This window comes from Candidatus Rickettsia tasmaniensis (assembly GCF_036857515.1).
Taxonomy (GTDB): Bacteria; Pseudomonadota; Alphaproteobacteria; order Rickettsiales; family Rickettsiaceae; genus Rickettsia; species Rickettsia rickettsii.
On record NZ_JAQCNX010000001.1, the window covers coordinates 1 to 56,950 of the forward strand.

The window sequence follows — 56,950 nt, forward strand, 5'->3', positions numbered from 1 at the left end:
ATTCTATTTTGCAGTGCAAAATCATTTAGCTTATATACTACTCCATCAATTTCATAAGGTAAATTTTCTCTATTGGTTTTGAGATATTCGTAAAAGGCGAAAATTTCTTCTTCAGAACTCGCAAGTTTAGATACTTCATTAATGTTAAAGCCGCATTCTTTTAATTTTGTAAGTAATTGATCTTGTGAAGAAGCGAGATTCTGTTCAGTTACCCCTCCTGAATATACAAAATATTTGAGCGGTCTTTTAGCCGTAATAGAAGCATCAAGCTGACGAAGTGATCCGGCAGCAGCATTACGAGGATTGGCAAATTTATCCTTGCCCTGCTCTTCTTGTTCTTTATTTAGATTTAAAAAATCTTGTTTTTCAATATAAATTTCCCCTCGTACTTCTAAAAACTCTGGAACATTATCTATTTTATGAGGAAAATTTTTGATTGTTTTAATATTTGCTGTTATATCTTCACCAACATATCCGTCACCTCTTGTAGCTCCCGTTGTAAGCACCCCGTTTTTATAAACAGCAGAAAAAGACAAACCGTCTATTTTAGGTTCACAAAAGATAGGAGCAAACTCATTAAGGCATAAGAAATTTTTTATACGGTCTACAAAATCTTTCACATCTTGCTTATCAAAAGCATTACTGAGAGATAGCATAGGCACTTGATGCGTAACTTTAGCAAATTTATTTGCTATTTTAGCCCCTACTTTTTTGCTAGGACTATTTTCTAAAATTAAATGAGGAAATTTTTGTTCTAACTTGAGATTGGTATTAAATAGCTGATCATACTCGCTATCAGAAACTAAAGGATTATCTTCTATATAATAAGCATGGTTATACGCTGCTATTTTATCAGCGAGTTCTTCTAGTAATTCTTGTGCTTCCTCTTCAGATATTAAATCAATATTTTGCATTAGTAGTTCATACTTTTATTTTAATGTACAATCAAATCCAATTCCTAAAATTTTTATTTTCTTCAAAATCGCTAATTGCTCGTTTTAGTCTTTCAGCATTTTTATGACTTTTTAACAAGTATAGTTTCCTCCATAGCATTATGGATCTTCAAGCGACATAATAACCACCTGTTTTTGTTTTTGTCTAGTTACAATCACTGAAGTGTGATCTGCACAAACTTTTTTCATAACATAACCTACTTAAGTACGTTTACATGTAATAAGGCATGTTTTATAACTAGTCACTTTAAGAATCAAAATCAAAATCTTTACCTAGTTTAATATATGCTCTAATACGGCTCATGAAATTTTGGAAATATGTTAAATTATGCCATGTCATTAGCATAGAGCCAAGTATTTCACCGCTTCTAACTAAATGATGTAGATAAGCTTTACTATAGTTTCTACAAGCAGGACATAGGCAATCATGTTCTAGCGGCTTGTTATCATCGGCATATTTGCTATTGCGGATATTTACCGTACCGTATTTCGTAAAAGCCTGACCGTTGCGACCTGAGCGTGTCGGGATTACACAGTCAAACATATCTATACCCCTGCTAACCGCACCTATAATATCAGCAGGCTTACCGACTCCCATTAAATAACGTGGCTTATTTTGCGGCAGAAAATCAGGAGCATAATCAAGTACTTTAAACATAAGCTCCTGCCCCTCACCTACTGCAAGTCCACCTATAGCATAACCCTCAAAATCAAGTTCTACTAGATCCTTAGCCGATTGATCACGTAATTCTTCGTAAACGCTACCTTGAATAATACCGAATTGTGCATAGCCTTCCCGCTTAACAAAAGCATTACGTGATCTATTCGCCCATCTAGTCGTAAGCTGCATAGAAGTTTTAGCTTCTTCAAAGGTTGCAGGGTAAGGCGTACATTCATCAAAAGCCATAGTGATTGTGCTACCGAGCAGATATTGTATTTCGGTAGAACGCTCAGGAGTTAACATATATTTATCGCCGTTAATATGAGAGCTGAAACTTACTCCCTCTTCGGTTATCTTGCGTAACTTCGATAGCGACATTACCTGAAAACCGCCAGAATCGGTTAATATCGGCTTATCCCAATTCATGAATTTATGTAAGCCACCAAGCCGTACTATACGTTCGGCAGTCGGCTGAAGCATTAAGTGGTAAGTATTGCCAAGCAATATATCCGCCCCCGTTTCTGCTACCGATTCAGGTAGCATTGCCTTAACCGTTCCTCTAGTTCCAACCGGCATAAAAGCGGGAGTACGCATCTCACCGTGTGCGGTTACGATAATACCGCTTCTAGCTTTTTTATGCTGATTATGAATATTAAAAGAAAATTTTGACACTGATAATCACTTATTTTTAAAAGCAATATCTTAGCATACTATAGTTTATCCTGGAATATAAAAATTAAGATTAAAAGCAGGTATCACCTAGAAGCAGTTGTTTTATGCTGTAATTTAGCCTTCCGATGTCATTCCCGCGTAATGATAATCTTTTCAACTCTAAATAATTATAGTCATTGACTTATTTTAATTACTTCTATAGATTACTTTTCTTAAATGATAATTAAACTCTGTCATTCATAATATAATTTATAAGAGTTAACATATGGAAAATAAAGAAGAAGAAACTTTAACCTCTGAGTGAATAATAGATGAAGAGGAGGAAAAGCGTTTAAAAGCTCAAAATGCAAGGAAAGAGCTTAAGTTAATATTAATAACATTTGCTATTATTCTCACTAGTTTTTTAACTTTTTGTTATTTCTTTTTTAACTATATAGAAGAAAAAGCAGCAGAGTATAAATTACAGCAAGAACAAGAAGCAAAAATAAATAATAACACAAAATGAAATTGTTTAAATACAATGTAACCAAAAGCTATTAATCTATTTAAAGTTAAAAAATTATTTGTTATTGCAATTTTTTAACTTTTGCTTTAATTGTAATCAACTATTATTAATATAAATAAAATAACTTTTATGGAAGATATAAGCTCTTGGAAAGAAAAGTTTGAAATTTGTGTTTACGCTAAAAAGCTACTTGATAAACTCGAATATTTAAACACTAAAGTAAAAAATCCTGTTGATATAGAGGAAGTTAAAAAAGGTATCTTCTACGCTCGTAAATATCATGGTTCACAAATGCGTCAGTCAGGCGATCCGTATTATTCGCACCCGATCGAAGTAGCGATTATGCTTGCAGAGTTTGTAGCAGACGAAGCGCCTAAGCTTTTTACTTCTAATATGATAAATGCTGCTCTACTTCACTATACTATTAAGAATACAGAACTTACTGAAAAGATGATCATCGAAATTTTTGGTAAAGAAATAGCAAAACATGTAGAAGGTTTAACTAGAATTAAACCTCACGGAAAAATTAGTGTTGAGGAAAGCTTAAACCTATTAATTAAGCAAAAAAGATATGATCCGCACTTATAAAATTATTTGATCGTATTCATAATGTACAAACATTAGCAGCTAAATCACCTGAAAAAGCGAAGCAGATTATTGTGGAAACATTTAAGAAGTTTCTAGTTGTTGCTATACATTTAGAGTGTTATGAAATTGAAGAAAAGTTTAATGCAATTTGCTATAGGTTTTTATACAAAGATAAATTTTCTCAACAAAAACAAATATCATTATTCACTATGAATAACCTGCTTCTTTTTCCAACTTTTGAAAATGATTTAGACCAAACATCAAATTATAAGTAATGGAACCATCACAACAAACAAACCATATTGACCCAAATATTTTGTTAAATATATAATTCCAAACGAAGTGATTATATACATTAAGGCTCTAGAAACAGCATATATCATACTACTGTAAAGCGTTTAAAAACCGGAAAATGCCTAAAAAAGATTGAAACAGCAGGAACAGTATCAAATGAACATATTATCAAACCTATTTGAATTAAAAGAAGCTGGAGAGGTGTAGTTGTACTTTTTAAAAGGTATGGTGCAAATAGAATAAATATAAAGAGTAAAGCTAATTTTACTCTAAGAATTTTTAAAGGATATATTTTATAACTTAGAAAACATATTAAAGACATACTAGCTAGGTGGAACATTGAAATAATAAAATTATGATGAATAACCTGAGCTGCACTATATCCAAATGCATTCTTTAAAACTTCACCACAAGTAATATAAGTATAGTAGAAACATATGGGCCAAGCACAACTCATTATGAAAAAATATATAGTTGTCTTCTTATTAGGTTTTTGGTTAAAAATCTCATCGTTTTTTAATTCTTTTTTGTTGATATTTGCCTTTTCATATTTTCGTAAAAGTCTAGCACTTGCATCTACAAAATCAGGCGTTTCTCTAAGATGAGCTCTAGCGTAACCTCTCACAACTGCAATAATTGCACCTATCCAAACGGCAAGACGCCAATTCAATCCTTGAGTAGTAACTAAAGATACTATAGCTAAAGCTACAGTTGTCCCAATTACTGATGCTACGGCGATAAAAGAAACTACGGGATATTGTATAGGTGGTTTTGTAATTTCAGTTAAATAAAGTTCTGCTACCACTATTTCACCTACAGAAGCTATACCTTGAATTGCACGGCAAATTGTGATTAATACAGCAGCAAAATAACCTACTTGTTCATAAGTAGGAGCATTTGCCATAATTATACAGGATAAAGCCATTAAGGTAGATAATAACAGTAGATTTTTGCCCTAATATCACCCTATTCGACCAAAAATATATGCTCCTAGTGGTCTAAATATAAAGGTAGAACAAAAGGTAAATGCAGAGAGAAGAGAAGCTGCACTCAAATCATATTTAGGAAAGAACAATTCATTTAACAATACTGCTAAATGGATGTACAACATTAAATCAAAATACTCAAGAAAAGTAGCAGTAGATAAAATGCCTGTGGCTTCTTTTTGATCGCTTGTTAAACTTCTCTGTTCTTGTTCATAGCCTAACATAAACTCTTTACAAAAAATTAAATTGTAAAGAAATTTATACTGTTTTATATAAAAGTCAATAGGCAATTTCGCTTTACACGATAAATAAGAAAAGGAAGTGCAGCTTAATATATTTTGTGAATTGATAGAAAAAAGCTATAATATATTGCGATGTTTTTTATAGTTGTAATTATATAGATTTAACTGTATTCCCCAGCAAGTAGTAACGTTAAAAGCAAGAAACAAACTAATAATTAGTACTTTAAATTTACTTTATTTTATTAGCATGATAGATATGTGATAAATAAACTAATTGAAAGAAAAAATAAGTAATATACAGTAATGGTTCATTTTTAGATTGAAAAGCAAAATACTATACTATCATTGGTAGTTATAATTAAATATATTCAAAATATGTTTTTTCAATCACTAAATTTATACTCTATCTTAGTTGCAGGCCTTACAGCTACTGTTATCGTGTTTATGCGTCAATTATCTTATTACAAACAGCAAATTATTAATAAGGATTTTAAAAAAATACCTGCATATTTTGATAAAAAAATGTTATATAAAATTCTTAATAAGAACTACGATAGATATTCTGCTCTTGAAATGATTAAATCATATTTTAAGTTGAAAACTGCAAGATCATTATCATATGAAGCACTTGAAAATGATAAGCAATTAAGCGAATTATTTAGAGATTCTTTAAACTATTTTATTGATGATTTTATATCAAAATCCGATAAATCAGTTGCAGTAAATAAAGTGTTTAGTATACAAGATGAACATAACAATACTCATAAATTATATGCGTTTTTAGAGAAAAATAAAATATCGGACAAAACACATCAAATGCTTGTATATGTCAAAGTGCCTTATATAATGACCAAAGATGACGAAGAAAGCTTCAACACTTTCATACACTTGGCTAAGATAATGTAGATTTCCCAAAAACAAAATCAGACACTCAAATAACAAATTTAAGAGTGAGCTTAACGAAGTCGTATAAGCGAATCTTACAAAATTCGGCATCAAGAGCTTAATATTGAAACTATATTTTTAAGTAAGACAGAGTTATTTAAAGCTTGGTTTAGAGTTACCTAAACCAAGAAATAAATTACTACTTACCTAAAAGTGGATATGTAACATTTTTTAAGAATTTTCTTTTAATATAAGTACATACTAAAAATGTCAGTACGGTACTTGGAACATAGCAAATTATCGTAGGTAAATATCTTATTAAGGTCTTAGTTGAGACTAAGTCAGTAAACGACGTACTGATGCTCTCTACTAACTCTCTACTTTTTGATCTTCAACAATCTAAAGTACGATATCTATTTTTGTATTTTAAATAACATCTAACAGCTTCAATAACCATAGAAGATATAATAGAAATTATTCCGCTTTGCATAAGAAAATAAAATTCCAGACTATCCGAACAATAACAATAATTAGCAATAATTATTAAAACTAAACCTAGAATATTAAAAAAATAGACAAATGGTTTGCCATAAGATTTCTCTTCTTGCTTAATGCTACTTTTTAATAATTCATATATTAGAGATTTTAACATTGAATTACCTATTTCATAAGAATAGCGAGCAATACACCTGCACCAAAAGCGTAGGCGAGATTCCGCAAAGGGTGGTCACGTGTCGACTCACATAAATCCGCTACATTAGCTTTACCTTTATCCATTCCTTTATCTTTATAATATTCCATAACGGGATGATAAATTACCTAACGGCTCATCTAGAATATCTCCGGATTGACCTTTTAAATTACGTAATCTTGACACTAAGCTTTCAATATCTTTTTTGATACCTTCGACATCTGCTTTAGCAGAGTTTGAATTTGATTCTTTCATAATTTACTCCTTTATTAGTTTATATTTTGTTAAGCAAATTATTTTGCCTACAAAACTTACACGATACTCCTCTTATAAGAACTTTACAATAGCTTAAACAATAAAAAAACCGAATCTAAACTAGATTCGGCTAAATTTAATGATTTTTTATTTCGTATTACTTCTACTTACTACCGAATGAAGAAACAATTTTATTAATTAATGATTCAATATTAATTGCTGATTGAGTATATTTTATCTCTTCATTAGCCGCTAAATTTTCATCGTCATTACCCGGTACAATTGAAATATATTTACCTCCAAGTAACCCACTGGTGACTACTTGGGCTTTAGAATCTTTAGGTATTTTAACATCATCATTAATATTTAGAGATACACTTGCATAAAAGCTATTTGGATCTAAAGTAATTTTCTTTACACTACCGATTTTTATACCTGAAATCATTACGTCGCTTCCAACTGCTATCCCTTCTGCACTTTGGAAATGAGCAGTTACCTGATAGCCTTTTGAGCTAGTTATAGAACTACCTGTTTTGTAGGCAAAAATCAAAAATAGCAAAGCAATAATTAATACTACAAAGCCTATAATTGTTTCAATAATGTTCTGTTGCATTGTTTTTTATATTTTATTAATATTACGGTTGCCATCTATTATATTTAAGATTTGATGTTTTAGGCAGCTTTTTAACTATTTTATTATTCTTTTGCCATGGAAAAAGCTGAATATTTTTTGGTATCTCATTTACTAAATGATGTAACCAAGCGTGCCAACTTGGCGGAATTTTTGTAGGTTCATTTACATTTTTATAAATAACAAACCTCCTTGGACGCCCTAAATAATCAATATTACGGCCTTCATAATATTGATTCAAAAACTCATCTTCTCCTACTTTTTTGTGAAAAAAAGTAATAAAAAACTTATCTATCCACGACATTTTAAAATTTCTATAGCAGTTTCTCTTCCTTGCACTGCAAGTTTATCGGCAGCAATATTACCGCTATTATTTGCATGACCTCTTACCCATTTCCAAATAATAGTATGTTTACTCAATTCTGCGTATAATTTTTGCCATAAATCGGCATTTTTAACGGGTTCATTGTTGCTTTTACACCAATTATTTTTTATCCAATTATGAATCCAAGCGGTAATTCCTTGTTGCAAATATTTGCTATCGGTATAAATCTCAATATTACAAGATTTTTTTAAAATTCTCAAGGCTTCAAGTGCTGCAGTAATTTCCATACGATTATTAGTCGTATCTAACTCATACCCAAATACTTCTTTGCTAGTATCGTTAAATTGAAGCAAAGCTCCCCACCCTCCGGGACCTGGATTACCCGCACATGCACCATCAGTATATATCACTACTTTTGAATCCATAATATGCATTAACTAGGTTTAGAAGAATTACGAAACTTATCTAACATTATAACATTTGGACTTGAAGATGATAAAGTCTGATAACTTTTATTATTACTTATTTCCTCTTCATGTTGAGGATTTTCGTGTATATTTAACGACTGATTAAAAGTGAGACTGTAATTATTATTGGAATCAACAAAGCTAATAAGTGCATCAAAAGGTACGTAAATTATTTCTTTAACACCGTCAAAACTTACCGTTAAAGAAAAGCCCGTATCATTTACTATTAAATTTTCAAACTGATACTGCAGTACTATTGTTATCTGTTCCGGATATGCCTGTTTAACTTTTGAAGGTAAAATTACCGCAGGGTTATCGGTTCTGTACGATATGTATATTAACTGATCCCAATATAAATTTTCATGCTGAATTTTTGTTAGAATTTTTTTCACAAATTCTAGCATAGATTCATGCACAAATTTTTTATATTCAATATTCATACGAGAAAAATAAATAAAAATAGGTCGACGAAGTTTAATTTGAACAGTTTACGTCATTGCGAGGAAAAACTGTAAGTTTTGACGAAACAATCTCAGGAGTCCTACTTTATGAGATTGCCACATTCTCTACGTTCGCTCGCAATGACGAGATCAACCGTTTTTAGGCAATGCCAATTTTTCAAATTAAACAAGTATAAGTGAGGGTTTTTCTGTTGCCCGGCACACCCTCCAGCCGCGTAGGGTTAAGCTGCTAAAGCTAAACAACCTACAGAACGATTATTATCGTTTGCGTTTCTTTGTTTTGACCCATATGGCAAAAACCATCGGCGGAATCATCCCGAGTAAAAGCAATCTTTTTATTAGGCACGTCGATCCTATTTCGCCCCCCAAAAATACTCGATGAACTTCGTATTGTCTACTCTTTAAGAGTTATTACATATTTAAACTTTTCTAAATGACGTAGCTAATAAAGAGAAATTTGAAGGCGACACGGAACGCAGAACCGCAGCGTACACGCAAGTAACGTGAGGATTCGAGTACCGGATCGACGTACAAATTACCTTTAGGAGCAAGTTATTTAGAAAGTTTTGGTGGAGGCGTCGGGTACTGCCCCCGAGTCCGCAACCTCTATTCTAAATTACGTTTATTACTATAGCTATATTAGCACCAAATATTATGCCTTAATTTGATTAAAATGTAAAGGTCAAATAAGAATTCTAGATTTATATTAAAAATGGACTTATAATAAATGTTTAGAATTCTAAATTAAAAACTTAATTATGCTACCAAATCTTGGAATTATCGCCGGCAGAGGTTCATTACCTTACTTAATAGCAGGTAATTATACAAAGCAAGGCGGTAATTGCTATATAGCGGCAATTAAAGACGAAGCTGATATAGATCAAATTAAAGATTTTGCATATAAGATTTTAAAAATCGGTATGGTCGGGGAAGCTATAAAATATTTTAAGGAGCATGAGGTAAAAAATATTATTTTTATCGGTGGAGTTAATAGACCGAATTTTAAAAATTTAGCCGTAGATAAAATAGGCGGTTTACTGCTTTTCAAAATAGTTGGGCAAAAAGTTCGAGGAGATGATAGTTTGCTAAAAACAGTAGCAGATTTTTTTGAAAGTTACGGTTTCAAGGTAATTTCAAGTAATGAAATATATAAAAATCAACAAGGTAACTCCAATATTATAACCGATACTAACCCTATAAGTTCAGATAAAAATGATATTGAGCTTGGAATAAAATTATTGAATCATCTAAGTGCATTCGACATCGCACAATCGGTTATAGTTGAAAGTGGCTACATACTTGGTATAGAGGCTGCCGAAGGAACGGATAATTTAATAACGAGATGTGCAGATTTACGTAAAAATCCTCATGGAGGAGTATTAGTAAAAATAGCGAAATTAGGTCAAGATAATAGACTAGATATGCCGACGATCGGTCCTAATACTATAAAGAATCTTGCTAAATATAATTACAAAGGGGTAGCGATTCAAAAAAATAATGTAATTATAGTCGAAGAAGAATTAACTATAAAACTCGCTAATGAACATAAAATTTTTATAACAAAATGTTAGCAATAGGTATTACCGGTAGCTATGCATCGGGCAAAACTTTTATGTTGGATTATTTAGCAGAAAAAGGATATAAAACTTTTTGTGCCGATAGATGCATAAAAGAATTATATCAAGATGTAGTTTTGCAAACTCAGATTTTAAAATTACTACCTGAACTTGAGTCTTTCAATATTGGAAAAATCAGTAATTTAATTTACAATAACGACCTAGCTAGAGAAAAACTACAAAATTTTATTTACCCCTTACTAATAGATAAACTCATTTTATTTAAAAAAGAAAATGCTAATTCCAAATTTGGCTTTGCCGAGATACCGCTGCTTTATGAAGCTAAATTTGATAAATATTTTGATTTTGTCGTAACAATATACTGCTCTGAAGAAATAAGAATGCAAAGAGCAATAACGAGATCTTCGTTTGATATAGAAATTTATAATAAAATCAAAGAAATTCAACTATCACAAGAGAGCAAAATAGCAAAAGCAGATTTTGCTATAAATAGCGGCGTTGATATGTTAGACTTGGAAAAACAAATAGCGAAGCTAATAAAGGATTTGGAATGTCGAGTTTAAGAGAAATAATTTTAGATACCGAAACTACGGGACTTGACCCACGACAAGGTCATCGAATCGTTGAGATCGGTGCTATTGAGATGATAAATAAGGTATTAACAGGCAGGAATTTTCATTTTTATATTAATCCTGAGCGAGATATGCCGTTTGAGGCTTATAGAATTCATGGCATATCCGGCGAATTTTTAAAAGACAAGCCTCTATTTCATACAATAGCCGATGATTTTTTAGAGTTTATTTCAGATAGCAAACTGATTATTCATAATGCTCCTTTCGATATTAAATTTCTAAATCACGAATTATCATTATTAAAAAGAACCGAAATTCAACTCTTGGAACTAGCAAATACTATTGATACTTTAGTAATGGCTAGAAGCATGTTTCCAGGCTCAAAATATAATCTTGATGCATTATGTAAAAGATTTAAAGTTGATAATTCAGGTAGGCAGCTTCACGGAGCTTTGAAAGATGCAGCATTACTTGCAGAAGTATATGTAGAGTTAATGGGCGGTAGACAATCCGCTTTTAAAATGGTTGATAAATCTGCCGGAATAAATAATTTAGCAACTAATCAAATAAATAACAAAACAGAGCAAGCTACTATTGTTATTAAACCTACAAAAGAAGAGCTGCAAAAACATAAAGAGTTTCTCAGTAGGATTTTAAAAACTGCTTAGTAAAACGTCATTGCGAGGAGATGCACAGCATCGACGTGGCAATCTCAGGAATTTTATATTATTTCATGAGATTGCCACGCTCCTTTTAGTCGCTCACAATGACGATTATCAACAATCCCCTTAAAACTTATCTATGAAAACAAATTTTCTTGTATTTATAACCTTTACAATACTTATCTCTTTAGGCTTTTGGCAGCTTAGTCGTTTAAAAGAAAAGAAATTATTTTTAGCTTCAATGCAAGCTAACCTAACCTCACCTGCAATTAATTTAGCAGAAATTCAAGACGGTTTACCTTATCACAAAGTAAAAATTACCGGTCAATTTTTGCCTAATAAAGACATATATTTATACGGTAGAAGGTCAATGTCGAGTGAAAAAGACGGATATTATTTAGTTACTCCTTTTAAAACCATAGAAGATAAAGTTATTTTAGTAGCACGAGGTTGGTTCAGTAATCGCAATAAAAATATTATCACGCACGCTACAAACGACCGGCAGCACGAGATTATCGGTGTTACCATGCCATCAGAAAAAACTCGTATCTACTTACCTGCTAACGATATAAAAAATAATGTGTGGCTAACGCTAAATTTAAAAGAAACATCCAAAGTGTTAGGCTTAGATCTTGAGAATTTTTATATTATTGCGGAAGGAAAAGATATCAGCAATCTAGATATTTTATTGCCTCTTGCAATAAATCATTTAGCAGCAATCAGAAATGACCATTTAGAATACGCCCTAACTTGGTTTGGACTTGCTATTTCTTTAATCGTAATATATGTAATTTATCGGCGTCGTTATATGGCTGTGGATGTCATCCCGCGAGCTTGTAGCGGAATCCAGAAAAATAATTAAAAAGACTGGACCCCGTGGTCAAGCCACGGGGTGACAGTAGAAAATCGATACATAAATGAGTGATTTACAAAGAGAAGCATCCGATCCTAATTACTCCGTTTGGGTATCAGCATCTGCCGGTACCGGTAAAACCAAAATCCTAACCGATCGATTTTTACGTCTGTTAATAACGGGCGTAGAGCCTTCCAATATTTTATGCCTTACTTTTACTAAAGCTGCAGCTATAGAGATGCAAGTAAGGATTAATAGCAGACTTAAATATCTTTCTCTTTGCAACGCCGAGAAACTAGAAGAATCACTTTTCTTAATGAGCGGCAATAAGCCATCGCCGCAAGAAACAGAAAACGCAAAAACTTTATATGATAAAATACTAAATAGCAATAAGCTTTTAAATATCTATACAATTCATGCTTTTTGTCAAAAAATTCTTAACACTTTCCCCTTAGAAGCCGGCATAACACCAGAATTTAAAATCCTTGAAGAAACTAAATTACAAGATATCTTCCTAAATATCAGAAACGAAATTTACTTAAGCGATGAACATAATGACTTAATTCAAATTTTACTTAACCGATTTCATGAAATAACTCTGCAAGATATTTTTACCGAGATAATCGAGCAGAAAATTAAATTCAGAAAGTTATTGATAAATAAGCAAATTCCCAAAGAAATATCTAATAAAAGATTAGCGTTAGGGGAATTAAATAATATTTACGATAAGGTAAAAAACTTATTTGCCGAGTATGATGTGGAGATAGCACCGAAAGAAATTTTTTTTACCAAAGACGGGAAAAAACGACAAAGCCTTTTATCGAAAGAATTAATAAGGAAATATCCTAAATTATTACTAGAGCTAGAAAAAATTACCTCTGAAATTTACCGATTAGATGAGCTGCATCGCATAGAAGAACTAGAATATCATACGAACTTACTTACTAAACTTGCGCATATTATTTTAAAAAAATACGATTCATATAAGGAAGAAAATAATTTACTCGATTACGACGATTTAATTTACTACACCGAGAAATTACTAAATAATAAAACTACTCATGAGTGGTTGCTGCATAAGCTTGAAAGCGAGATAAATCATATTCTTGTCGATGAAGCACAAGACACAAGCCCCCCGCAGTGGAATATTATTACTACTTTAATAACAGAGTTTAATGCTGTAGAGAGGCCAAATAATAGTGTTTTCATAGTCGGCGATGATAAACAATCGATCTTCAGTTTTCAAGGGGCTGATCTTCATAATTTCAACTTAGTAAATGAGCGACTAAAAGCAAATCTTACAAATGCTAACAAGAAATTCAAAAATATCACCCTTGAATATTCTTATAGATCATGTACAGAGATTTTACAATTTACTTATAATGTTTTAAAAAATATAAAATCCAATTACCCGAGTTTATTCCTTTCGAATAATCCTTTAATATTCTCATTTCGTACACATCAAGGCTCTGTAACGATTTGGCCATTAGTGACGAGTGAAAAACAAGAAGAGCCTTTTTGGGCACTACCTGAAGATTATGAAAATTCTAAATCTGCTGCCGATTTACTCATAGAAAAAATTGTAAATTTTATAAAAGAACAAATAGAAAGCGAAGAAATTTTACCGTCTACTGCAAACAGAATATCTGAAAAAGATTTCATGATATTAGTCAGAAAGAGAGATGAATTTAGTAATAATCTGATCAAAGAACTTAGCAAAGCTAAGCTTAAAGTTGAGGTAGGCGATAGAATGAACCTTAAGGAAAATCTAACTATAATGGATTTAATTTCATTAGCTAAATTTGTGTTACTACCTGATGATGATTTAAATCTTGCCGGTTTACTAAAATCACCGATTATTGGAATAAGCGAGCAGCAATTATACGAACTTCTTGTAAATAAAAGTGAGAATAGCTTATGGGATATACTCTCTTCACATGAGGAGATATATAATAAGTTAGATTCTCTAATTGAAATTTATAAAATATCGATTGTTGAGAACTTCTTTGATTTAGTGGTGCATAATCTAAATTTACGAGAGATTTACGATGGTGATAGTGATGATATGATAAATGAGCTATTAACATTAAGCAAAAACTATGCAAATGATATAGATAATTCACTGCAAGGATTCGTTGCTTGGTTCGAGAATAACGATATCTATATTAAACGTGATATGGGGCATTCAGACAAAATAAGAGTAATGACAGTCCACGGCTCTAAAGGGCTTGAAACTCCTATTGTTATATTATGCGATTCTACTACTTTACCGATAAGCAGCAATAAATTTATTTGGGATGATAAAGGAGAAATGTTTTTCTCTGCTAATGCTGCCGATACTCCTGAGTTTTTGCAAGAGCTGAAAGAAGCTGAAAAATTAAAAGATTTGCAAGAATATATAAGACTACTCTACGTTGCAATGACAAGAGCTAAAGACAGGCTGATTATATGCGGTTTTAGTAAAAAATCTACCACTCCTGAAAATTGCTGGTATGAAATAGCCAAACAAACTTGCGATAAATTTCTCAATTAATAGCTGCTATATTAAATATAATATACTATTAAGACGCACATATATTTAGCGTCTTATGTTAAAAATTTTAGAAAGTTTCTTTGAAAATAAAGCAAGAATTAAAATAGAAAGGTTAAACAATTACCATCCCTGCATTATGCTTATGAAAAAGGTAATAAGGAATAATACTTAAATTTTTTTCTTTTAAGGCTTGTTTATACTTTGTTATTTTAGAAAAAACAACTATAACAAAAAAAATAAAAATACTTATTAACAGAGGATATAAGATATTTAACTGATCAAACATCATTAATTTCACAGAATTTAGTTAGATACTACATAATAGTAGTAACATTTATTTAAATTTCAACTTAAATATTTTTTATTTCAATTTAACTCCTATATCTTAAATTTAAATCATTTATATTTAGATATTGTCATAAGAAAATTAATAAGATTTTTATTGAAACCACTACTTCTAAAATAGATAGCATAATAATTTATGCATTATGATAATAATCATGCCCTAATAAATCAGATTTAAGAATACCACAATTATATTCATATGAATCTAAATAAGCTTGTAATTCATGAACATTTTGTTCTATTTTTTCATAATTATATTTATATGAGTTTTGGAATTTTTCAACTAATTTACCTTTATTAACAACTTTTTTATAAGCATCTTCTTTAAAAAACCCATCTTTTTGTTCTTCACTACGAAAGTAATCCTTAAATTCACTATGTTTTTTCGGTAAATTAGAGATAAATTCTGCAAATTTTTCTAATTGAATATTGGTAATTAGAGTAAATACCAAACCTATATTTTCTTTATATTGGTTAACTCTTGAAATTTCATGCTCTATTGTATCTTTTTGTTCAATTTCAATAACATTATTAGATAAAATAACTAAATCTTTTTTATTAACCTCTTGCTTTTCAGATTCCTTTAGTTTTATATTCAGCATTTCCTCTTCTAATGCCTCTTTACTAAATAATTTTTTAAATACAGCAAGCCACGGACCAAAAGCTGTACTTTCTAATTTTTTAAAATATTCTTTTAACTTCATAACTAATTTCCTTGTTTATATTTTCTTAGTTTAATTTATAGTACTAGTTGGAAGTAATCAAGTTATAGAGCTAAGAAAAATTAATACTTTTGTAAAAATTATATATAGCGTAACAATTGAAAAACAGTTTTAAAATGCTTAAAATAATTTGACTATTTTAGAAAATTTTAATAAAATCTATTAATAAACTCAATCGATAATACAAAATATGAAAACAGCTTTTATCTTCCCCGGTCAAGGGTTGCAATTGATCGGCATGGGAAAAGATTTTTATGATAATTTTAAACCCGCCAAAGAAACTTTTCAAATCGTTGATGAAGTACTAAACCGAAAACTCACTGATATAATTTTTAATGGACCTTCTGAAGAACTTACCTTAACCACTAACGCACAACCGGCATTAATGGCAGTATCTATGGCAATAATAAATATTATCAAAGCTGAAACCGGTAAAAGTTTGGATAGTCTTTGCGATTATGCTGCCGGTCATTCACTAGGTGAATATAGTGCTTTATGTAGTACCGAAAGTATTAACCTTGAGACAGCAGCAAAACTACTTCATATACGTAGTACATCTATGCAGGAAGCATGTCCTGAAGGTGAGGGAAGCATGGCGGCTTGTATCAATATTCCGCTTCAAAAACTTGAAGAAATATTAGAAGAGATCAACAAAATAAATTTATGCCAAATTGCCAACGATAACATCGAAGGACAAATAGTTATTAGCGGCAAGACCACAGCTATAGATCATGCTATTAGTATAATTAAATATTTAGGTTATAAAGCGATAAAGCTGAAAGTCAGTGCTCCATTTCATTGTAGCTTAATGAAGCCGGCAGAAGAAAAAATGCGAGTAGCTCTTGATAAAGCTATAATTAATAAGCCTCTGATACCGATAATCCAAAATTATACCGCAAAACCTACTCTAGATCCTACAAAAATCAAACAAAATTTAATTCTTCAGATATGCGGGCGAGTTAGATGGCGTGAAACTTTAGAACTATTTCACAAATTAGAAATCGCTCATATAGTAGAAATAGGGGCAGGAAGCGTACTAACAAATATGCTCCGGAAAATTAATTATCCATATAAGTTAAGTAATATAAGTAATTTAGAAGAACTACAGAATTGTTTAGATAACGTTAGTCAATAACTGACTCTAATAACTTCTGATTCATAAAGTTTTTAAATTAACTTAATATTATTATATTATGCAAATTAGTTTTAGTTTTTTTAAGCAATTGCTAGAATTATTCACTAGTGATTGGCAGAGCTATTGAGACAAGGTAATAGAGGATTATAAAATATAGCCTTAACAGATACTAATGATACATTTTTAAAAGAAGAATATTATGAAAAAATTGCTCTTATCCAAAAAGACATTAAAGAAGGTGAATATCCATGGTATGTTGCTCCTTTTAATAAAATAGATCATGCAAGTTTATTACTTACCAATATTCATATATTAGAGCTTGATTATCTAAATCAAAATACGGTAAAAGCAGTAAAAAATATGCTGCGAAATAACTTCAAAGATATATATAATCCGGAAATTTATATTATTGCTAATTATGAAGAACCTATAATTAAAAACTATACAATAATAGATAAAATAGCCAAAGGTAAAGTTATTACCTTTGAAGATTTAAATATTAAATATGTAGATCACACGGATGAAGGGTTAAAATATATAGGTGATATAGTAAATGATATTAGAAAACTAGACAGCGAGTTAGTAGCAGATATTCAAATATCATCAATTTTATTTTGTAGATTTTCTTATTACTCAGTGTACAATCATTTCTATGGCTGCACATTTTGAAGCATTACAAAATTTTCATCAAAATTTAGATAACCTCAATTTTTTAGTACCGTTACAAAAATATATTCCCGAATGCCAACCAAAAGACTATAAGAGTTTTGTCAATCTTGAAGCAATAACTTGGAATAGATTTTTAGTTAAATATCAGAAATTATTTGAGAACATTCAGAAAGATTATTTAGCATCTGTAGTGATAGTGAGAATTTTGTAAAATTGTTAATTTCAGACTCTTATTATCTTAGCTTAAACAAGCGAATCGAAATTATAGAGTACTTAATAGATAAATATAAAAATGATACTAAATCTATTTATTATATAACCCAACAACTTTTTGATATTTGTGATGATAACACGGATATTAAAACTATCGAAACCAAGGCTAAACAGTTTTACAAATATATTGAATATTTCCGTAGTTGGGATGATTTACCTAGTTATTGGTATATGGACTTTAAAGGGCTACCCGGACGTGATAAGGAAGCTTTGATTATGGGCAATTCCGTAAAGCCGGAAAATGATTATATTTAGTTAGAAAAATTATAAAATAATTCTAGAAATTTTGCTTATTAGATGATATAAAGTAAAGCCATAACCGGAGAGATGGCCGAGTGGCCGAAGGCGGCGGTTTGCTAAACCGTTATACGGGTCATACCGTATCGAGGGTTCGAATCCCTCTCTCTCCGCCAGTCTGGACAGTTAGCCAATTCTTGTAGTTTATCGAACGGAAAAGCCAAGTGAGTAATCAAGGTTTCCGCCTTTCAAATTTAGGTTCGCAAATACACATTATCGCCTTATTTCCTTTATTTAACAAGGATTTTAGCTCTTAATACAAACCTACTAATATGTTCTATGCTATTCATATGTTAGTTTATGCTAGACTTTTCTCTAATATTTTCTGTTACTTATACGTTATTTTCTACAAATTTCACCAATTTTAGCCATTTTTTTTCTAAAAATATGTACTCTATACAAACGAGGGGCTATTCCTCGTAAAATAAGGGATTGGAGGGCTGTTTGTAAAAATTTTTTTTAATAGAATTAATTGTTTATACCAAAATTTTTCAGTTTTTGTGTACAAAAATTTCACCTATTACCGGAATTGAGTGAGGACTTAAATAAAGCTTAAGGGTTGGGTCGGAAATATAAAGGTTTAAAAATTCCAACGTTTCTTCTTTATTACTATAGTCTGTGCTACCATTATTACACATGGTACATCCTAATTTTACTTTATCATTTGCTACTAAATCTTTTAATTGTGTTACTTCTTCTAAGGTAGCCAATTTTATATCACTTATGTTGCAGAAACCATCTATTACTTCATTAAATATATTTATTTACGCCTTGCGAAACTGTCCTTCTTATATCATTTATATCTTCATTAGTACGCCAAGAAACATAAGATAAACTACTATCGTATTTGTGATACAACCCCCAACACCAACCTTGTACTCCTTCTGTATTTCCAGGAGTTGTACTATAGCTTGCATTTGCAAAAGCTACTCCATTATTAAATATATTATATGCATCTATATTCTCCTTATTAAGACCATACTCCCTTTTGAGAGTATAAGCTATAATTACTCCAGTCCAATTAGATTTACATGTAAAATGTCTTGTCATACCTTACCTTTTGAAATGTTATTAAAAACTTTAACTATTTTAGATTATATAATGTCATCTTCTTCACCCATTAATTTAATTAAGTCTGGATAAGTTTTTTCATATTGATCTATAAGCTCAATTGTTTCTATTTTATCATGAGATGATAATTTAACTTTATCACTTTCTACTAACTCTCTTAATTCTTTTATTTCTTGTATGGTAGCATAATGAACACTAACCTCTTCACCATCTTTTGCTGCATACCATTGATTTTGAGCATCGCATGAAAGGGCATTTAATATATTATATTTATGGGTTCTAAATCTAGTTTTACAAAGAAATTTCTTGTTAATAGGAATTATGGAGTTTCGGTGATAGGTACGTATGATAATCCAAAAGATTCATTATTAAATATACAGAATGGCTCTGTTTTCTTTTGAAAACTACTGTTAGGAACAAAACCAAAAATTTTTATTGTATAGTGTTGATTTATATAATTCATATCATTTATAAATATAAGGTTTATCTCCTGTAACCTTAGGTTTAATAAAGTTTATATATGAGTAGCAATTATACACCAAAAAATTACGGTTTATTCGGAAAGTACATAAGTAAGATATCAAAAGCCATAATTACTAAATATAGAAAATAATATAAGCAATACTAAAAGTAGTAATTAATATGCAAAGATATTTAGACCCAACGAATGATAGTTTATTTAAAAAAATCTTTCGTGATTTAGAGAGATTAAAGGAATGTATCAATGCAGTTCTTGAACTTCAGGAGGATTTTAGAATTAAAGAAATAGAGTTATGCCCATAGAGCAAGTGCCTATGCTCAATAAAGGAAAAAAAGCATATTTGATTTAAAGGTTAAAGATGAAGCCGATAGCTGGTATATTAATCGAGATGCAAAATAGCAGAAATTAAGGAATAAATCTAAGGCATTAACTACGCAATCACAACATACAAAAGGTTGTTATCCCGCCACGCAGTAAACGACCTCTTCAGCTCATTGGTGGAAAAGGACGAACCCACATAAGATATTATAACACTTCAATACTCAACTTACAATAATTATTATATAATAATTATAGCTTAGTAGTTGAGATATTATTTAAAGGATTAAATTATGACTGATTTAATCAAACAATTTGAGGTGCTACTGTCATTCCCGCGAGGCTTTGTTGCGTGGACCGGTAAAATCCACTGCGTCACCCCCCGCAGTCAAGCCACAGGATGACAGAGGTGAAATTGATCCACGCAACAATGCCTTCCTGCGAAAGCGGAAATCCAGTACTTTAAAGCTTTTTTAAAAGTTTTACCTTAAAAAAAATGATATAATAAAAAATCTTTAAAATTAAGATTTTTTAGCCTAGATCCCTGCTTTCGCAGGGATGACATCTGGGGCTTTTTAAAAATTGTCCGGTACTATAACTTAGTGACACGCCGGCAAATAGAGCGGTCATTGTTCTTAAGTGAAACAGGCACAGCCTCAATTGCTAATGAGGTTGCGGTTGCTGCAAATGTAGTAACTGATTGTTTAAAATAATTAACTAATATATTAAATTACTAATTGTAATTATTATCATTTATTAAAATTTCTTATCATTTCTCTTAATCTTCTATATATTCAAAAATTCCCTAAATCAATTCCAATTTATTTATTCATACTTTTAGTTAAATTTCTATTGTGTTCTTAAAGTTTCTTATTATGATTCTGTCTATAGCTCACTTTTAACAAAATATTAAAATTTATAGAATATAATAAGGATATAATTATGTTCATACTAAACATTTTTAAAATAAACTGGCACAAAAGATTATCCGAAAGTACAACAAGTGACCTTAGTAATAAAAATATAACTGATGAACAAGCAAAAGATTTAGCTGCAGCACTTAAAGCTAATAGATCTTGTCGCTTAGTCTTTGGAATAACCAAATAGGCGATGCTGGAACAAGAGACTTAGCGACAAGCTTAAGCGATAATAAATCTTTAACGTCGCTTTATCTTCCTTGGAACAACATAGGCGAGGCAACATTTAAAATAATTAATGAATATCTGTACAGAAATAAAACTATAACCGAAAAAAAGCAGAAAAGCAATATGAAGAACAGCAAAAGCAAGAACTAGAAACACGACAAGTAGAGGAAGAAAAAAGAAAACTATTGGAAGAACAAGAAAAACAACAGCAAAACCTAAAGCTTGATGAGCTAAAATATAATCAACTAATTTTAGTAATAAAAGAAAGTAAGGAAGAAGAAGCAGAAAATTTAGTTAAAGAGTTAAACGGTGACACGCTTAACAAGATAGACGATAACGGCGATACGGCTTTAACTTTAGCTGCTTATAAAGGATTAGATAAAGTTTACGACTAATATCTAAAATGTCTAATCAGGCTATTAGTACTATTAATGGCAATGGTGAAACGGCTTTAACTTATGCTGCTAGTAAAGGCTTAAGTAAAGTATGCATGCAACTAATCCCTCTAATGAGCGATCCGGCTATTAATACTATTACCAAAACTTTATGGTACTATAGCCTTAACTTTAGCTGTATGGAACGGTTTAGAAAGGGTTTGTGAGTTATTAATACCTAGAACGACTATTCAAGCTATTCATCATGTTAATAATAAAGGTGAAACAGTATTAAATTTAGTTATAAACAATAATTTTAAAAAAATATATGACTTATTAACTGTAAGAGTAAATGAGCTAAATAATCAATTCAATAAAACAAATATATATAAGAACGAGGACGAAAAACTTATTATTGCAGAGGAAGCAAATATTTACCAAATAATAGGCAAGATAATTTTTAACTTACAAAATAGTACTAATATTGATGAAGCAGACAAGCCCATAATAGAGAATAGCTTATATAGAATACTTAATAAGGTTCAGAAGCTAACAGATAAAAACGACATAATAAATATAACTCAAAGTATAACAGAGCTTATAGGAAACGAAATTACCGAGGGGACAGTTGTAGATTTAGAAGATGAAGTTAATGAAATGGCAGAAAAACAAACTCAAAAAAAGTTAAATATATTCAACGAAACAGTAAAAAAATAATTACGAAATTAGAAACTGCTAACATTAAAGATAGTGCAGTGATACAAACACAAATAAACGAAATATCAAGTAAAGTACAAACTTTAGAAAACAATGTTAGTATAGAGCAAATAACAAACTGGATGGGAAAACTTTTAGACGGCAAAATTACTAAAGGAACAGTTATAGATTTAAGAAAGAAAATTGAGACAATAATACTTCAAGAAATAAACGAATCCACTAGTGTAATTACATTTATAGCAAAGGAAATAATTTATTACCAACCGCTTTTCAATAATCCAGAATTGCTACAAGTTGCCACTACATTACTAAGCCCTAATTTAACTACGAAGCAATTAATAATAATGATAAGGAGCTTATTTTAGCCGGACTAATGAGCATGGGGTATGATGTAGCAAAATATATTTAAACTAAATATTTGGAGCTGGTACTAATGCATAAAAAGGCCTAAGCGTAGCCTGAATCAAGGCTGATCTAAACTGGTTAAGGGTTCGCATAACGTACCCCCCGCCAGTCTAGACAGTTAGCCAATTCTTGTAGTGCTATCTAAGTATAATCTTTATCACCAAGCATATTATAGATTTCCGGCATATATTTATGTTTCAGCCAAATCTCAAGGCTACCGATAATATAAAGGTTATTTTTAGCTCTGCTAATACCGATGTTTAAGACGTTTGGCTTTTGCGTCATTGTATTTCTTGTACCTTTTATCAAGAGGATGCTGAGCTCCTAGTAGTATTATTACCGTATCGTTTTCTTTGCCTTGAAATGCATGAATAGTGCCGATATTTTTATATCCAAATGCTTGAATTGTTTTCTCATATCTTGAATCGTCATATATTGCATTCAATTTTCTACGAATAGATTCGCTGTAATCTTTATACATTGTAATAATGTAAATTTGTTTGAGCAAATCATCCCCATTTTTCTCTTTTAATACTTGTTTTAATAACTCTAGTAATTTTTGAAATTCGGCTTCCGATTCATATTTATAACGTTGAACCTTATTATCTTTTATATCCATTTTGAAGTACCTAAAATCGTTCTAATATCAGAGTTACAATCAGAGGTAGCAAAAATCATTTTGTCACCGTAAGCTATTTTGTTACATATTTTAAACATCGGATTTTGGCATCTTCTATGCACTAATAAAGGGAAACCAACCGTAACATCATCTATTTTTGTTTGATATAAAGAATTACGGTCAGCTAGGTTTTGCAATGAAACTTCCGAAGGTGACCACTCAGGATATGAAACCTTAAAATGTTCACATAATTTGTTCATTAAATCTTACTTTAATATAGAAATAGGATCTGTTTGCAGCGGATCACCGACTACTACGACTTTTTTTGATTTGTAAATAGCACTAGCTGCGTATTGTGGCGGTATCTGCCCTGCTTCATCAATAAATAACCAAGGAATTTCATTATGTTCGGATGTTGCCAACATTTTATCGAATGAGTGAAAAGTTGTAGACACAACAGGTATGACCATAAAGAAATTTTGCCAAGCAATTTTGTTTATCTTAGGGTAACCCGATGAATGCACTGCCATATCAAAGAAATATTGTAGGCTATGCTAAAAATTATCAGCATTAGCATTTATAAATATCTCATGTAATCTTACAGCACTTATGAATAATTTTGATCTTAATTTTTCAAACTCTTTATCAAAGTAAGGAGTAACTTTATTTAAATCTTCAAAATTTTCTTGCCAATTTTTCCAAAATAAATCTTCTTCAAAATCCTTAATATTGAAATATTTATCTTTTAAACTTACGATAGCCAAGCTTATATTGTCGTTAAGCTGTTTTATTTCTTCTACAGAAGCTTCAATTTTCTTAATTTCAGCTTTAATATTCTTAATATCAGTTTTTATCCGGTCAATTTCTTCTGAAGATTTATTTTTTAGCTTAATTAAATCCCGTTTTTGTTCATAGCAAGAATTGTATTTTGCGGTTTTAAAAAATGCATGAATTTTTTCAAAAAAATCCAAATTTAATAATTTTATTTCACAATCAATTTCAAGTATTTTAGAGCTTTTATAATCAAGCTCTAATTCTAACTCATTTTGCTCTTCTTTTTTTTCTGCATATATCGTTCCTAAATCCTCTTCCTTAATTAACTCTCTTTTCTTTTTATTAAATTCAATAACTGATGCAATATTTTCATAAACTTCATGAATTTCACTGTATAAATTGTTAAAATCAGCACTCGCTTCTTTCCATTCATTATTAATTTCATCTATAGAATTACAATATTCAGGTTTAAAATGTGCAGGGGCTTTATCTTTACATTTATTATTAACTAGCAGATTAAGATATTGCAGCATTGTATGTTTTTCATCATTCTTATCATCGTTTTCTTCTTCATCTTTATATTTCCAAAACTTATTTGAAAATCTCTTTTTATTTCCATGATTACCGAACACCGCAGCAAATATACACCAATCTTTCTCTTTTTCCTCTTCCAATAAAAGTTGTTTAAAATAACTTAAATCTTTATGATATAGCTTATCTATTTTACTATATAACGATATTTCTTTAGATATATTTTCAATGGCATTGTTATTAGATGATGCAACAACCATACCGTAAGTTTGTAATTCCGGTTTTAAAGAATTAACATGATAATCAAAATTTGGTGTATGTAAGGAAGATTTTTTATTTTGAAACCCGTCCTTAGGATCTTCTAAAGTTGCTAAATATGAAGCACGATCTACATAGATATTTGCTATAAGATCAAAAAGTATAGTGGTTTTACCTGTACCAGGCGGACCATTAACAGCAAAAAGCTTTCCTGAAAAAGAGGGTAATACCAAATTAATCGCAGCAGCTTGCAGTGCCGCAAGAGAGTGACTCGGCGATGAACACCAACGCGTCCGGTTGCATCATAAATGGAGATAACAGTTCTTGTAGACTTTCTTGATGCTTTAAAACATCTATGGAATCCGGCTTATCTTCTTTACCGAGATATTGGGCAATTGCTGATTCTGAGTCAAATTTTTCTATATTACTTCATACAAAATCTAATGGTCTTAGAAAAAAACTATTAAACATTTCTAAAGAAGGAGCGGCAAAATTATAAATTACCGGTTTATCTTTTTTCTTTTTATGCGAGGTAACTCTTCTTACGCATATTTCAGAGCGGCTAAATAAATATTTTTTGTCAATTTCTAACTTCTGCACTACAAGATCAATCATAAGATTAATCATTTTTAAATCTAGAGTTTTAACTCAAGAATCTTGCTTTTTATCCTTAAAATATGTTCTCTCGCTTTCTGAAAATACTTCCTCTATTAGGCTGTTATTATTATCTACAAAATTTGGTAAATCTTTTAATTCTTTTTCTTGGAACTCATCTCTCATGATTCTACCGAGAGCATAAGCAGCAGTAGAGATCACCATCAATCCTTCAATATATTTACCGTTTTCATCTATAGTTAAACCAGCAATAGGTGTTTGTCGGTTGCTCTTGCTTATCTTGATGGTTATTATAATCATTTAAGAACTCTTGATCTAATTTAGTTATATTTTGGATTTTCTTTAAAATATCAAGTGCAGCTTCCAACCATTTTAAATAACCGAGATAAATATGCCAATGAACTGCTACTTAGTTTTTCTCAAGATCAATACCGAGTTTTGTTTTATCCAGTTTTTCAAACTAAGCATCTTTTAAGAAAAAAAGCGTTTCTTTCTTATCCAGTTTGCAACTAAAACTGCCTTTTTTATCGATATGTTCTCTAATAATTTCAAAATATCTATTTAAATTTTCGTTTTTATTAGGAGTTAGTACTTCAATAATCTTCCATGCATCGAGGATAGATTTGATTTGTTCATCAGATTGATTGTACATCAAAAGAAGTTTACACTTAAAATAGAAATATTCTAAGTATAAAACTAGAAGAAGTAAACAACTTTTTAATGTTACTATTTATAGCATATAAAGATGTGTATAATTAACACAATTATCACCAAATTATTAATGATTTTAATAAAATTTAGTATTTTTTATAAATTCATTTAATATATTTCCTTAACCCAAATAGGATATAAAAATGCAAAATAATAAGGAAATTATTAAATATATAGTTCTAGCATTTGGTCTTCTTGGAATCCTATAAACTAGTCACCAAGCATGCAATTAGCTACCTTAAGTTATATATTGTCTTGTTTAATTGATAGGAATGATGCATATCCAATTGAAGATGCACAAATAATAAATAATGACCAGGAATGGCTTAAAAGCAATCAAACTTATACCTTTTATAATACCCAATTTCCATCTTCTCGTTATATGGAACTTGCAAAAGAGATACCTATATGCCTAAAAAGATTAAAAATATTTCATCAATTTGATGATGAGAATTATGTACCCAATGAAGCGTTAGCCTCTCATAAACTCATAAATAACTTTTCTAATTTATTGAAGCATTTTAAACTAACTCCTCTTATAGATTCTACTGATTTTAATCCTAACTATTTTATGGTATGGAGTTGGGCAAAAAATTTAGGGAATATTCCTAAATATTTTGGTCAAAAGCTAAAGCATGTTTGTAATAATATAGAAGAAGCAGAAAATTATTGGAAGAGTTATGAACCGGAGGCATTCTCTCATTTTTCTACCTTTCATGAGTTTATAAATACAATAACACATTGTAACGATGCATTATTAGGTTGTAGAGATATTAGATCAGATATATATTACAATGAACTATAGTTAATTCAGATGAATACAACTTTCTTCTTTAGCAAATAAAGCAATTAAAATGCCTATATAGTCAAATGCACATTTAAACCGCTTCAACACACATAGCCATACCCATACCGCCACCGATACATAAAGTAACTAAGCCTTTTTTAGCTTTAGCTCTTCGTAAGCCGTGTATCAGAGTAATAAGTACACGTCCGCCGCTTGCCCCAAGCGGATGACCGATTGCTATTGCTCCACCGTTAACATTAACCTTCTCCATATCCCATTTCATTTCACGGTTTACATAAATACTTTGAGCGGCAAACACCTCATTAACCTCGATAACTTCCAAATCATTAACGCTCCAACCTGCTTTACTTAAAGCTTTTTTGGATGCAGGAACAGGGGCAGTACCCATAATACTTGGGTCAACACCGGCTGAAGCATAAGAAACAATACGAGCTAGCGGCGTTAAATTATGCTTTTTCAAAGCTTCTTCGGAAACTACCATAAGACATGCCGCACCGTCATTAATAGAGGAAGCATTACCCACCGTAACTACACCGTTTTTATCAAAAGCAGGACGTAATTTACTCAGAATTTCAAGGCTGGCATCAGGTCTTACTGTTTCATCATGATCAAACAAACTAGTAGTTTTTTTAATCGTTACTTCGATAGGTAAGATTTCATCTTTAAAAACTCCTGCTAGCTGTGCTTTAGCTGCTTTCTTGTGAGAGCTTAAGGCAAACTCGTCCTGCTGTTGTCTGCTAATATTAAACTGTTTCGAGATATTTTCGGCAGTAATACCCATAAAGACTCCTGAAAATACATCGGTTAATCCGTCATACTGCATTAGATCAACCATTTTAATATCGCCGAATTTAGCTCCTGCTCTGATATAACTACCGTGCATACCGAGCGACATATTCTCCTGCCCACCTGCTATAACTATTTCATTATCACCCGTCATAATTGAATTTGCTGCAAGTGCTACACTTTTAAGACCTGAGCCGCATACTTTATTAATCGTATAGCTCGGCACTTCTTTCGGTATTCCCGCATAAATCAGAGTTTGCCTCGCCGGATTCTGCCCGCTACCGCCGGTTATTACCTGTCCAAGGATTACCTCACCTACTAAAGCTGGATCGATTTTGCTGTTTTGCAGTATATCCTTTATTAAATGAGCAGCAAGCATAGGTGCAGCTGTTGTACTAAGGCTACCTATAAACGAGCCGAAAGCAGTCCTTTTCGCATAAGTTATATAAACCGGTTTTGTCATAATGTGTACTCCTTAAATAATTAATCTAGTTTATCATTTATTAAATAACTAATATGTCCGCCTGCTACATCTATAAGCCTAGAGTTTTTTAATAATTTTTGCAAAGGTAAAATGGAAGATTTAGGTACTATTTGATCATCTTCTACTGCTACTATATATACAGGACAATGAATTAAACTCGGATCAATAATAAAATTATTTAATAAACATATTTTCATCTAATATATTTTGTATAATTTGATTATAAACCTCCCTAGATATACTATTACCTGACATAAGCCAATTCTCTATTCTAAATGCTAATTCTTGCTACTTATCGGAAGTTATAGAGAAAAATTTTTTTAATTTAGCATTGAAATAATCAGGGAATAAAAGAAAAAATAAAATTTGAATATGAATTTTAGGAATTATCGGTAAATTTTCTATGCCACTATCTAGTTTTAAATATCGATGCAACATTCTTATATAGAAAAAATGAGAAAAATCCCACGGGCAGGTAAGTTAAAGTCAGAGTTTTGATAAATTTAGGCATAAGTACGTTTGTAGCTATCGCAAGGTTACCGCCGATACAATGACCTATTAAATTAATGTCTTTAATTTTCAAATTATCTATTACTTCGATTATTTTATGCACATAGTCGTCTAGTAAATATTTAGGTTCCTCAATCTCTAGCCAATCTATTAAATAAACTTCACCGTAGCTTCTCAAATTTTCAATAAAACTTTTGTCACGAGCTAAAAAAAATATTTCCAGTGAGTTGAAGATAGAGGGGATGATTAGGAAAGTTTTGATGTCATCCTGACTTCTTTCTATGTCATTCCCGACTTCCCCTTTATCATTCTTACGAAAGCGGGAATCCATTTTTAATTTATTTTTACTGGAACCCGTGGACAAACCACGGGGTGACACCGAGTAATACAACACCCTATAATGCTCTGTTTGCATTACTATTTTACCTGATTTTAAATATTTATTACCTAAATTATGTATCTTTGTATAATTATTATAAAGGTCAAAATATTCCTGTAGTTTATTACTATCTAGCATTGAGAGTATCTAATCTTATATTAGTAATTCTTGACAAAAGGCTAAATATATTGTATAAGTTCAGCACCTTCAGAATGTAATAACAATATATAGGCTCTAAAGTTTTAGGGGAAATATCTTTTCATAAAATCTTGAAGTGCTTAAGTTTTTTTTTTGTCCTTAGGGATTTATAATGCTAAGTACCTCATCACGATCGTTTAAAAACAAATTCAGAGCGGCATTTTGGCCTGTGCATAATTACGAACTCGGAAAGTTTATTCCGATGAGTACCTTAATGTTTTGTATTTTATTTAATCAAAATGTTTTACGAATCTTAAAAGATAGTATTTTAATCTCCGAGATTAGTGCAGAAATAGCAGGTTTTGCTAAAGTTTATTGCGTTACGCCTGCCGCTGCTTTATTTGTGATTATTTATGCTAAAATGATTAATTATCTTACTTTTGAAAAGATCTTTTATTATTTAAGTGCATTTTTTATCAGCTTTTTTGTTTTATTCACTTTTGTAATCTATCCTAATATTCATATTTTTCATGTACATCCCGATAATCTAGCTGACTGGATGGAACGTTATCCTCATTTTAAGTGGTATATCTCATTAGTAGGTAATTGGGGTTATATAGTATATTATAGTCTTGCCGAGCTTTGGCCTAATATTTTTTACGTATTATTATTTTGGCAGTTTGCTAATGAACTTACTACTACCGAAGAAGCAAAAAGATTTTATACTCTCTTTTCGCTATTCGGCAACTCTTCTTTAATATTAGTCGGCTTTTTAATGATGAATCTATCATCGGAAAATACTATTATTAAGAAGTTTATGAGTATTTCGGATAGTAAAATCACTTTAGTTCAAGTATCCACGACAATTGTAGCAATTGTTGCTATTATTTGTTGTTTGTTAGTTAGATTTATTAGCAAGAACGTTTTTACTAATCCGTTATTTTATGCTAAAGCAAAAAGCGGTAGATCAACTTCAGAACGTATAGGGCTAATTAAAAGCTTTAAATATATTGCGAAATCAAAATATTTATGGCTACTTTTAATTTGTTCGGCAGCTTTCGGATTTGCTATTAACTTAGTCGAAGCCGTATGGAAAGCAAAAATTAAGGCATTATATCCGACTGTAAATACCTATGCTGAATTTAACAGTCTGTATATACTTTGGACAGGCGTGGCAATAATGGTTATGACCATCATCGGTAATAACGTTATGCGTATGCACAACTGGTTTGTAGCAGCAGTTATTTCACCGGTTATAATAATGGTGACCGGCATTTTGTTCTTTGTACTTATCGTATTTGACCAACAAATTTTATCATTATTTGATGGAGCAATTTTAATGTCACCTCTTGCTCTTGCCGTTTCGATCGGTGGTATTCAAAATATTTTAGCTAAAGGTACTAAATATTCTATATGGGATACTTCAAGAGAAATGTTATATATCCCTCTTGATGAGGAGCTTAAAACCAAAGGCAAAGCTGCGGTTGACGTGATAAGTGCAAAAGTCGGCAAATCCTCTAGCGGTCTTGTGCAATCTATTATTTTTACTTTAGTTCCAACCGCTACTTTTACCTCAATCTCACCAATTCTAATGGTGGTATTTACTTTTGTATGCTTAGCGTGGATTTATGCAGTAAGAAAAATATATTTTGAATATCAAAAAATAGCATAAAATAAATTATTGTCATCCCGCGACTTGATCACGGGAGCTCAGGATACAGTCTGTGACCAAGATACCGTGGTCAAACCACGGTATGACACTGAACGCGTTTTTTGATCCACGCGGGCAATGCCCTTTTTAGCTAGGAACCTTACAGAATAAAACTATCGATGTTACTATGAATCAATCCCTCCTAAAGCTTTAGTCTCTATATTATCTAAGAAACTCTCAAAATCCTTTAAGATATTTTCAACATCTTTTAAAATAGGATCAAATTCGTCTTTACTTTGAGAAGAAGGCGGTTTAAATGAAGTTAGGGTAACTTTTTCACTCTTTATAAAATTATGAGGCTGATCCTTAAGTTTAATAGTAACAACTATGCCTGCTAGAGAGTTCGTCTATTCTCATTAATTGAATCTGGATGCGTAATTTCTAGGTTTTTTGGAGTATTATCTTCCTTGTTCTTACTACGGAATGAAAAAATTCTAGATGATGGCATTTGATTTACATTTTATTTAAAAAACCCTATTATAGGGCAATAATTTATATTTAACAAGCATGATGGTTAATTGTCATAAACTTTTCTATCATTCTAGTAACGGAACGTTCTAGCTCAATATCTAATTTTGAATAATCAGAAAAGTTAAACCATTTAAGTTCATTCGATTCGTTATTTTTTATAAAATTATCATTATTTACTGTTTTTAGTAAAAATCGCACATCATAGTGATAATGAGCAGGCTCCTTATGAGTTTGCGGAATATAATGGGTGTCTATATCAAAAATCTCCTTATTTATCGTTTTGATTTCATTAATTCCGGATTCTTCTATAGCTTCTTTAACCGCTACATTTAATATATTACTATCTCCATCACAATGACCGCCTGGTTGAAGCCACTTATCAAGCTTTTTATGGTGCATCAATAAAAATTTAGTTTTATCATTATTAAGTAAAAAAGCCGAAGCAGTGAAATGTCCTATTTGTAAATCTCAGCTAAAAGGGTTTTCATATTCATTTAAAAATTCAAGCATTTTTGTTTTTGTAACAATTTCTTCAGGATATGTACTACTGTAATTTTGTAGTTTAATATGTAATTCATTCATAATGATAATTTTTTATGTATAGAGCTTCGATATTTAACTCAAATTTCTCTGCTAAGTCAAATGAAAATAATGTCATAAAATTATATTGTCCATGTTTCATGGTAATTATCATTGACAATTAGTTAATGTTTAGTTATATATCGCATAACTAAAATTTAATATTAACTAATTAGGTTTATTTTTATGCTTAACAAAATAGTCGAGTTATTTAGAAGTGATGATACCAACCCCTTGGTATGGTAAGCTTACAGTAGTAAGAGCATGTGCTGTTGGAATTTATGTGATAGCAAGTGATTTACTTAAATCTCCGGCTTTTATTCTCAAATGTGGTGCCGATGTAGTAGCAACAATGGGGGCAATTCTAGCATATGAGTATTATATAGAAGCAACTTCACAAGAAAGTCCTATGGAATTGATAGGAAATGAAGCACAAGCTGAAATATAATAATAAAATATTTTTAACGAATTTAGAGGACACACCGACTCTAAACTCATATTCATTCACCATTCAAACCGTTTTTTAGTCTAATTTTGACTTGTTTTAAAGAACGAGGAGTTGCGTCCGTAACTTCAATTTCAATATTTTCTGAAATATCTATTCTAGTACCGATAGCCGGAACACTACTGACTCTAGTCAACACTAATCCACCTATCGTATCAAACTCATCATCATCATTTTGTAGCTTTTCTCCTATTATTTCTTCAAGCACTTCTACTTCAACACGCGCATTTGAAATAATTGTTGAGTTATTAATAACCTTGAAATTATCGCTATCTAATTGCTGATCATGCTCATCATCTATTCGTCCTACTATTTCTTCTATAAGATCTTCAATAGTAACTAAACCGTCAGTACCGCCATATTCATCAACAACTATTGCAATATGTGTTCTCTCACGACGCATTTTTGCTAGCAAATCTAATAATTTCATAGAAGGAGCTGCAATTATATGCTTACGTATAAGCTTTTTTAAACGACCGTTTTGCTTTGTAGCCAATGCTTTAAATAAATCCTTGATATGAATGAACCCTACTACATTATCCAAAGTACCATCATATATAAGAGTTCGTGTATGTGGGACTTCTAACTTAATAGACTCACTTAATTCTTCTAGATTCGTAGTTAATTTTATTGCCGCAATATCGGAACGCGGTACCATTATATCTTCAATAGTTTTATCTTCTAGCTCCAATAAATTAGCTAAAATATTACGCTCGTCTAAAGTCATTTTTTGGCTATTAATTTTAAGGCGTTTTATGACACCAAAAAAATTATCGGGCGTTTTTGTTTTTCTAAAAAAATTTTTTATCGGAGAGAATAATTTTCGTACAATAAAAATTAACTTATTATTTTGGTTTTTTTTACTAGAATCTTCTTTTTTTGAAGATTTTAACATAAATTTTTTTATTTAGTTAATAAGGGGGGAAAATACCGAAATATGATAATATTTCAATTTCTAGATTTTCCATAATATTTGCTTCTGTGTCATTTTGATGATCAAACCCAATTAAGTGTAAAATACTATGTATTAAAAGATGAATAAAATGATTCTCAAAAGTTTTTTGCTGCTCGCACGATTCATTATATATTACCTCATAACAAAATGCTATATCACCTAAATGCATATAATCAGAATCACCTAAAAATTCAAGTTTAGAATATAAATCCTGCCAATTTAATTCGTTGCTTGGAAAAGAAAGAACGTTAGTAGCTTTTTCTATATTACGAAATTGTTTGTTTAAGGTCAATATTTCTGCAGCATTTGTTAGTAAAATTGATAATTCAAATTGTTTTATTTTACTAAAATTATCAAACCGCAATAAAATATTTTGAGTTATTTTTTTGATTAAACTCTTATTTATCTGCTTATGCTCATGCCATTTGTTGTAGTTTCTTACAATTTCTACGTTTATCATTGTACCAAATATTGAATGAATAGTCGTTATAAACTTAGCTGCAACTTAAGAGCATATTTTAAAAGCTGTATATCTTCATTAGAGATAACGTTAATTTTAGATTTTAATCTTAATTTGCTTACTGTCATTATTTGATCAGTCATGGCTTTACCTTTTTTGCTACCTATCATTACGTAGACTTCACAAGGATAGCATTTATCGATGTTACTAGTTAAAGGTATTACTTGCACACGATTTAATGAAGCATTTGAGTAATTATTGCCGGTCTTACCTTAGCGACTTCCCCACCTAACAAAGGATTAAAGTCGACCACCATACCTCACCTCTTTTCATAAAAATCGCGTTCTATTAACCCTTCTACCCACTCATTGGCCTTCTCCTCAGCTTTTGTATCTTGAGCCATGGCTTTGTAAGCGGCTCCAAGCTCCTTATTAATTACATAAGGTTTTAACAACAAGTTGCTCAATAAATTTGCTAATTTTACGTTCACCTATTACAGAATAAAGCCTATAATAAACCGCTTCATCTATATAGTATATTGTCAATTTCTTCTGCATAAAATGCTCGTATACACGTGTGTTACACGTATGATATCATATATATAAATTAATCAACATGCGGATTATTTACTTTAGTAAACAAAGATAATAGCTATGAAAACTGATCACACAGGCAATAAGCATGATATTTTAAGACACCAGTTTTTGTTGGTAATTCTCTTTTAATTTTTGAAAATCCTCATCGGCATGGTATGAAGAACGGGTTAGCGGGCTTGCCGAAACCATCAAGAATCCTTTTGTTTTTGCTACTCGCTCTAGATATTTAAACTCTTCCGGCGTAACATATTTCGCGACCTCAGCATGATTTTTGGTAGGCTGCAAATACTGCCCAATAGTTAGGAAATCAACCTTGGCTTCTCTTAAATCATCTATAACCTGTACTACTTCATTTATTTCTTCCCCAAGTCCTACCATCATACCGGATTTTGTAAAAATTTCCGGAGATAATTTTTTGATATTATGAAGTAAGCTTAAAGAATTATAATATCTAGCCCCCGGTCTAATCGTTTTGTATAAAGACGGTACTACTTCGACATTATGGTTAAAAACGTCAGGTTTTGCATTTGCTATTATTTCAGCTGCTCCTTCTTTTCTTAAAAAATCGGGTGTTAGAATCTCAATAGTAGTATTTGGCGATGATTTTCGGATTTCGCTAATACACTCCGCAAAATGTGAAGCTCCGCCATCCTCAAGATCATCACGATCGACGGAAGTAATTACTACATGCTTAAGATTTAGCTTTTGTACTGCCTCCGCTAACCTTTGCGGTTCATGCGGATCAAGTAAATCCGGTCTACCCGTTTTAACGTTACAAAACCTACAGGCTCTAGTACAAACCGAACCTAAAATCATTACAGTTGTATGTTTTTTTGACCAGCACTCACCAATATTAGGACAAGCAGCTTCCTCGCACACAGTATTTAATCTCAGATTCTTTATTAAATCTTTTGTATTATAGTACTCTGTAGAATTAGGAGCTTTTACTTTTATCCAATCAGGTCGTTTATTTAAATTAGCCATAAAACGGAAATAATTCAATTAATTTTGTCACTTCATTTAATACTTTCTGCTCAAGATCGCTATTATCTTCATTATTTTTTAAGCCGTCTAAAATATCTGCTACCATATGACCGACTAATACACAATCCTTTTCTTTAAAGCCTCTAGTAGTACATGCGGGAGTACCAAGGCGAATACCTGAAGTGATAAAAGGCGAAGTTTCATCAAACGGGATAGCATTCTTATTACACGTAATCCCTGCTCTATCCAAAGAATTTGCGGCAAGCTTACCCGTGATTCCGTCTTTACGCAAATCCACTAAAACAATATGATTATCGGTACCACCTGTTAATATATCATATCCTCTTTCTTGCAAGCTACTTGCTAAAGCTTTAGCGTTACTTATTACCTGCTGAATATAACTTTTATATTCAGGCTGCAAATTTTCTAAAAAAGCTACGGCTTTTGCGGCGATTATATGCATTAACGGACCACCTTGTAGTCCTGGAAATAATGCAGAATTTATTTTTTGACCTATCTCTTCATCGTTAGATAAAATTAAACCGCCTCTTGGACCTCTAAGTGTTTTATGAGTAGTAGAGGTAACAGCGTGAGCGTAAGGAATAGGACTTTGATGCTCACCTGTGGCAACAAGTCCTGCAATATGAGCAATATCTGCCATAAAGTAAGCTCCTACTCTATCCACGATTTCTCTAAATTTCGCAAAATCAATATTACGAGGATAAGCAGAAAAACCGGCTATAAGTAATTTTGGTTTATGCAAATCCGCTAAGCGTTCAATCTCATCATAATCGATTAAATAAGTCTCTTTATTTACGCTATAAGAAACGGCATTAAACCATTTACCGGACATATTAGGAGCTGCACCGTGCGTTAGATGCCCACCGCTATCTAAGGACATACCAAGAACCGTATCACCCGGCTGTAATAAAGCAAGATATACAGCCTGATTTGCTTGTGATCCTGAATGAGGTTGGACATTTGCATATTTGCAGTTAAAGAGTTTTTTTACTCGTTCTATAGCTAAATTTTCAGCTTTATCTACTTCCGCGCAACCGTTATAGAATCGCTTACTTGGGTATCCTTCGGCATATTTGTTAGTCAGAAGCGACCCTTGAGCTTCAAGCACAGCAGAACTTACGAAATTTTCTGATGCAATAAGCTCGATTACGCTACTTTGACGTAGCTTTTCATGCTTTATTATTTCATTAATCTCTTTATCCGTTTCATGTAAATTATTATTAAAAATATTCATTTATCCTCATATTTTTTTGGTTTTGTTATGTGGATATCTAATCGTCATTGCGAGGAAAAATTGAAAATTTTGACGCAGCAATCTCGTACCAAAATCCTGAGATTGCCACGCAGCCTACGGCTGCTCACAATGACGGTTATTTATAAAATTAATTGCAATCTCAAGCCCCCGTCCATCTATTGAATGAGCAAGAGACGTTAATTTATGTCCGCTATGCTCTATATGCAGCTTAGATAAATAGTTTGAAGCATTATACATCTCGCTAACACCGACCACCTCATCTAATGCCCCATGAATCAAGCATATAGGAGTAAGCTTATTATTAACTTCTATAGGTGGAATTAATGCACCCGAAAAACCTATAGTACAGAAAAACGGCTCTTTTTGAACTAGTGTTAAATATAACCCTATCATCGTACCTTGAGAAAAGCCAATAATGATAGTATCTTTGTTGGTTAGATTTAACTCGTCCTGCTTTTGCTTTATTATATCTTCAACCTTAGAAATACTATTTGCAATTAGCTTTGCCATAATATGCAGGCTGCGGTCTTGCAAACTAAACCATTGTCTACCATAAGGCATCATATCATAAGCCTCGATACCATGCGGGGAAATAAAATGACAATTGGGTAAATAATTTTGGATATAAGACACAAGTCCTATTAAATCATGTCCGTCCGAGCCGACACCGTGTAGTAATACTACTAGCTTCTTCGGCGGCTGCTCTTTACTTTCTACTTCGGGGTATTCTAAATATTTGCTCATGTTTTTATATGTTTATGTACTTAAAATATTAAGGTTGAGTAGTAGTATACGAAGGTCAATTTCAAAAAGAGCAAGGAGTCTGCAAGGCGAGGAGCAGAGCGTATACTGAATACGTGAGCACCGCAGAACTTGCTAGACGACTACGCCAATTTTTGAAATTCACCGAGTATACGCTTTCAACATCTTCTCAAGTTCTCCACTTTGATATAACTCTCTAGCAATATCACACCCGCCGACTAATTCTCCGTTAATGTATAATTGTGGGAATGTCGGCCAGTCGCTAAATTTTTTTAAATCTTCACGTAATTCAGCATCAAAAAGTACATTAATATCACGAAATTCTACACCTAATTTATTCAAAATAGCTACTACGGTTCCTGAAAATCCGCATGCAGGCGACTCTTTAGTACCTTTCATGAACAATACTACTTTATTATTTTTTATTTCATTTTCTATAAATTTAAAATTTTTATTTTCTAGCATTTTAAGACTCAATAATTTATCTTCTAAAATACACTTTCTATAGCAATATATGCAAGCACAAATAGTTAATAAAATTTTTGAGATTTTTAGCAAGAATAATCCAAATCCGAAAACCGAATTAATATATAAGAATGATTTTACCTTATTAGTAGCAGTAATATTATCTGCTCAAGCCACCGATATATCAGTAAATTTAGCAACTAAATCTTTATTTGAAACTTATGATACACCAGAAAAAATTTTAGAACTCGGCGAAGAAGGACTTAAAAAATATATAAAATCTATTGGACTATTTAACAGCAAAGCAAAAAATATTATCGCATTATGTAAAATATTGATAAGCAATTATCAAGCTTCAGTACCGAATGATTTTAAGGAATTAATTAAACTACCGGGCGTTGGCAGAAAAACTGCTAATGTTGTACTAAATTGCTTATTCGGCATGCCTACAATGGCAGTTGATACGCATGTCTTTAGAGTAGCAAAAAGGATCGGGCTTGCTAAAGGCGGTACTCCTGAAATAGTAGAAAAAGAGCTACTGCAGATTATTGATAAAAAATGGCTAACGCATACCCATCACTGGCTAATTCTGCACGGCAGATATATATGTAAAGCTAGAAAACCCGATTGCAACATCTGCCCTATTAAAGAGTATTGCGATTATTATTTTAACCTTAAATAAGAGTTATAGTAAATCTTATAAATTACCAATTATTTCTGAATAATATTCATGTTCTATAGAATTAGGTTTAGGATCAAGCGTTGCTAATGTTTCTAAATGACAAGTAACGAACAGCGCACCTTTTACCTTGCCCCCTGAATAGATACGGATGTTTGCAAAACCAAGCGAATTCTCCTTCCATTTGTGCACTAGTTAATTCATGTAATATATTACCGTTTTTATTATAAAGACTAAATAAAGTTTAGTCATCATCCTCAATAAGTTTTATAGGGGTTTGTTTATTATCTAAATTTTCTTGCTGATGTCCTATATATATTTTATCTAAAACTCCTTTTTTCTCATATTCTTTAAGAATTATTTGTGTCATTTCCTTTACCGGTACAGTAATCATATATTCTTTTTTATTAGAAAAAATATCTTTGGCACAGGCGGCAATAAAACTATGAAGTTTAACTGCAAGATTTTTATGTTTTATAATAAAAGGTTTTTCTTGATATATTGGAAGTCTTGCTATACCAGAATGCGAAATAAAGCTTGCATTTTGAGAAGTCAGCATGGTTATAAACATCTCTATAGATGAAGTATCACGCAAGTCACCTTTTTGTCATATTTTATTGGAAACAAAGGCTACATAATACATCGGTTAAGCCTTGATCATGATAATCTAAGCTAGCGGAAAAGGCATACTTCCCCTTATCAAAATTTTTTATCACCAGATCATTGCCTTGATAAGAACTTTGAAAGCTACTCTGCTTACCCAAAAAATCTTGCCAAGCAGACATATTCGTTCCGTTGACTTTTACCATATAAAAATGTAAATCATCTTCCTGTTTATAATGATGAATTTCTGAATTTACTTTTTGTATTTGTGTCTCTTGTAACTTTTTAAAAATACCCTGTAAATCCGAATATTGTTTATCTATTTTACTGAAATTATACTTAGAACCAAGCCGTAAAGCGCGCCCATACTGCATTTCGATTCCATCCGGGGTTTTAGCTTCTTTACATGCAGCTTTTATAAATTGACTTAACTGTTCTTCATCTTTAGTAAAATTATTTTTTTAAATCTCTCTAAGAATTTTTTTAATAAAGCCTCTTTTCTGCGATCTGTCATATTAACATCAGTATGATTAGTAATATTTATGCCTGTTTTTAATCTTAAATTAAAAATATCTTCCATATATCTATAGAAGGTATAAATTTCTATAGCTTGGGGCTTAAAAGGTGAATTATCATTTAATTGCAAAATAAAATCATTTACTTCTTTCCAATTTGCATAAGTTGATATATCAAGAGAGATAATTTTATCCTTTACTATATAAGGATTTTGAAGAAAATTAAAAATCTCTTGTAAGCTTATTCCCTCTAAATTTGTACAATCTAAGACACCGTCTTTCATAGAAGATAGTGCTTCTTTCAATTGATCATTGATTTCTTTCATTTTATAAATCTTTTAAATATTAATTCTTAAAGAAGAACTAAAAAATTAATATTTTGTCAACAAAATATCTTATGTGATTATAAAGATACGGCTAAGTGATGTGTACAAATACTTTAAATTTTAATATATTTTCAAGTTGACAATTTTTTGCTTACTTCATAATATCTAAGCTCAATTTGATAAAGGTAAAATTTATGCGTTCAGCACTTATAACTTCTATATTAGTAGCTGTAGCTTTCTTAACAAGTGCTTGTAATACAATGCAAGGTGCAGGTCAAGATATGCAGGCAGCCGGTAAAAAACTTAAAGATTCGGCAGAAAGCAATAAGCCTAAAAAAGGTTGCGGCTGTCCTCACAGCTCAGCTAACTAAAACTGTTTTTTATAATGGGTCGTCTGCTGATTCTTCATTTACTCGGAGTATATAATCGCAGACGACTTTTTATTTTTCCGCCTTATCGATTTCTGCTTTTAGCTTTTCTATTTCTTCTTTTGAAAGTTTAGTATATTTAATTATTGTTTCTAGAGGCTCTTTATCAATTAGCATTTCTTTTGCTATTTCAATATTTCTTCTCTTCGCCTTCAGCTCTTCCTTCCTCTTTCATCTTTTTAAAAGCACTAGTTTCAATTCTAAGCCACTCTAAACGATTTTCATATTCCTCTCTTTCTGCATCATTTAAATTTATTACCTCAAGCACGGTTAATGCTTTTTTCAATACATCATTATCCAATTCTTTCGGTAAATTATCTTTATTTAATAAATCATTACGTGTTAAAAATGCTAGCCATATATCTAAAACATTTTTAACTTTCTTGACGACGTCAGATAACTCCTCCTTAGGATTCTTAGCAAATTTATTAAGCTCTATCGTATGTAACTCTATATCTTTAAAATATACTAAACCACTTTTTATTTCCTTTAACTGAAAAGAATTATGATATTCATCTGTATCTGTAATACTGGTAAAGTTAAGTATGTGTATCCCTATTGTTTTATTTAATGCCGCATAATCTGATCCCTCTTTCAGTTGCTCCGTATACATTTTCGCCCAGTAATACAAAGCTCTTTTATCGTAATCCGCTTCATCGGTTACTTGGATTTCGATATTATACCTTTTACTGCTTTCACTTTTGGCTTTTATATCAAGTATAGATAGTTTATCGGCTTTAAAATTCTTTGGATTATACGGATTAAGTAATGTTACTTCTACAATCTGATCTTTCTCACTTACTATCGAATTAATAAGCGATATCAATAAATCTTTATTCTCTTCTACTCCGAAGATTTTTTTAAACGCTAAATCTACTCTCGGATTAACTTTTGACATATTATTATGTTACTGAATGTTATTTTCTCTTTATTTTAGCATATTCTGAGGTAAATATTCTACTATAAATTTATATTAAATCTTTTGCTTATTCACCAATCTATATATCTCTTTTTTACTATAAACATCTTTGAATTTGCCATAAACAAGTTCGGTAGTAGTTTTGCTACTTAAGTTTTTACTTAAGCCAAGTTCTATAAATTTTTCTAAATTTTTTTGTTGGTTTTGTTCCTGTATATTTCCTGAAATCAACAATACTATCTCACCTTTTAAAATATTATTTTGATAGAACTCTATTATTTCATCTATATCCCCTGTTTTTATTTCTTGATACAGTTTAGTTAACTCACGAGCTACACATATTTCTCGGTTTCCTAGTATTTCCTTAGCTACCGATAAAGTATTTATCAAACGAGGGGCCGTTTCAAAAAAAATCAAAGTAGCCTTAAGATTTACTAGTTCAGAAAAAATCTTTTTCTTACTTTCTATAGTTTTAGGTAAAAACCCGTGAAATAAAAATCGATCAGTAGGAAGAGCCGATAAAGTTAGAGCAGTAACCGGTGCAGATACTCCCGGTACTACGTCTATATGACAATTAAGATTGCGTATATTTCTAACTAACTTATAGCCGGGATCAGAAATTAAAGGAGTCCCTGCATCAGAAATTAAGCTTATTATATTGCCCGATTTTATTAAACTTATGATATTTTCTCTATCTTTCTCGTCACTATGATCATTATAAATTTGTAATTTTGTATGAATGTCATGTTTTGCTAGCAATTTTTGTGATATTCTAGTATCCTCGCATAAGATAATATCCGAATTTTTTAAAGTCGATATAGCACGAAGCGTTATATCTTCAAAATTACCGATTGGTGTTGAAACAATATATAATCCCGGTTTGGAAAGATATCTAATCATAGTTTTTTAATTTTAAGTAACATTATGGCTAGTATAAAACATAAACTACGAATCGTTCTATCATTTTTTTGCTTGATATATTTAACGTCCTGTCAAACTCCTAAAGAAGAACCTATAAGTTTTCCTAAAAAAGAACAAACAGAAATTGAGATTGCAATTTTAATGCCAAATCAGGAGCCTGATAGTATTGTCGGGAAACAATATAAAGATTTAATTAAAATGGGACTTAACGACGGAATCAAATCTTACATACATGTTACTTCTTACGATGGTTCAGACGAAAAAAACGTTTTAGCCGCTATGGATAAAATAGTAGCACGTAAAACTAAGATTATTTTAGGTCCTCTATATTCTAACTTTACATCTCTAATAGCTGAAAAAGCAAAGGCAAATGATATTATTATAATAACTATGTCAAATAATCCGGCTCTTGCAGAAGATAAATTATTTGTATTCGGTCATGCACCTTTAAAACAACTGATACGTATCATTAATTATTACGCAAGTAACGACCATAAAGATTTTATGGCATTATTACCTAAAGGGAAGCATTCGCAAACTATTAGTCAAGTAATGCAAAATATATTGGTTCAGAACAATGCATCATTATCACGCACTGAATTTTATGAGGATAATCCTGAATCTATAGCAAAAGCCGCAAGAAATATTTCAGACAATACCGATATTATAAATGAACGTAGCGACACAACAAAACCGGTTATTTATCTATCAGACGATCCAAAAAATTTAAACCTACTCGCTGATAGTATTCGTAAATATAATTTAGATAAAAAGGCTATTTTAATCGGTGATAATCGTATTGATATCGATTACCTTGAAAATATCGATATTAGCTTTACCGGCTCTTTAAATTTACTCAATAGCAACGTTCCGGATAGGGCAAAAGACTTAGGTATTAACCATATAGGCTTCATGCATCTTCTTTCTTATGATTTAGGACGTATGACTGCAAACTATATAGGCAATGAATTTGCATCTGAAAGGTTTTTAAATAGAATGAACAGTAGACAACCTTATATAGGTTTATCCGGTAATATTTATTTCATCGATGGAGTAGCTCAGAGACGATATGATATTATTAGGAAAGAGGATGGGATATATTCTACTGTTTCAGGCAATTAGGGCGTTGTTGTATCTTGGTCACTCAGTGGCCTGACCATGTGTTGTACGAACGTTCAGGATGTCATTCCCGCGGAAGCGGGAATCCAGAGTAAAGCGAGATAAATCGAACTTTTCAAAAAATCTTTAAAGTACTGGATTCCCGCTTCCGCGGGAATGACATTGAGTAGGTTTTTCAAGCCATGCAACAAGGCTGGTCAAGCCACGGGATGACAAAGGGATACTAAAGATTAATTATTTATTTTTATCATTATCACTACCATCGTCTTTCATGCCGTCTTTAAAAGCTTTAAGACCTTTAGCAAGATCGGACATGACTTGCGGTAATTTGCCAGCACCGAATAATACAAAAATAATTAATAAAACTATTAATAAATGGCTAAAGCTCATTCCCATGATATTTTTGCTGTATAAGTTAAAATTTAATTATATAAGATATTATAGCTCTAATCTAGGATAAAATAATTAAAGAAATGTTTACTAAAAAACAATTTTCAGAATTTTTTGCTACTTTTTTTTATATCGGGAAAATAAAATACTGCCCAGGCACTTTTGGATCAATTGCCGCTTTCCCTCTAACTTATTTCTTAATATATTTTATTGTTAATAACAAAATAATCATTCCTTTCTTAAGTCTTACTCTCGGTGAAGCTCAACTTGTCAGTATATTTATTATAAGCTTTAGCCTATGTTTGGTACTCTTAATACTCGGCACTTATTTTACTAAAATATATTTAAATTATACAAATTCAGAAGACCCTAAAGAAGTGGTAATTGATGAAGTAGTAGGGCAAATGCTAACTATCGTTTTAGTATTTTTTTCCGCTTTATTTGCTAATGAATCGTATTTAATTAAATATTTAAGTCCACTAACAATAAATATTATATTACTTTTCGTATTACCTTTTTGTCTATTCCGATTTTTTGATATAGTAAAGCCCTGGCCTATTAATTGGTTGGACAAAAATATTAAGGGCAGTATCGGCGTTATGCTTGATGATTTGCTAGCCGCAATATTTGCTGCGGTAACTCAATACGCAATTATATTTGTGTTAATAGATATTCGACAATAGATTTGCTATAAAAAAAGATCATTGACTAATTTCTAATATAATAATATGATACGATAAATGTTTATAAATTTTTAAAGAGATAGTTTTCATGTTCGCAGTTATAAAAGCAGGTGGAAAACAATATAAAGTAGACAGAAATAGTATTATTAAAGTCGAAAAAATTGATGGAGAACTTGGCTCTAAAATTCAGTTTGATCAAATTTTAATGATTGGCGAATACTCAAAGCCTTCTTTTATTGGGACTCCAATAGTTAAAGGGGCTGTCGTTACGGCTGAAATTACTAACCAACTTAAAGATAATAAAATTATAGTCTTTAAGAAAAAGCGTAGGAAAAATTATCGTCGTAAAGCCGGTCATCGTCAAGAATTGACGGAATTAAAAATATTAGATATTACCAAACAATAATAATAACTTAAAAGGAATTATAAAATGGCAACCAAAAAAGCCGGTGGTAGTTCTAGGAACGGAAGAGACTCAGCTGGTCGAAGGCTGGGCGTTAAAAAAGCCGATGGACAATATGTAATACCCGGTAATATTATAGTTAGACAACGCGGCACAAAAATTCATCCTGGAACGAATGTAGGGCTTGGCAAAGATCATACAATATTTGCTTTGATAGAAGGTAGAGTAGAATTTTTAACTAAGCGAAATCATAAAATCGTGAATGTTAAAGAAATTGCCAGTGCTTAAGTATTGCGGTTTGATCTACTAGTGTTACGTGGAACGAACAATGCTTTTTATGGTATTGTTGCGTTGATTGGTAAAATCCACTTTGTCACCCCGTGGCTTAACTACAGGGTCCATAAAAACAATTTAAAGTACTAATATTATTAGTACTTTAAGCTGGATCCCGCGATCAAGTCGCGAGATGGTAACTGAAAACCGTTCCACACAATAATGTCTGTAAGTGAGCTAGATGACGACAGGCGGAAATTAATTATATAACATAATATTCTATTAGGCTTTCTTTACTTATGGCCTTAATAATTCAAAAGTTCGGTGGCACTTCCGTTGCAAATATTGATAGAATAAAAAAAATCGTTCCTATAATAAAAACCGAAGTAGCTAAAAATAACCAAGTAATTGTAGTAGTTTCGGCTATGGCAGGTGTTACTAATCAACTTGTCACATTGTGTAATGAAGTATCAAGCCTTAACAACATTTCTCAATTTGCAGAATATGATGTAGCACTTTCTAGCGGTGAAATAGTCACTGCTTCATTACTAGCGCTCGCTCTTCAAGAAGAAGACATAAAGGCGCGATCATTTCTAGCTTGGCAATTACCGATGCTCACCGATAATAATCATAGTAAAGCTTTAGTAGAATCAATTACTACAGATTTACTAGAAAAATATTTACAGTTAAATACCGTCCCTATAATAGCCGGTTTTCAAGGAATTAACAAATCCAATAGGTTAACTACTTTGGGCAGAGGAGGATCTGATACTACTGCCGCCTTAATCGCTGCAGCTATGAAAGCCGATAGATGTGATATTTATACCGATGTAGAGGGAATATTTACTGCTGATCCAAGAATTATTCCAAATGCCAAGAGGATAAAAGAAATAGATTTTTTAGAAATGTTAGAACTAGCATCAAGTGGAGCAAAAGTACTACACCCTAGAGCCGGAGAGTTAGTAATGCGGTATAAAATAGATATGCGTGTTCTGTCAACATTTTCACCGGATACAGAAGGTACGTTAATCACTTCAAAGGATAAAAATATGGAGAATGGGATTATTAACAGCATTACTTCTAATAAAAATTTATTAAAAATATCTGTAAAGAGCATTTCTTTAAGTTTTTTGCAAGTTGCAAATATGATTACACAAAATAATAATCATATTGAGTTTATGCAAGAGATAAAAAATAATGAAGAATATAGTTTTATTACAAATTTAACCGATAAAAATAATTTACAAGCTTTACTGACTAATTTAAAAGATGATAAGCAGATACAAGATTTTACTTTTGATACCGAAATTGCTACAATCTCTCTTATTGGTTATGGGATTAAAAATGATTGTAAATTACTTGAAGCGATATTATCAAAGTTAACGAAAGATAATATAAATGTTAACATGATACAATTATCAGAAGTTAAAATTACCTTATTCATAAATGATCAAGATGCAGAAAAAACAATTTTTAATTTATATAATCTTTTTAAAATATCTTAGATTCTGCATCTGAAATTTAATTTATAATAAAAGAAGTGGAAAAGACATGGCTCCTACTACAGAAAAATTTTATATATAAGACCTAAATACTTAATTCAATAGCTTAAATTTATTATTTTCATTATAATTATCTTCTATTTACTATTTATTAGTTATATATTAATAAATAAGTCTAAGAGGCTATCTATGAAGTTATTTTAACTCTCAATTTTTAGGAGTAAATTTTACAGGGAAAAATAATGAGCGAAGATATAAGGTCAAAAGAAAGATTTAATCGGATTAACGATATATCAGAAACAAATAAAGATGGTCCAGAAGAAATTAGAAATAATTTTAAAAAATTTGTACTGAATATATTAGAAACAGACAATATAACCCCGTATAAGTTAAGTGAAAAAACAGGTACTCATGAAACAGCGTGGAAAAATTTTCTAGATGGTCGTACAAAAATGCCTGATATGGGAGCAATTGTTGCTCTTGCAGATTATAAAAATGTTCCACTAGATGAAGTAATAGGCAGAGATATAAATAAAGCAAAAAAGATAACGGTAGAAATAAAACAAACTCCGGAAATATCGGCATCTATAGCTAAACTACCAAAAGATATACTTCAAGAAGCCATATTGATAGGAGAAAAAACTAGAGGATTTATTCGTAAACCAACAAATAAAAAGACAAAATCTTTTGCTGAACAAGTTAAAAGCTCTAATAAACCGAAAGGAAGGTCTATCTAAATAAAAATATGTTTTTCAATATTGATCCTAATATAAAACTTAAAACCTTACTTGATATTCTAAAATGGAAAATAACTTCAAAACGACCAAAATGGCCAACAGCACTGCTGCTTACTTCCACTGATCTTCCACCACAAAAAATAACTAGCAGTAAAAATACACAGCTAAATCTCGATCGCTTCAGACAAGATGAATTTCAGGACGAGTCTGCACAATTAGTACGTGACTACAAGACGAGTTCCACAAAATTCATTAGTATCAAGCGATCGAGATGACTCTGTACGAGTAGCCTATGTAGGGCATGTAACCTTTTGAATTCAAATAGACGGTTTAAATATCTTAACCGATCCGGTATGGTCAGAGCGGGTTAATCCTTTTACTTTTGCAGGACTAAAGAGAGTGGTAAAACCCGGTATTAATTTTACCGATTTACCTAAAATAGATGTTATGTTAATAAGCCATAATCACTATGACCATTTAGACATCAGAACAATTAAAGATTTATGGGTACGAGATAAGCCTAAGATTATTACACCACTAATGAATGACGTAATAATCAAAAAACATATTACCGATGCAGAAATTGTTACCTTAGGGTGGGGAGAGTCATATAAAGAACAAGAAATACAGCTAAATTCAAAAAGTTTCCAAGAAGATGAAATTAAAGGCGATGTAGAATTTTATTTAAAACCGACACAGCATTGGTCGGCTAGAGGAATATTTGATAAAAATAAAGCATTATGGGGAACTTTTATCATTAAAACTAAGATAGGAGATATTTGTTTTATAGGTGATTCGGGTTATAACGATACTCTTTTTAAAGAGATCGGAAAAAAACATAATATTTTAATAAGCCTTATTCCGATAGGGGCTTATGAACCAAGATGGTTTATGAAACCGGTGCATATGCATCCTGAAGAAGCCGTATTTACTCATTTGGACTTAAGCGCTAAATATTTTCTATAGCTAGTCATTTTGACGTCTTTCAATTAGCTGATGAAGCATTTAATGCCGTTCCTTTGGAACTCCGACAAGCTATGAAAAAACATAATATTGATGAAAATAAGTTTATTATCCCTGAAATAGGTGAATTTTTCCTATTTGATAAAAACGATTTATAGTTTATGAACTTAAATTAGATGTGTTTTGTCTACCCATACTATATGTTTTACTGGATCCCGTGAATAAATCACGGGATGACAGAGAGGAATAATAAGCCACACCAACCACCCCTGAACGACACAAAATTCAGTTTATAATGGAGATAAAAGCATATTTATTACTGAATGAAAATTGCCAATTTCTGATTTATCACAAGAAGAGAAAATAGAGCTACTAAATGATTGTGCTTGGGGCGTTGCATTAGTCCATAATATTCTACCACTTTTTGCTTCTACTATTCCTGTAGACATAAATATATTATCTGCATTACTTACTGAACAACCCAAAGCACTCATTAAAAAGTCACGTGTACGAGCTCCATTAGTCTTTATCATTTGCACATAATTAAGTAATACAAATATATCAGCTCCTATTTTTTCTCCTAAAATTATAACAGGTTCACCTATATTTTGAGTCATTGAGAAAGCTTTTTCTTCAGGCCATAAATAAAGACGTATATAAGCAATATAAGTATTATTTATAGGAGCTACGGAAACGAGATACTAAATCATCAAGCTTTTGTGTTCTAATATCTTTGTTGTGCAATAGCTTAACTCTTAAACCATTCTTCTGCATTGCTAAAGAAATTTCTTGCTTCAACAATTCTTCCAAATGATCTTCATAGTCATATTTACGTTCTTTGCAATTACCAATATCTAGGCGTATATACTTCCGTTTGCATCGGTAAAACTAATATTTCCTTGTATACATAAGATAATAAAAATTATAGATTTATGAAAAAGTTTATGCATAACATTTAAAGTTAAAAAAAATACAAATAAAGATACTTACATTCATTATTTTCATCAAGATTTATTTTTTACCTATTACGGTTAAATAATATGGTCATAGAATAAGCAAGTACGGCAAACATGCAAAGATATAAAATTGGGAATAGGTTAAAATCAAATGATTTTATTACCTTTGCACAAATATAACTAGCAGTACCGGACATTAACATTGAGCCGATATTATGTCCTAAACTTATAACACGATAGCGTTCTTTAACTACAAAAGACTTAATAACTATACTATGAGCGAGAGCATTAAAAGGTGCAACTGATGCAGCTAACATTAAACTAGCTGCAAGCCCTAAATTAGTCATTTGATATTTTACTGCTATCACAAAAAATACACTTGCTGTAATAGTACATATAAATGCGATTTTTAATACCGAATTAACTCCTAAGCGATCAGCAATAAAACCGGCAATCGGCATACAAACAGCAAAACATATTACTATTAAGACCGAAAAAGCACTCATAATAATACCGACTGAAGGTAATACGATCGGTAAATATTGCTTCATAAAGATGATCGCAATTTGATATGTTGCTCCAAAACCTCCGGCTAAAAATATTAACCGTGCAATATTTTTCCATTGCTTTTTAATTATAGAGCTAAGTTTTTCAATAGAATCTTGGCTATAGTGTGCTTTTTTAAACTCCGGTGTTTCATCAAATTTCCGGCGATAATAAAGAGTTATTAATGCAAGTGGTAAACTCAGTAAAAACGGAATACGCCAACCCCAATCCGGAAAAATATGAGAATTAAAGAAATTAGTTGCACCGATTCCGCATAATAAACCCATTACTCCTGTACATCTAGTTATTGCCGAGGCAGTAAATCGGTATTTTGCTCCTAAATGTTCAATAACATAAATCGCTGCACCGTCATATTCCCCTCCAATAAAAATACCTTGCATGAAGCGACATAAAACTAAAATTATTGTACTCCAAACTCCTATCGAGGAATAATCGGGCAATAAACCTATTATTAAGGTAGGGATTACAATACCGATAATCGTAAAACTTAAGGCTTTTTTTCGACCGTATATATCCCCTATACGTCCAAAAATATAAGCACCCATAGGCTTTGATAAATATGCTGCTGCATAAACGGCAAAAACATTTACAAGCTTTGTTAATAGATCAGTACTGGCTGAAAAGAATTTATCAGCGATAATTGCCGCTGAAAAACCATATAAACTATAGTCGTAATATTCAATAATAGTGCCTAAAAAAGCACCGAGAACTTTATTGCGTGATTTTGTTTGTTTCATTTTAAAGGTATACTGTGAGTAAACGAAAAGTAGGTAGACGAAGTTTAATTTGGACAAGAGTAAGGCGTCTTGAAGCTGATAACCGCAGCGTACATACTAGTACGTGAGGATTATCAGCAAAAGACAACATAGCCAATTTTTCAAATTAAACGAGTATACATGACCGCTTTGGCCGTTACTTAAAATCCTTCAAAGACCTCTATGTAAAGGTGGACTTCATATATCTAAACTGAATTAGTATTAGACAGGGACGATATCCTAAAAGTTATTGGTAGTCCTAGGTTAATATTAAGCTCACAAACCAAGCAGCCAAGAGCTAATATATCACTTTCCCATTTTACGTGCAAGGTTTTCTAGGTAACCTGCTATAGTAGTTAAGGTTTCTGCGAATTTTTCTTCGTCGGGATGATTTTTTTGAAGACCGTTTTTATTAAGTTTTTCTGTTAGACTAGCTATTTCAGCTTGCGCATTAAGTGATGCCATAACTAATAATAGCTCAAAAGAGGCTGTGGGACTACCAAGTTTAATTTCCGCTATTTTCTCATTCAATTTATTCGCTAAAGATAGTAATTCTTCCTCATCTCCATTATTACAATATAATTGAAAACTCTTGTTATTTAATGTTACCGTAACAATTGACATAATTATTTTTGCTGTTTTTTTATTTCTTCAAGTTCATTAATATAAATGTTAATTTGATCTAGCATTGTTATATAATTATCTTTTAATGCTTTATTTTCATTTTGTAATTTTTGAACTTCATTTTGATTATTTACAAGCATACTCAACAAATCATCGAGTTTATGTTCTACTTCTTCCATTAATTTCTTTAGACTGCTTACATAACTTGCTTCTAAAGGTAATTTGTACGTCGATCCTGTACTTGCATCCTCACGTACGTCTATGTACGCTGCGGCGCCGCGTTCCGTGTCTCCTTCAAATGCCTCTTTATTAGCTTCGTTCTGTAAGCAGTCTAATATTTCATTATCCATTTTCGTTTAAGCGTTAATTATGAATGGATGACTTACAATAATAATTGATAACATTATAATAGATATAAGTACTAATTGTTTTTTACGTTTATAATTTATCAATACCGTAGCTCTTTTATTATTTAATAATTTTTCGGTTTCGTCCTGTTTAGTAGCTTCTATCTGCTCTGCATTTCTATCTTTTACATTAAGATAATCCAAGTATAATTTTAAGTAACCTCTTACGTATACTTCTCCCGGTAAAACATCAAAATCACCCTCTTCTAAAGCTACTAAATATTTTTTTCTAATTTTTAAATCACTAGATACCTGATTTAAAGTTTTACCTGAATCTAACCTAATTTGCTTAAGCATTGACGACATAATTTACTCAAGTTTTTGTAAGAAAATTTCAAATTTCTTGTTTGCTAAAATAATTATATTTAAGTCTATAGTTTCTTGAGCTTTAATTTCTTTAATAAAATCAAGAACATTTCTAACTAAGTTATTATTATTATCAATCCATAAATCTAAATCAATAGTTGTTTTAGATTTATTAATTATTTTTATTAATAATCTACGTTGTTTGTCATATAAATCATCTTTTAGCGATTGAATACCTAAGCGACGCCAAAATGAATCGTTCAATTGCCTATCACAAGCTTTACGTAACCAATCAAGACTAAACATATCACTTATAACAAAATAAGCTTTTGCTATCTCTTTATTATTCCCTGAAGTCTGTTTTGTTACATATATAATGTCAAATACTGAAATTAAATTGTCAAATGTAGCAATAGTAGCAGCCAATGATTCCTCTACCCCGCTAGTGGTATAATGATTTAATTTTTCTTCAAATCTTATTTTAGTTTCTCCGACTAATAAAGTATCTACCGTTTTTCTTAAGTTTTGTGCAGGAACTCTAAACTCTTCTATAGTTTCACTAATATTAATAGGATGTTTTAAATTTTTAATAAACCACGAAATACCTCGACGCATTAATTTCGTTATTTCGGTAAACATGTCGATTTTTACATTGTAATCAATATTAGTAGGTAGCTTACTTAGCGTTTCCCATATATCATCAAGATCAAAAATTTCACAAATAATGGTATATGACCTTATTATATCACAAAGAGGAGCCCCAATCTCACGCTTTACAATACTAATAAGCGGTCCTCCAAGCTGATTCATTATTTTATTTATAGTAACGGTTTTAATAATCTCATGTTTAAGTGGATGAGATAAAATTTCATTACGAAACTTTTTTTGCATCATTTCAGGGAAATAATCTATAAGATATGCATCAAAATATTTATCATGGGAAAAAGTAGAATTAATTAACTCATGATAAGCAGATCTCTTACTATATGATAGCAATATGCAAAGCTCAGGACGCGTTAATACTTCACCGCTAATAGCTCTGTTATTCAATTCTTCTGCACTAGGCAAGAATTCATTTCCCCGCTCTAATACTTTTTCTTCTTCTAAAATATCTATAAATTGACTAAGTATATTAACAGTTAAAGTAGGAGATAGTTGCATAATTGTTATTGCTTCGGTTTGCTTATAATTATCAAGTAATACTAACTCTTCAACTTGCTTTGTCATATCGTTTAGAAGTTTATTACGTTCTTCTAAAGTAATTTTTCCTGAGGTTATCGCACTACTTAAAGCAATCTTGATATTTACCTCATGATCGGAGCAATCAACACCTGCTGAATTATCAATAAAGTCAGCATTTATGCGCCCGCCTTTTTTAGCATATTCAACTCTACCTCTCTGTGATACCCCAACATTACCGCCTTCTGCTATAACTTTTGCTCTAATTTCTTCACCGTCACATCTAAGGTTATCATTTGCTTTATCACCGATTTCTAAATTATTTTCCGTTTTAGCTTTGATATAAGTGCCTATTCCGCCATTCCACAATAAATCAACATCTGCTTTTAAAATAGCTTTAATTAATTCTTCCGGTGATAATTCATTATCATTTATATCAAGTAATTTTTTAATTTCCGGTGATAATTTTATTAATTTACTACTGCGTTCAAATACTTTGCCTCCTTTAGAAATAAGCTTAGAATCATAATCAGACCAATTAGAACCCTTTAAATTAAATAAACGCAAACGCTCATTAAAACTTGATAAAGGATCAGGAGTAGGATCAATAAATATATGTTTATGATTAAAGGCAGCAACTAACTTAATAGCCTCTGATCTGAGCATACCGTTACCGAACACATCTCCCGACATATCTCCTATACCTACGACGGTAATAGGGTCTTTTTGGACATCTAACCCTAAAGTTTTAAAGTGATTAGTTACGGAAATCCAAGCTCCTTTGGAAGTAATAGCCATTTTTTTATGATCATAACCTGCAGAACCACCGGAAGCAAAAGCATCATCAAGCCAGTAATTATATTCTCTTGCCACACTATTAGCATAATCCGAAAATGAGGCTGTACCTTTATCGGCAGCAACCACTAAATAAGGATCTTCTTTATCATAAATAATAACGTCGTTTGGATGTACTACTTTACCGTCAATGATATTATCAGTTATGTCTAATAAACCTCTAAGGAAATTCTTATAGCATTCTACCACTTTTTCCATATATTCATCACGAGTAAGCCCTTCCTCAGTAAAATGAACATAAAAGCCGCCTTTAGAACCGACAGGGACAATAACGGAATTCTTAGTCATTTGTGCTTTCATAAGCCCAAGGACCTCAAGCCTATAATCTTCTGCTCTATCCGACCATCTAAGCCCTCCGCGTGATACGGGACCGCCTCTTAAATGAACAGCTTCAAAATTTCTAGAATAAACAAATGCTTCGGCAAACGGAACAGGTTTAGGTAAATCCGGTACTTTTGAAGAATCAAACTTAAATGAAAAAATATGTTTATGTGGTTGATAGTAATTTGTTCTAGTAATAGCATTAACTATACCAAGCATATTACGTAGTACTTTATCTTCACTACTCATCTCAACGGTTACTAAGTAATTATTTAGTTTGTCTTTAATTACGTCACAATTATTATCCAAATGTTTAGGATTAAATTTTATATCAAATAGATTTACCAACATTTTTGTATATTCGGGATGTTTAAGTAATGTTAACTGTACATAGCCTTTACCGTAACTAAATCCCGTTTGATGTAAATATCTTGTTAAAGCTTTGACGAGTTTAACTTGCTTCCAATTAAAACCGGCAAGCACTATTAATTTACTTAAAGAATCATTAGCAAGCATCCCAAGTGCCATTTTGTCTAAAGCTTCTTCAACATTTATTTTTAATTCGGTAATATTATCCTTTACAGGTACAATAGAAGTTAAGATAAAATTATATATCCAGCTTTCTTTGATTGCGAGAGCCTCCTTAATTGCAAAAGTTTGTTCATCAATTGCTTTAAAACCTAAATTTTCTATTGGCGGCAATATGTTAGAAAGTGCAAGTTTTACTTTTGGACTATATATTTTTAAGTAAAATTCCGTTTCATTTACAGAAACTAGATTAAACATATATTTTTGTGACTTACTTGCTTCCGTTAGATATTCAATATCTACTAAAGCTATTTCCGGAGAAAATTTTTGCCGATAATCTGCCGAAAAAACATTATCAAAAAGCTTTAAATTAATACCTGCTTGATATTCACCGAATTTTTTAGAAAACTTAAAATAAAAATCTTCACTCCAACGTGTAGAGATACGATCTAAATCTTGCTGTATTATTTCTGCTTCAAAATTTATTTTATGTTCCCCTTGTGCTTCAAGCGTTACAAAAAGATAAGAAAAATTACCGGCTACTTCGGTGATATAGTTGGATAAAATTTTACTACCGAATTTTTCTGCTAAATAACAATCTATCATATTATGCATTTCAGCCGTTAAACGTTCTCGTGGCAGAAAAATTATGATATTAAGAAAAGAACTAGACCAATCATATTGAATAAATAATTTAAGCTTCTTACTCATCATACTTGAGAGCATATGTAAACACATACAATATAAATCGCCTTGATCAATTTGTATTAAAGCTTCTCTCGGTAACGACTCCATTAAAATTCTTAACTTATCAGCATTATAACCAGATAATGCAAAACCGGCTTTCTCAATTACAAAATTAAATTTTTGTCGTAGGATTGGAATATTACTTATTGAATGGTAATACATATTTGAATTATATATACCGAAAATTATACTTCCCGAAATATATTCACCCGAAGAGTCAAATTTTTTCACTAAGATATAGTCGATTAAATTATCTGAATGGATAAGCGACGCACTATTTATTTTACCGAGTATTATTAATTGATTTTGATATAAAGGATTAGCAGAACATTTTATAATATCATCAATCTCGTCTTTTACTTCTTGCCATATTTTTGCTGCTCCTATTTCATTGCTTAATTTTAAAGATTTTACTTCAAAATCAAGAGTCCCTAATAAAACCAAATTATCGTTTTGTAACCAATTTAAGAATTCTTTAGCCTCTTTAAAATTTAATTTATAATTATCAATTATATTTTTAGATAAATCTTGTAATTTTGTGAGTAATTGCGGTAAATGGCTATAGCTTTGCTCTAACTTTTCTAATCTTTCATTTATAGCCTCGGTTAAAAATGTAGTAGTTTTATCATCAAAATTTCCTAAAATGGTTAAATGTAGTATTGATTCTGATTTTTCATCCGACACAGAATTTTCTAATATTTTTTCTAACTCTCCTTTACTATTTCGGACACAGTTTATTACCGGATGGAGTAAAAACTTAGTTTGCAAATTCATGTTTTTAAGCAGACATATGATAAAATCAACAACATGCGGCTTATTATCAAGTAATATCAAGACATTTATTGCCGGATCATTTTCGATAACTGCCTTTGTTATTGCTATTTTTCTTGCTCTTGCTATCCTTTGCTTAAAAAACTTAAAGGCTTCATCTGCAAAATTTTGGAATAATTTTGCTCTATTCTCAAAATCATAATCTATCGGAATATAATTTAAAAACTTTTGAACAAAATCTATATATATGGAACTTGACTCACGTTCCTTGCTAAGTTCTAGAATTTTAGTTTTATAATTCGGGATTTGACAATTTAAACGGCTAAAGTTC

General features: G+C 31.2%; 66 protein-coding genes, 1 tRNA gene, 2 other RNA genes and 8 pseudogenes (1 of these 77 cut by a window edge). 31 read left to right on the top strand and 46 right to left on the bottom strand.

Annotation, left to right across the window (positions count from 1 at the left end):
• Nucleotides 1-914 (bottom strand): NAD-dependent DNA ligase LigA (gene ligA / locus O6R16_RS00005; protein ID WP_499679477.1); only part of this gene is annotated, 914 nt, incomplete at its 3' end.
• A 286-nt stretch (nt 915-1,200) separates the two neighbouring features.
• Entirely contained in the window at nt 1,201-2,286 is a 1,086-nt protein-coding gene (gene tgt / locus O6R16_RS00010; protein ID WP_499679478.1) for a tRNA guanosine(34) transglycosylase Tgt, read from the bottom strand.
• A gap of 304 nt (nt 2,287-2,590) precedes the next feature.
• Between tgt and O6R16_RS00015 the strand changes: the two genes are divergently transcribed.
• Nucleotides 2,591-2,791: an RP671a family tick cell line-upregulated protein gene (locus O6R16_RS00015; RefSeq protein WP_156405199.1), complete on the top strand. Its 201-nt coding sequence runs from the start codon at nt 2,591-2,593 to the stop codon at nt 2,789-2,791.
• A 129-nt stretch (nt 2,792-2,920) separates the two neighbouring features.
• A pseudogene (locus tag O6R16_RS00020) lies at nt 2,921-3,555 on the top strand (HD domain-containing protein); the annotation flags it as partial.
• Between the two features lie 31 nt (nt 3,556-3,586).
• Here the strand turns inward: O6R16_RS00020 and O6R16_RS00025 are convergent.
• Nucleotides 3,587-4,883, bottom strand: a pseudogene (locus O6R16_RS00025) (MFS transporter).
• A 363-nt stretch (nt 4,884-5,246) separates the two neighbouring features.
• Here O6R16_RS00025 and O6R16_RS00030 point away from each other — a divergent pair.
• Entirely contained in the window at nt 5,247-5,807 is a 561-nt protein-coding gene (locus O6R16_RS00030; protein ID WP_499679479.1) for a hypothetical protein, read from the top strand.
• 178 nt (nt 5,808-5,985) lie between these two features.
• On the opposite strand, the pseudogene O6R16_RS00035 reads toward O6R16_RS00030, so the two are convergent.
• From O6R16_RS00035 to ssrA, 7 genes and pseudogenes are all read right to left on the bottom strand, one after another.
• Nucleotides 5,986-6,438 (bottom strand): annotated as a pseudogene (locus tag O6R16_RS00035) (hypothetical protein).
• 8 nt (nt 6,439-6,446) lie between these two features.
• Nucleotides 6,447-6,732: pseudogene (locus O6R16_RS00040) on the bottom strand (hypothetical protein).
• A 163-nt stretch (nt 6,733-6,895) separates the two neighbouring features.
• Nucleotides 6,896-7,345, bottom strand: coding sequence for an outer membrane lipid asymmetry maintenance protein MlaD (gene mlaD / locus O6R16_RS00045; RefSeq protein WP_499679480.1), 450 nt, complete (start codon nt 7,343-7,345; stop codon nt 6,896-6,898).
• A 22-nt stretch (nt 7,346-7,367) separates the two neighbouring features.
• Nucleotides 7,368-7,667: an NADH-ubiquinone oxidoreductase subunit NDUFA12 family protein gene (locus tag O6R16_RS00050; protein ID WP_499679481.1), complete on the bottom strand. Its 300-nt coding sequence runs from the start codon at nt 7,665-7,667 to the stop codon at nt 7,368-7,370.
• Nucleotides 7,655-8,122: a ribonuclease HI gene (rnhA, locus tag O6R16_RS00055; protein ID WP_499679482.1), complete on the bottom strand. Its 468-nt coding sequence runs from the start codon at nt 8,120-8,122 to the stop codon at nt 7,655-7,657. The genes O6R16_RS00050 and rnhA overlap by 13 nt, the downstream gene beginning before the upstream one ends.
• Nucleotides 8,122-8,595: a ClpXP protease specificity-enhancing factor SspB gene (locus O6R16_RS00060; RefSeq protein WP_499679483.1), complete on the bottom strand. Its 474-nt coding sequence runs from the start codon at nt 8,593-8,595 to the stop codon at nt 8,122-8,124. The genes rnhA and O6R16_RS00060 overlap by 1 nt, the downstream gene beginning before the upstream one ends.
• A 196-nt stretch (nt 8,596-8,791) precedes the next feature.
• Nucleotides 8,792-9,300, bottom strand: a transfer-messenger RNA (tmRNA) gene (gene ssrA / locus O6R16_RS00065).
• 74 nt (nt 9,301-9,374) lie between these two features.
• Here ssrA and O6R16_RS00070 point away from each other — a divergent pair.
• The 5 genes from O6R16_RS00070 to O6R16_RS00090 all read left to right on the top strand — a co-directional run bounded on the left by O6R16_RS00070 (nt 9,375) and on the right by O6R16_RS00090 (nt 14,813).
• Nucleotides 9,375-10,187 (top strand): LpxI family protein, encoded by an 813-nt coding sequence (locus tag O6R16_RS00070; protein WP_499679484.1) that lies wholly within the window; start codon nt 9,375-9,377, stop codon nt 10,185-10,187.
• Nucleotides 10,181-10,756 carry a dephospho-CoA kinase gene (gene coaE / locus O6R16_RS00075; protein WP_014409557.1) on the top strand — a complete coding sequence of 192 codons (576 nt, stop codon included), beginning with the start codon at nt 10,181-10,183 and terminating at the stop codon, nt 10,754-10,756. The genes O6R16_RS00070 and coaE overlap by 7 nt, the downstream gene beginning before the upstream one ends.
• Nucleotides 10,744-11,433, top strand: coding sequence for a DNA polymerase III subunit epsilon (gene dnaQ, locus O6R16_RS00080; protein WP_499679485.1), 690 nt, complete (start codon nt 10,744-10,746; stop codon nt 11,431-11,433). Before coaE ends, dnaQ begins: the two co-directional genes overlap by 13 nt.
• 133 nt (nt 11,434-11,566) lie before the next feature.
• Entirely contained in the window at nt 11,567-12,289 is a 723-nt protein-coding gene (locus O6R16_RS00085; protein WP_499679486.1) for an SURF1 family protein, read from the top strand.
• Between the two features lie 55 nt (nt 12,290-12,344).
• Complete coding sequence (locus O6R16_RS00090) at nt 12,345-14,813, top strand: UvrD-helicase domain-containing protein (protein WP_499679487.1); 2,469 nt, start codon at nt 12,345-12,347, stop codon at nt 14,811-14,813.
• A gap of 479 nt (nt 14,814-15,292) precedes the next feature.
• Here the strand turns inward: O6R16_RS00090 and O6R16_RS00095 are convergent, their stop codons facing one another.
• Entirely contained in the window at nt 15,293-15,862 is a 570-nt protein-coding gene (locus O6R16_RS00095) for a hypothetical protein (protein ID WP_499679488.1), read from the bottom strand.
• Between the two features lie 208 nt (nt 15,863-16,070).
• Between O6R16_RS00095 and fabD the strand changes: the two genes are divergently transcribed.
• From fabD to O6R16_RS00120, 5 genes are all read left to right on the top strand, one after another.
• Nucleotides 16,071-17,015, top strand: coding sequence for an ACP S-malonyltransferase (fabD, locus tag O6R16_RS00100; RefSeq protein ID WP_499679489.1), 945 nt, complete (start codon nt 16,071-16,073; stop codon nt 17,013-17,015).
• Between the two features lie 360 nt (nt 17,016-17,375).
• Nucleotides 17,376-17,684 carry a hypothetical protein gene (locus O6R16_RS00105; protein ID WP_499679490.1) on the top strand — a complete coding sequence of 103 codons (309 nt, stop codon included), beginning with the start codon at nt 17,376-17,378 and terminating at the stop codon, nt 17,682-17,684.
• On the top strand, nt 17,668-17,895 hold the full coding sequence (locus O6R16_RS00110; protein ID WP_499679491.1) for a hypothetical protein: 228 nt from the start codon (nt 17,668-17,670) through the stop codon (nt 17,893-17,895). The genes O6R16_RS00105 and O6R16_RS00110 overlap by 17 nt, the downstream gene beginning before the upstream one ends.
• 2 nt (nt 17,896-17,897) lie before the next feature.
• On the top strand, nt 17,898-18,212 hold the full coding sequence (locus tag O6R16_RS00115; RefSeq protein WP_499679492.1) for a hypothetical protein: 315 nt from the start codon (nt 17,898-17,900) through the stop codon (nt 18,210-18,212).
• A 66-nt stretch (nt 18,213-18,278) separates the two neighbouring features.
• A tRNA-Ser gene (locus O6R16_RS00120) sits at nt 18,279-18,370 on the top strand.
• A 375-nt stretch (nt 18,371-18,745) separates the two neighbouring features.
• On the opposite strand, the gene O6R16_RS00125 is transcribed toward O6R16_RS00120, so the two are convergent.
• Both O6R16_RS00125 and O6R16_RS00130 read right to left on the bottom strand, forming a co-directional pair.
• Nucleotides 18,746-18,964, bottom strand: a complete 219-nt coding sequence (locus O6R16_RS00125; RefSeq protein ID WP_499679493.1) for a hypothetical protein — start codon at nt 18,962-18,964, stop codon at nt 18,746-18,748.
• A gap of 40 nt (nt 18,965-19,004) precedes the next feature.
• The gene (locus O6R16_RS00130) at nt 19,005-19,304 is read right to left on the bottom strand and encodes a hypothetical protein (protein WP_499679494.1); all 300 of its coding nucleotides are present in this window, start codon (nt 19,302-19,304) and stop codon (nt 19,005-19,007) included.
• A 663-nt stretch (nt 19,305-19,967) separates the two neighbouring features.
• Here O6R16_RS00130 and O6R16_RS00135 point away from each other — a divergent pair.
• From O6R16_RS00135 to O6R16_RS00160, 6 genes and pseudogenes are all read left to right on the top strand, one after another.
• A pseudogene (locus O6R16_RS00135) lies at nt 19,968-20,155 on the top strand (hypothetical protein).
• Nucleotides 20,156-21,066: 911 nt separating this feature from the next.
• Nucleotides 21,067-21,231 carry a hypothetical protein gene (locus tag O6R16_RS00140; RefSeq protein ID WP_499679495.1) on the top strand — a complete coding sequence of 55 codons (165 nt, stop codon included), beginning with the start codon at nt 21,067-21,069 and terminating at the stop codon, nt 21,229-21,231.
• Complete coding sequence (locus O6R16_RS00145) at nt 21,201-21,419, top strand: hypothetical protein (RefSeq protein WP_499679496.1); 219 nt, start codon at nt 21,201-21,203, stop codon at nt 21,417-21,419. Before O6R16_RS00140 ends, O6R16_RS00145 begins: the two co-directional genes overlap by 31 nt.
• Nucleotides 21,420-21,454: 35 nt before the next feature.
• The gene (locus O6R16_RS00150) at nt 21,455-21,664 is read left to right on the top strand and encodes a hypothetical protein (RefSeq protein ID WP_499679497.1); all 210 of its coding nucleotides are present in this window, start codon (nt 21,455-21,457) and stop codon (nt 21,662-21,664) included.
• 8 nt (nt 21,665-21,672) lie between these two features.
• On the top strand, nt 21,673-21,870 hold the full coding sequence (locus O6R16_RS00155) for a hypothetical protein (protein WP_499679498.1): 198 nt from the start codon (nt 21,673-21,675) through the stop codon (nt 21,868-21,870).
• A gap of 528 nt (nt 21,871-22,398) precedes the next feature.
• Nucleotides 22,399-22,725, top strand: coding sequence for a hypothetical protein (locus O6R16_RS00160; protein WP_499679499.1), 327 nt, complete (start codon nt 22,399-22,401; stop codon nt 22,723-22,725).
• A gap of 287 nt (nt 22,726-23,012) precedes the next feature.
• Here O6R16_RS00160 and O6R16_RS00165 read toward each other — a convergent pair whose 3' ends face one another.
• From O6R16_RS00165 to O6R16_RS00195, 7 genes and pseudogenes are all read right to left on the bottom strand, one after another.
• Entirely contained in the window at nt 23,013-23,384 is a 372-nt protein-coding gene (locus O6R16_RS00165) for an AAA domain-containing protein (RefSeq protein ID WP_499679500.1), read from the bottom strand.
• Nucleotides 23,375-23,644: a hypothetical protein gene (locus tag O6R16_RS00170; protein ID WP_499679501.1), complete on the bottom strand. Its 270-nt coding sequence runs from the start codon at nt 23,642-23,644 to the stop codon at nt 23,375-23,377. The genes O6R16_RS00165 and O6R16_RS00170 overlap by 10 nt, the downstream gene beginning before the upstream one ends.
• Before the next feature lie 6 nt (nt 23,645-23,650).
• Nucleotides 23,651-23,914, bottom strand: a complete 264-nt coding sequence (locus O6R16_RS00175; protein WP_499679502.1) for an AAA domain-containing protein — start codon at nt 23,912-23,914, stop codon at nt 23,651-23,653.
• Nucleotides 23,915-24,061: 147 nt separating this feature from the next.
• Nucleotides 24,062-24,355 (bottom strand): annotated as a pseudogene (locus O6R16_RS00180) (hypothetical protein); the annotation flags it as partial.
• A 1,021-nt stretch (nt 24,356-25,376) separates the two neighbouring features.
• A complete protein-coding gene (locus O6R16_RS00185) occupies nt 25,377-25,574 on the bottom strand; it encodes a hypothetical protein (RefSeq protein ID WP_499679503.1) in 198 nt (65 codons plus the stop codon).
• A 21-nt stretch (nt 25,575-25,595) separates the two neighbouring features.
• Nucleotides 25,596-25,862, bottom strand: a complete 267-nt coding sequence (locus O6R16_RS00190; protein ID WP_499679504.1) for a hypothetical protein — start codon at nt 25,860-25,862, stop codon at nt 25,596-25,598.
• Between the two features lie 160 nt (nt 25,863-26,022).
• Nucleotides 26,023-26,214 carry a hypothetical protein gene (locus tag O6R16_RS00195; protein ID WP_499679506.1) on the bottom strand — a complete coding sequence of 64 codons (192 nt, stop codon included), beginning with the start codon at nt 26,212-26,214 and terminating at the stop codon, nt 26,023-26,025.
• A gap of 309 nt (nt 26,215-26,523) precedes the next feature.
• On the opposite strand from O6R16_RS00195, the gene O6R16_RS00200 reads away from it, so the two are divergent.
• Nucleotides 26,524-27,078, top strand: a complete 555-nt coding sequence (locus O6R16_RS00200) for a hypothetical protein (RefSeq protein ID WP_499679507.1) — start codon at nt 26,524-26,526, stop codon at nt 27,076-27,078.
• Between the two features lie 73 nt (nt 27,079-27,151).
• Here O6R16_RS00200 and O6R16_RS00205 read toward each other — a convergent pair whose 3' ends face one another.
• Both O6R16_RS00205 and O6R16_RS00210 read right to left on the bottom strand, forming a co-directional pair.
• Nucleotides 27,152-28,330, bottom strand: coding sequence for an acetyl-CoA C-acetyltransferase (locus tag O6R16_RS00205; protein ID WP_499679508.1), 1,179 nt, complete (start codon nt 28,328-28,330; stop codon nt 27,152-27,154).
• A gap of 20 nt (nt 28,331-28,350) precedes the next feature.
• Nucleotides 28,351-29,378 (bottom strand): annotated as a pseudogene (locus O6R16_RS00210) (alpha/beta fold hydrolase).
• 172 nt (nt 29,379-29,550) lie between these two features.
• Between O6R16_RS00210 and tlc5 the strand changes: the two are divergent.
• The gene (gene tlc5 / locus O6R16_RS00215; protein ID WP_499679509.1) at nt 29,551-31,050 is read left to right on the top strand and encodes a GTP/GDP exchange transporter Tlc5; all 1,500 of its coding nucleotides are present in this window, start codon (nt 29,551-29,553) and stop codon (nt 31,048-31,050) included.
• Nucleotides 31,051-31,587: 537 nt separating this feature from the next.
• Here the strand turns inward: tlc5 and O6R16_RS00220 are convergent.
• Together O6R16_RS00220 and O6R16_RS00225 are read right to left on the bottom strand one after the other, a co-directional pair.
• Complete coding sequence (locus O6R16_RS00220) at nt 31,588-32,019, bottom strand: NUDIX hydrolase (protein ID WP_499679550.1); 432 nt, start codon at nt 32,017-32,019, stop codon at nt 31,588-31,590.
• Nucleotides 32,020-32,028: 9 nt separating this feature from the next.
• Nucleotides 32,029-32,142: a hypothetical protein gene (locus O6R16_RS00225; RefSeq protein WP_014014742.1), complete on the bottom strand. Its 114-nt coding sequence runs from the start codon at nt 32,140-32,142 to the stop codon at nt 32,029-32,031.
• 217 nt (nt 32,143-32,359) lie between these two features.
• Between O6R16_RS00225 and O6R16_RS00230 the strand changes: the two genes are divergently transcribed.
• Nucleotides 32,360-32,587, top strand: coding sequence for a hypothetical protein (locus O6R16_RS00230; protein ID WP_499679510.1), 228 nt, complete (start codon nt 32,360-32,362; stop codon nt 32,585-32,587).
• Between the two features lie 52 nt (nt 32,588-32,639).
• Here the strand turns inward: O6R16_RS00230 and tlyC are convergent, their stop codons facing one another.
• The 8 genes from tlyC to grxD all read right to left on the bottom strand — a co-directional run bounded on the left by tlyC (nt 32,640) and on the right by grxD (nt 38,142).
• Entirely contained in the window at nt 32,640-33,539 is a 900-nt protein-coding gene (gene tlyC, locus O6R16_RS00235) for a hemolysin C (protein WP_499679511.1), read from the bottom strand.
• 16 nt (nt 33,540-33,555) lie between these two features.
• Entirely contained in the window at nt 33,556-34,059 is a 504-nt protein-coding gene (ybeY, locus tag O6R16_RS00240) for an rRNA maturation RNase YbeY (RefSeq protein ID WP_499679514.1), read from the bottom strand.
• A 26-nt stretch (nt 34,060-34,085) separates the two neighbouring features.
• On the bottom strand, nt 34,086-34,289 hold the full coding sequence (locus O6R16_RS00245; RefSeq protein ID WP_499679515.1) for a type II toxin-antitoxin system PemK/MazF family toxin: 204 nt from the start codon (nt 34,287-34,289) through the stop codon (nt 34,086-34,088).
• Nucleotides 34,290-34,378: 89 nt separating this feature from the next.
• Nucleotides 34,379-34,549 carry a hypothetical protein gene (locus O6R16_RS00250; protein ID WP_499679516.1) on the bottom strand — a complete coding sequence of 57 codons (171 nt, stop codon included), beginning with the start codon at nt 34,547-34,549 and terminating at the stop codon, nt 34,379-34,381.
• Nucleotides 34,550-34,748: 199 nt separating this feature from the next.
• Nucleotides 34,749-35,639: a lipoyl synthase gene (gene lipA, locus O6R16_RS00255; RefSeq protein ID WP_499679517.1), complete on the bottom strand. Its 891-nt coding sequence runs from the start codon at nt 35,637-35,639 to the stop codon at nt 34,749-34,751.
• Complete coding sequence (gene glyA / locus O6R16_RS00260; protein WP_499679518.1) at nt 35,632-36,894, bottom strand: serine hydroxymethyltransferase; 1,263 nt, start codon at nt 36,892-36,894, stop codon at nt 35,632-35,634. The genes lipA and glyA overlap by 8 nt, the downstream gene beginning before the upstream one ends.
• Before the next feature lie 114 nt (nt 36,895-37,008).
• Nucleotides 37,009-37,659, bottom strand: a complete 651-nt coding sequence (locus O6R16_RS00265) for an alpha/beta hydrolase family protein (RefSeq protein WP_499679519.1) — start codon at nt 37,657-37,659, stop codon at nt 37,009-37,011.
• A gap of 159 nt (nt 37,660-37,818) precedes the next feature.
• Nucleotides 37,819-38,142: a Grx4 family monothiol glutaredoxin gene (gene grxD, locus O6R16_RS00270; RefSeq protein ID WP_064464794.1), complete on the bottom strand. Its 324-nt coding sequence runs from the start codon at nt 38,140-38,142 to the stop codon at nt 37,819-37,821.
• Nucleotides 38,143-38,191: 49 nt separating this feature from the next.
• On the opposite strand from grxD, the gene nth reads away from it, so the two are divergent.
• Nucleotides 38,192-38,824, top strand: coding sequence for an endonuclease III (gene nth / locus O6R16_RS00275; RefSeq protein WP_499679520.1), 633 nt, complete (start codon nt 38,192-38,194; stop codon nt 38,822-38,824).
• 15 nt (nt 38,825-38,839) lie between these two features.
• Here nth and O6R16_RS00280 read toward each other — a convergent pair whose 3' ends face one another.
• Genes O6R16_RS00280 through O6R16_RS00295 form a run of 4 tightly spaced genes read right to left on the bottom strand, consistent with a single transcriptional unit; the run spans nt 38,840 to nt 40,265 of the window.
• Complete coding sequence (locus O6R16_RS00280; protein WP_499679521.1) at nt 38,840-39,013, bottom strand: hypothetical protein; 174 nt, start codon at nt 39,011-39,013, stop codon at nt 38,840-38,842.
• Nucleotides 39,014-39,065: 52 nt separating this feature from the next.
• Nucleotides 39,066-39,416 carry a hypothetical protein gene (locus O6R16_RS00285; protein WP_499679522.1) on the bottom strand — a complete coding sequence of 117 codons (351 nt, stop codon included), beginning with the start codon at nt 39,414-39,416 and terminating at the stop codon, nt 39,066-39,068.
• A 19-nt stretch (nt 39,417-39,435) separates the two neighbouring features.
• A complete protein-coding gene (locus tag O6R16_RS00290) occupies nt 39,436-39,798 on the bottom strand; it encodes a hypothetical protein (RefSeq protein WP_499679523.1) in 363 nt (120 codons plus the stop codon).
• 53 nt (nt 39,799-39,851) lie between these two features.
• Nucleotides 39,852-40,265 (bottom strand): hypothetical protein, encoded by a 414-nt coding sequence (locus O6R16_RS00295; RefSeq protein ID WP_499679524.1) that lies wholly within the window; start codon nt 40,263-40,265, stop codon nt 39,852-39,854.
• 194 nt (nt 40,266-40,459) lie between these two features.
• On the opposite strand from O6R16_RS00295, the gene O6R16_RS00300 reads away from it, so the two are divergent.
• Complete coding sequence (locus O6R16_RS00300) at nt 40,460-40,636, top strand: entericidin A/B family lipoprotein (protein WP_499679525.1); 177 nt, start codon at nt 40,460-40,462, stop codon at nt 40,634-40,636.
• Nucleotides 40,637-40,705: 69 nt separating this feature from the next.
• Here the strand turns inward: O6R16_RS00300 and O6R16_RS00305 are convergent.
• Nucleotides 40,706-41,591 (bottom strand): annotated as a pseudogene (locus O6R16_RS00305) (Rpn family recombination-promoting nuclease/putative transposase).
• 75 nt (nt 41,592-41,666) lie between these two features.
• Entirely contained in the window at nt 41,667-42,512 is an 846-nt protein-coding gene (gene rsmI / locus O6R16_RS00310; RefSeq protein WP_499679526.1) for a 16S rRNA (cytidine(1402)-2'-O)-methyltransferase, read from the bottom strand.
• Nucleotides 42,513-42,536: 24 nt separating this feature from the next.
• On the opposite strand from rsmI, the gene O6R16_RS00315 reads away from it, so the two are divergent.
• Nucleotides 42,537-43,655, top strand: a complete 1,119-nt coding sequence (locus O6R16_RS00315; protein ID WP_499679527.1) for a penicillin-binding protein activator — start codon at nt 42,537-42,539, stop codon at nt 43,653-43,655.
• A gap of 231 nt (nt 43,656-43,886) precedes the next feature.
• On the opposite strand, the gene tatA is transcribed toward O6R16_RS00315, so the two are convergent.
• Complete coding sequence (gene tatA, locus O6R16_RS00320) at nt 43,887-44,048, bottom strand: twin-arginine translocase TatA (RefSeq protein WP_004997483.1); 162 nt, start codon at nt 44,046-44,048, stop codon at nt 43,887-43,889.
• 77 nt (nt 44,049-44,125) lie between these two features.
• Between tatA and O6R16_RS00325 the strand changes: the two genes are divergently transcribed.
• The 6 genes from O6R16_RS00325 to O6R16_RS00350 all read left to right on the top strand — a co-directional run bounded on the left by O6R16_RS00325 (nt 44,126) and on the right by O6R16_RS00350 (nt 48,606).
• A complete protein-coding gene (locus O6R16_RS00325) occupies nt 44,126-44,725 on the top strand; it encodes a phosphatidylglycerophosphatase A family protein (protein ID WP_499679528.1) in 600 nt (199 codons plus the stop codon).
• Nucleotides 44,726-44,813: 88 nt separating this feature from the next.
• Nucleotides 44,814-45,131, top strand: a complete 318-nt coding sequence (gene rplU, locus O6R16_RS00330) for a 50S ribosomal protein L21 (RefSeq protein WP_004997480.1) — start codon at nt 44,814-44,816, stop codon at nt 45,129-45,131.
• 24 nt (nt 45,132-45,155) lie between these two features.
• Complete coding sequence (rpmA, locus tag O6R16_RS00335) at nt 45,156-45,416, top strand: 50S ribosomal protein L27 (protein ID WP_011271503.1); 261 nt, start codon at nt 45,156-45,158, stop codon at nt 45,414-45,416.
• Between the two features lie 284 nt (nt 45,417-45,700).
• Nucleotides 45,701-46,906, top strand: a complete 1,206-nt coding sequence (locus O6R16_RS00340) for an aspartate kinase (RefSeq protein ID WP_499679529.1) — start codon at nt 45,701-45,703, stop codon at nt 46,904-46,906.
• A 239-nt stretch (nt 46,907-47,145) separates the two neighbouring features.
• Entirely contained in the window at nt 47,146-47,640 is a 495-nt protein-coding gene (locus O6R16_RS00345) for an XRE family transcriptional regulator (RefSeq protein ID WP_499679530.1), read from the top strand.
• A 336-nt stretch (nt 47,641-47,976) separates the two neighbouring features.
• Nucleotides 47,977-48,606, top strand: coding sequence for an MBL fold metallo-hydrolase (locus O6R16_RS00350; RefSeq protein ID WP_499679551.1), 630 nt, complete (start codon nt 47,977-47,979; stop codon nt 48,604-48,606).
• Between the two features lie 287 nt (nt 48,607-48,893).
• Here the strand turns inward: O6R16_RS00350 and O6R16_RS00355 are convergent, their stop codons facing one another.
• The 7 genes from O6R16_RS00355 to O6R16_RS00385 all read right to left on the bottom strand — a co-directional run.
• Nucleotides 48,894-49,220 carry a hypothetical protein gene (locus tag O6R16_RS00355; RefSeq protein ID WP_499679531.1) on the bottom strand — a complete coding sequence of 109 codons (327 nt, stop codon included), beginning with the start codon at nt 49,218-49,220 and terminating at the stop codon, nt 48,894-48,896.
• A gap of 401 nt (nt 49,221-49,621) precedes the next feature.
• The gene (locus tag O6R16_RS00360; protein WP_499679532.1) at nt 49,622-50,863 is read right to left on the bottom strand and encodes an MFS transporter; all 1,242 of its coding nucleotides are present in this window, start codon (nt 50,861-50,863) and stop codon (nt 49,622-49,624) included.
• 156 nt (nt 50,864-51,019) lie between these two features.
• A non-coding RNA gene (ssrS, locus tag O6R16_RS00365) (6S RNA) lies at nt 51,020-51,178 on the bottom strand.
• A 9-nt stretch (nt 51,179-51,187) separates the two neighbouring features.
• The gene (locus O6R16_RS00370) at nt 51,188-51,505 is read right to left on the bottom strand and encodes a cell division protein ZapA (protein ID WP_499679533.1); all 318 of its coding nucleotides are present in this window, start codon (nt 51,503-51,505) and stop codon (nt 51,188-51,190) included.
• A 2-nt stretch (nt 51,506-51,507) separates the two neighbouring features.
• Nucleotides 51,508-51,855 carry a palindromic element RPE1 domain-containing protein gene (locus O6R16_RS00375; protein WP_499679534.1) on the bottom strand — a complete coding sequence of 116 codons (348 nt, stop codon included), beginning with the start codon at nt 51,853-51,855 and terminating at the stop codon, nt 51,508-51,510.
• Between the two features lie 6 nt (nt 51,856-51,861).
• On the bottom strand, nt 51,862-52,218 hold the full coding sequence (locus O6R16_RS00380) for a helix-turn-helix domain-containing protein (RefSeq protein ID WP_499679535.1): 357 nt from the start codon (nt 52,216-52,218) through the stop codon (nt 51,862-51,864).
• A gap of 3 nt (nt 52,219-52,221) precedes the next feature.
• On the bottom strand, nt 52,222-56,950 hold the 3' portion of the coding sequence (locus O6R16_RS00385) for an NAD-glutamate dehydrogenase (protein ID WP_499679536.1). The gene runs 23 nt beyond the window's last position; only the last 4,729 of its 4,752 coding nucleotides appear in the window; its start codon lies beyond the right edge, outside the window; its stop codon occupies nt 52,222-52,224.

Excerpts from the sequence above, each read along its gene's own strand:
- mlaD (WP_499679480.1), bottom strand. The coding sequence starts at position 7,345 with ATGCAACAGAACATTATTGAAACAATTATAGGCTTTGTAGTATTAATT.
- O6R16_RS00050 (WP_499679481.1), bottom strand. The coding sequence starts at position 7,667 with ATGTCGTGGATAGATAAGTTTTTTATTACTTTTTTTCACAAAAAAGTA.
- rnhA (WP_499679482.1), bottom strand. The coding sequence starts at position 8,122 with ATGCATATTATGGATTCAAAAGTAGTGATATATACTGATGGTGCATGT.
- O6R16_RS00060 (WP_499679483.1), bottom strand. The coding sequence starts at position 8,595 with ATGAATATTGAATATAAAAAATTTGTGCATGAATCTATGCTAGAATTT.
- O6R16_RS00070 (WP_499679484.1), top strand. The coding sequence starts at position 9,375 with ATGCTACCAAATCTTGGAATTATCGCCGGCAGAGGTTCATTACCTTAC.
- coaE (WP_014409557.1), top strand. The coding sequence starts at position 10,181 with ATGTTAGCAATAGGTATTACCGGTAGCTATGCATCGGGCAAAACTTTT.
- dnaQ (WP_499679485.1), top strand. The coding sequence starts at position 10,744 with ATGTCGAGTTTAAGAGAAATAATTTTAGATACCGAAACTACGGGACTT.
- O6R16_RS00085 (WP_499679486.1), top strand. The coding sequence starts at position 11,567 with ATGAAAACAAATTTTCTTGTATTTATAACCTTTACAATACTTATCTCT.
- O6R16_RS00090 (WP_499679487.1), top strand. The coding sequence starts at position 12,345 with ATGAGTGATTTACAAAGAGAAGCATCCGATCCTAATTACTCCGTTTGG.
- O6R16_RS00095 (WP_499679488.1), bottom strand. The coding sequence starts at position 15,862 with ATGAAGTTAAAAGAATATTTTAAAAAATTAGAAAGTACAGCTTTTGGT.
- fabD (WP_499679489.1), top strand. The coding sequence starts at position 16,071 with ATGAAAACAGCTTTTATCTTCCCCGGTCAAGGGTTGCAATTGATCGGC.
- O6R16_RS00105 (WP_499679490.1), top strand. The coding sequence starts at position 17,376 with ATGCTGCGAAATAACTTCAAAGATATATATAATCCGGAAATTTATATT.
- O6R16_RS00110 (WP_499679491.1), top strand. The coding sequence starts at position 17,668 with ATGGCTGCACATTTTGAAGCATTACAAAATTTTCATCAAAATTTAGAT.
- O6R16_RS00130 (WP_499679494.1), bottom strand. The coding sequence starts at position 19,304 with ATGACAAGACATTTTACATGTAAATCTAATTGGACTGGAGTAATTATA.
- O6R16_RS00140 (WP_499679495.1), top strand. The coding sequence starts at position 21,067 with ATGTTCATACTAAACATTTTTAAAATAAACTGGCACAAAAGATTATCC.
- O6R16_RS00155 (WP_499679498.1), top strand. The coding sequence starts at position 21,673 with ATGTCTAATCAGGCTATTAGTACTATTAATGGCAATGGTGAAACGGCT.
- O6R16_RS00165 (WP_499679500.1), bottom strand. The coding sequence starts at position 23,384 with ATGGATATAAAAGATAATAAGGTTCAACGTTATAAATATGAATCGGAA.
- O6R16_RS00170 (WP_499679501.1), bottom strand. The coding sequence starts at position 23,644 with ATGAACAAATTATGTGAACATTTTAAGGTTTCATATCCTGAGTGGTCA.
- O6R16_RS00175 (WP_499679502.1), bottom strand. The coding sequence starts at position 23,914 with ATGGCAGTGCATTCATCGGGTTACCCTAAGATAAACAAAATTGCTTGG.
- O6R16_RS00185 (WP_499679503.1), bottom strand. The coding sequence starts at position 25,574 with ATGATTAATCTTATGATTGATCTTGTAGTGCAGAAGTTAGAAATTGAC.
- O6R16_RS00190 (WP_499679504.1), bottom strand. The coding sequence starts at position 25,862 with ATGATTATAATAACCATCAAGATAAGCAAGAGCAACCGACAAACACCT.
- O6R16_RS00195 (WP_499679506.1), bottom strand. The coding sequence starts at position 26,214 with ATGTACAATCAATCTGATGAACAAATCAAATCTATCCTCGATGCATGG.
- O6R16_RS00205 (WP_499679508.1), bottom strand. The coding sequence starts at position 28,330 with ATGACAAAACCGGTTTATATAACTTATGCGAAAAGGACTGCTTTCGGC.
- tlc5 (WP_499679509.1), top strand. The coding sequence starts at position 29,551 with ATGCTAAGTACCTCATCACGATCGTTTAAAAACAAATTCAGAGCGGCA.
- O6R16_RS00225 (WP_014014742.1), bottom strand. The coding sequence starts at position 32,142 with ATGAATGAATTACATATTAAACTACAAAATTACAGTAGTACATATCCT.
- O6R16_RS00230 (WP_499679510.1), top strand. The coding sequence starts at position 32,360 with ATGATACCAACCCCTTGGTATGGTAAGCTTACAGTAGTAAGAGCATGT.
- tlyC (WP_499679511.1), bottom strand. The coding sequence starts at position 33,539 with ATGTTAAAATCTTCAAAAAAAGAAGATTCTAGTAAAAAAAACCAAAAT.
- ybeY (WP_499679514.1), bottom strand. The coding sequence starts at position 34,059 with ATGATAAACGTAGAAATTGTAAGAAACTACAACAAATGGCATGAGCAT.
- lipA (WP_499679517.1), bottom strand. The coding sequence starts at position 35,639 with ATGGCTAATTTAAATAAACGACCTGATTGGATAAAAGTAAAAGCTCCT.
- glyA (WP_499679518.1), bottom strand. The coding sequence starts at position 36,894 with ATGAATATTTTTAATAATAATTTACATGAAACGGATAAAGAGATTAAT.
- O6R16_RS00265 (WP_499679519.1), bottom strand. The coding sequence starts at position 37,659 with ATGAGCAAATATTTAGAATACCCCGAAGTAGAAAGTAAAGAGCAGCCG.
- grxD (WP_064464794.1), bottom strand. The coding sequence starts at position 38,142 with ATGCTAGAAAATAAAAATTTTAAATTTATAGAAAATGAAATAAAAAAT.
- nth (WP_499679520.1), top strand. The coding sequence starts at position 38,192 with ATGCAAGCACAAATAGTTAATAAAATTTTTGAGATTTTTAGCAAGAAT.
- O6R16_RS00290 (WP_499679523.1), bottom strand. The coding sequence starts at position 39,798 with ATGCAGTATGGGCGCGCTTTACGGCTTGGTTCTAAGTATAATTTCAGT.
- O6R16_RS00295 (WP_499679524.1), bottom strand. The coding sequence starts at position 40,265 with ATGAAAGAAATCAATGATCAATTGAAAGAAGCACTATCTTCTATGAAA.
- O6R16_RS00300 (WP_499679525.1), top strand. The coding sequence starts at position 40,460 with ATGCGTTCAGCACTTATAACTTCTATATTAGTAGCTGTAGCTTTCTTA.
- rsmI (WP_499679526.1), bottom strand. The coding sequence starts at position 42,512 with ATGATTAGATATCTTTCCAAACCGGGATTATATATTGTTTCAACACCA.
- O6R16_RS00315 (WP_499679527.1), top strand. The coding sequence starts at position 42,537 with ATGGCTAGTATAAAACATAAACTACGAATCGTTCTATCATTTTTTTGC.
- tatA (WP_004997483.1), bottom strand. The coding sequence starts at position 44,048 with ATGGGAATGAGCTTTAGCCATTTATTAATAGTTTTATTAATTATTTTT.
- O6R16_RS00325 (WP_499679528.1), top strand. The coding sequence starts at position 44,126 with ATGTTTACTAAAAAACAATTTTCAGAATTTTTTGCTACTTTTTTTTAT.
- rplU (WP_004997480.1), top strand. The coding sequence starts at position 44,814 with ATGTTCGCAGTTATAAAAGCAGGTGGAAAACAATATAAAGTAGACAGA.
- rpmA (WP_011271503.1), top strand. The coding sequence starts at position 45,156 with ATGGCAACCAAAAAAGCCGGTGGTAGTTCTAGGAACGGAAGAGACTCA.
- O6R16_RS00340 (WP_499679529.1), top strand. The coding sequence starts at position 45,701 with ATGGCCTTAATAATTCAAAAGTTCGGTGGCACTTCCGTTGCAAATATT.
- O6R16_RS00345 (WP_499679530.1), top strand. The coding sequence starts at position 47,146 with ATGAGCGAAGATATAAGGTCAAAAGAAAGATTTAATCGGATTAACGAT.
- O6R16_RS00355 (WP_499679531.1), bottom strand. The coding sequence starts at position 49,220 with ATGACTCAAAATATAGGTGAACCTGTTATAATTTTAGGAGAAAAAATA.
- O6R16_RS00360 (WP_499679532.1), bottom strand. The coding sequence starts at position 50,863 with ATGAAACAAACAAAATCACGCAATAAAGTTCTCGGTGCTTTTTTAGGC.
- O6R16_RS00370 (WP_499679533.1), bottom strand. The coding sequence starts at position 51,505 with ATGTCAATTGTTACGGTAACATTAAATAACAAGAGTTTTCAATTATAT.
- O6R16_RS00375 (WP_499679534.1), bottom strand. The coding sequence starts at position 51,855 with ATGGATAATGAAATATTAGACTGCTTACAGAACGAAGCTAATAAAGAG.
- O6R16_RS00380 (WP_499679535.1), bottom strand. The coding sequence starts at position 52,218 with ATGTCGTCAATGCTTAAGCAAATTAGGTTAGATTCAGGTAAAACTTTA.